This window comes from Xanthomonas vasicola (assembly GCF_000772705.2).
In the GTDB taxonomy this organism is placed as follows: domain Bacteria; phylum Pseudomonadota; class Gammaproteobacteria; order Xanthomonadales; family Xanthomonadaceae; genus Xanthomonas; species Xanthomonas vasicola.
Window position 1 is genome coordinate 1 of record NZ_JSBW02000036.1, and the last position, 57,671, is coordinate 57,671.

General features: G+C 63.2%; 45 protein-coding genes, 1 tRNA gene and 1 pseudogene (1 of these 47 running past the window's edge). 12 read left to right on the forward strand and 35 right to left on the reverse strand.

Annotated elements, in window-relative coordinates:
- From NX05_RS08205 to NX05_RS08220, 6 genes and pseudogenes are all read left to right on the forward strand, one after another.
- Window positions 1-331: transposase (locus tag NX05_RS08205; protein ID WP_155550126.1), on the forward strand; the 331-nt coding region annotated here is incomplete at its 5' end.
- Between the two features lie 70 nt (window positions 332-401).
- A complete protein-coding gene (locus NX05_RS22145) occupies window positions 402-1,016 on the forward strand; it encodes a restriction endonuclease subunit S (protein ID WP_249027768.1) in 615 nt (204 codons plus the stop codon).
- Window positions 1,017-1,047: 31 nt separating this feature from the next.
- The gene (locus NX05_RS22150; protein WP_227479810.1) at window positions 1,048-1,251 is read left to right on the forward strand and encodes a hypothetical protein; all 204 of its coding nucleotides are present in this window, start codon (window positions 1,048-1,050) and stop codon (window positions 1,249-1,251) included.
- Window positions 1,245-1,384 (forward strand): annotated as a pseudogene (locus NX05_RS22155) (SDR family oxidoreductase); the annotation flags it as partial. The gene NX05_RS22150 and the pseudogene NX05_RS22155, both read left to right, overlap by 7 nt.
- Window positions 1,385-1,641: 257 nt before the next feature.
- Window positions 1,642-2,505, forward strand: coding sequence for a Smlt3025 familytype IV secretion system inhibitor (locus NX05_RS08215; protein WP_039432305.1), 864 nt, complete (start codon window positions 1,642-1,644; stop codon window positions 2,503-2,505).
- A 25-nt stretch (window positions 2,506-2,530) separates the two neighbouring features.
- The gene (locus NX05_RS08220) at window positions 2,531-3,856 is read left to right on the forward strand and encodes a Smlt3024 family type IV secretion system effector (RefSeq protein ID WP_039432309.1); all 1,326 of its coding nucleotides are present in this window, start codon (window positions 2,531-2,533) and stop codon (window positions 3,854-3,856) included.
- A 272-nt stretch (window positions 3,857-4,128) separates the two neighbouring features.
- On the opposite strand, the gene NX05_RS08225 is transcribed toward NX05_RS08220, so the two are convergent.
- From NX05_RS08225 to NX05_RS08255, 7 genes are all read right to left on the reverse strand, one after another.
- Window positions 4,129-6,798 carry a M1 family metallopeptidase gene (locus NX05_RS08225; protein WP_039432311.1) on the reverse strand — a complete coding sequence of 890 codons (2,670 nt, stop codon included), beginning with the start codon at window positions 6,796-6,798 and terminating at the stop codon, window positions 4,129-4,131.
- 456 nt (window positions 6,799-7,254) lie between these two features.
- On the reverse strand, window positions 7,255-8,547 hold the full coding sequence (locus tag NX05_RS08230; RefSeq protein ID WP_039432312.1) for an adenylosuccinate synthase: 1,293 nt from the start codon (window positions 8,545-8,547) through the stop codon (window positions 7,255-7,257).
- A gap of 520 nt (window positions 8,548-9,067) precedes the next feature.
- A complete protein-coding gene (hflC, locus tag NX05_RS08235; RefSeq protein ID WP_039432314.1) occupies window positions 9,068-9,931 on the reverse strand; it encodes a protease modulator HflC in 864 nt (287 codons plus the stop codon).
- The gene (gene hflK, locus NX05_RS08240; RefSeq protein WP_039432316.1) at window positions 9,931-11,058 is read right to left on the reverse strand and encodes an FtsH protease activity modulator HflK; all 1,128 of its coding nucleotides are present in this window, start codon (window positions 11,056-11,058) and stop codon (window positions 9,931-9,933) included. The genes hflC and hflK overlap by 1 nt, the downstream gene beginning before the upstream one ends.
- 873 nt (window positions 11,059-11,931) lie before the next feature.
- Entirely contained in the window at window positions 11,932-12,318 is a 387-nt protein-coding gene (gene pilH / locus NX05_RS08245) for a twitching motility response regulator PilH (protein ID WP_010368445.1), read from the reverse strand.
- A 673-nt stretch (window positions 12,319-12,991) separates the two neighbouring features.
- On the reverse strand, window positions 12,992-13,888 hold the full coding sequence (locus NX05_RS08250; RefSeq protein ID WP_017113063.1) for a DnaJ C-terminal domain-containing protein: 897 nt from the start codon (window positions 13,886-13,888) through the stop codon (window positions 12,992-12,994).
- A 414-nt stretch (window positions 13,889-14,302) separates the two neighbouring features.
- Entirely contained in the window at window positions 14,303-14,779 is a 477-nt protein-coding gene (locus NX05_RS08255; RefSeq protein ID WP_010368441.1) for an Hsp20/alpha crystallin family protein, read from the reverse strand.
- Between the two features lie 161 nt (window positions 14,780-14,940).
- Here NX05_RS08255 and NX05_RS08260 point away from each other — a divergent pair, with 161 nt between their 5' ends.
- Both NX05_RS08260 and NX05_RS08265 read left to right on the forward strand, forming a co-directional pair.
- Complete coding sequence (locus NX05_RS08260) at window positions 14,941-15,423, forward strand: peroxiredoxin (protein WP_010368440.1); 483 nt, start codon at window positions 14,941-14,943, stop codon at window positions 15,421-15,423.
- Window positions 15,424-15,465: 42 nt separating this feature from the next.
- Window positions 15,466-16,026, forward strand: coding sequence for a ferritin-like domain-containing protein (locus NX05_RS08265; protein WP_039432318.1), 561 nt, complete (start codon window positions 15,466-15,468; stop codon window positions 16,024-16,026).
- 381 nt (window positions 16,027-16,407) lie between these two features.
- On the opposite strand, the gene pbpC is transcribed toward NX05_RS08265, so the two are convergent.
- The 12 genes from pbpC to prpB form a co-directional block, all read right to left on the reverse strand.
- Entirely contained in the window at window positions 16,408-18,798 is a 2,391-nt protein-coding gene (pbpC, locus tag NX05_RS08270) for a penicillin-binding protein 1C (RefSeq protein WP_397558750.1), read from the reverse strand.
- Window positions 18,799-19,218: 420 nt separating this feature from the next.
- Window positions 19,219-20,169 carry a glycerophosphodiester phosphodiesterase family protein gene (locus NX05_RS08280; protein ID WP_039432324.1) on the reverse strand — a complete coding sequence of 317 codons (951 nt, stop codon included), beginning with the start codon at window positions 20,167-20,169 and terminating at the stop codon, window positions 19,219-19,221.
- Window positions 20,170-20,313: 144 nt separating this feature from the next.
- A complete protein-coding gene (locus tag NX05_RS08285; protein WP_039432325.1) occupies window positions 20,314-23,301 on the reverse strand; it encodes a TonB-dependent receptor in 2,988 nt (995 codons plus the stop codon).
- Window positions 23,302-23,649: 348 nt separating this feature from the next.
- Complete coding sequence (locus tag NX05_RS08290) at window positions 23,650-28,539, reverse strand: alpha-2-macroglobulin family protein (RefSeq protein WP_104607728.1); 4,890 nt, start codon at window positions 28,537-28,539, stop codon at window positions 23,650-23,652.
- Between the two features lie 666 nt (window positions 28,540-29,205).
- A complete protein-coding gene (locus tag NX05_RS08295; RefSeq protein WP_039432331.1) occupies window positions 29,206-30,204 on the reverse strand; it encodes a nucleoside hydrolase in 999 nt (332 codons plus the stop codon).
- A 78-nt stretch (window positions 30,205-30,282) separates the two neighbouring features.
- The gene (locus NX05_RS08300; protein ID WP_039432333.1) at window positions 30,283-32,499 is read right to left on the reverse strand and encodes a TonB-dependent receptor; all 2,217 of its coding nucleotides are present in this window, start codon (window positions 32,497-32,499) and stop codon (window positions 30,283-30,285) included.
- A gap of 507 nt (window positions 32,500-33,006) precedes the next feature.
- On the reverse strand, window positions 33,007-34,206 hold the full coding sequence (gene prpF, locus NX05_RS08305) for a 2-methylaconitate cis-trans isomerase PrpF (RefSeq protein WP_014089554.1): 1,200 nt from the start codon (window positions 34,204-34,206) through the stop codon (window positions 33,007-33,009).
- 113 nt (window positions 34,207-34,319) lie between these two features.
- Window positions 34,320-34,877 (reverse strand): hypothetical protein, encoded by a 558-nt coding sequence (locus tag NX05_RS08310; RefSeq protein WP_039432335.1) that lies wholly within the window; start codon window positions 34,875-34,877, stop codon window positions 34,320-34,322.
- Window positions 34,878-34,886: 9 nt separating this feature from the next.
- Complete coding sequence (acnD, locus tag NX05_RS08315; RefSeq protein ID WP_039432336.1) at window positions 34,887-37,481, reverse strand: Fe/S-dependent 2-methylisocitrate dehydratase AcnD; 2,595 nt, start codon at window positions 37,479-37,481, stop codon at window positions 34,887-34,889.
- Between the two features lie 178 nt (window positions 37,482-37,659).
- Window positions 37,660-38,826 (reverse strand): bifunctional 2-methylcitrate synthase/citrate synthase, encoded by a 1,167-nt coding sequence (prpC, locus tag NX05_RS08320; RefSeq protein WP_039432338.1) that lies wholly within the window; start codon window positions 38,824-38,826, stop codon window positions 37,660-37,662.
- 40 nt (window positions 38,827-38,866) lie between these two features.
- Window positions 38,867-39,463, reverse strand: coding sequence for a DUF1003 domain-containing protein (locus tag NX05_RS08325; protein WP_010368420.1), 597 nt, complete (start codon window positions 39,461-39,463; stop codon window positions 38,867-38,869).
- Window positions 39,464-39,493: 30 nt separating this feature from the next.
- Window positions 39,494-40,390 carry a methylisocitrate lyase gene (gene prpB, locus NX05_RS08330; RefSeq protein WP_010368419.1) on the reverse strand — a complete coding sequence of 299 codons (897 nt, stop codon included), beginning with the start codon at window positions 40,388-40,390 and terminating at the stop codon, window positions 39,494-39,496.
- A 145-nt stretch (window positions 40,391-40,535) separates the two neighbouring features.
- Between prpB and prpR the strand changes: the two genes are divergently transcribed.
- Window positions 40,536-42,137, forward strand: coding sequence for a propionate catabolism operon regulatory protein PrpR (gene prpR / locus NX05_RS08335; RefSeq protein ID WP_039432404.1), 1,602 nt, complete (start codon window positions 40,536-40,538; stop codon window positions 42,135-42,137).
- A gap of 239 nt (window positions 42,138-42,376) precedes the next feature.
- Here prpR and NX05_RS08340 read toward each other — a convergent pair whose 3' ends face one another.
- Complete coding sequence (locus NX05_RS08340) at window positions 42,377-42,703, reverse strand: hypothetical protein (RefSeq protein ID WP_039432339.1); 327 nt, start codon at window positions 42,701-42,703, stop codon at window positions 42,377-42,379.
- A gap of 181 nt (window positions 42,704-42,884) precedes the next feature.
- Here NX05_RS08340 and NX05_RS08345 point away from each other — a divergent pair, with 181 nt between their 5' ends.
- Window positions 42,885-43,133, forward strand: coding sequence for a type II toxin-antitoxin system Phd/YefM family antitoxin (locus NX05_RS08345; RefSeq protein WP_425477380.1), 249 nt, complete (start codon window positions 42,885-42,887; stop codon window positions 43,131-43,133).
- A complete protein-coding gene (locus NX05_RS08350; protein WP_039432341.1) occupies window positions 43,130-43,387 on the forward strand; it encodes a Txe/YoeB family addiction module toxin in 258 nt (85 codons plus the stop codon). Before NX05_RS08345 ends, NX05_RS08350 begins: the two co-directional genes overlap by 4 nt.
- Window positions 43,388-43,581: 194 nt before the next feature.
- Here the strand turns inward: NX05_RS08350 and NX05_RS08355 are convergent.
- The 13 genes from NX05_RS08355 to NX05_RS08415 all read right to left on the reverse strand — a co-directional run bounded on the left by NX05_RS08355 (window position 43,582) and on the right by NX05_RS08415 (window position 54,319).
- Window positions 43,582-43,656, reverse strand: a tRNA-Val gene (locus NX05_RS08355).
- Between the two features lie 281 nt (window positions 43,657-43,937).
- Window positions 43,938-44,291, reverse strand: coding sequence for a PilZ domain-containing protein (locus tag NX05_RS08360; RefSeq protein ID WP_039432343.1), 354 nt, complete (start codon window positions 44,289-44,291; stop codon window positions 43,938-43,940).
- Window positions 44,288-45,247, reverse strand: coding sequence for a DNA polymerase III subunit delta' (locus tag NX05_RS08365; RefSeq protein WP_039432344.1), 960 nt, complete (start codon window positions 45,245-45,247; stop codon window positions 44,288-44,290). The genes NX05_RS08360 and NX05_RS08365 overlap by 4 nt, the downstream gene beginning before the upstream one ends.
- Window positions 45,244-46,317: an endolytic transglycosylase MltG gene (mltG, locus tag NX05_RS08370; protein ID WP_039432346.1), complete on the reverse strand. Its 1,074-nt coding sequence runs from the start codon at window positions 46,315-46,317 to the stop codon at window positions 45,244-45,246. The genes NX05_RS08365 and mltG overlap by 4 nt, the downstream gene beginning before the upstream one ends.
- A gap of 60 nt (window positions 46,318-46,377) precedes the next feature.
- Window positions 46,378-47,733, reverse strand: coding sequence for an aminodeoxychorismate synthase component I (locus NX05_RS08375; protein WP_039432348.1), 1,356 nt, complete (start codon window positions 47,731-47,733; stop codon window positions 46,378-46,380).
- A 159-nt stretch (window positions 47,734-47,892) separates the two neighbouring features.
- Entirely contained in the window at window positions 47,893-49,137 is a 1,245-nt protein-coding gene (gene fabF / locus NX05_RS08380) for a beta-ketoacyl-ACP synthase II (protein ID WP_039432350.1), read from the reverse strand.
- A 140-nt stretch (window positions 49,138-49,277) separates the two neighbouring features.
- Window positions 49,278-49,517 (reverse strand): acyl carrier protein, encoded by a 240-nt coding sequence (acpP, locus tag NX05_RS08385; protein ID WP_010368407.1) that lies wholly within the window; start codon window positions 49,515-49,517, stop codon window positions 49,278-49,280.
- A gap of 204 nt (window positions 49,518-49,721) precedes the next feature.
- Window positions 49,722-50,465, reverse strand: coding sequence for a 3-oxoacyl-ACP reductase FabG (gene fabG / locus NX05_RS08390; protein WP_039432352.1), 744 nt, complete (start codon window positions 50,463-50,465; stop codon window positions 49,722-49,724).
- Between the two features lie 82 nt (window positions 50,466-50,547).
- The gene (gene fabD, locus NX05_RS08395) at window positions 50,548-51,492 is read right to left on the reverse strand and encodes an ACP S-malonyltransferase (RefSeq protein ID WP_039432354.1); all 945 of its coding nucleotides are present in this window, start codon (window positions 51,490-51,492) and stop codon (window positions 50,548-50,550) included.
- Between the two features lie 276 nt (window positions 51,493-51,768).
- Window positions 51,769-52,209, reverse strand: coding sequence for an MEKHLA domain-containing protein (locus NX05_RS08400; RefSeq protein ID WP_039432355.1), 441 nt, complete (start codon window positions 52,207-52,209; stop codon window positions 51,769-51,771).
- A 240-nt stretch (window positions 52,210-52,449) separates the two neighbouring features.
- Window positions 52,450-53,427 (reverse strand): beta-ketoacyl-ACP synthase III, encoded by a 978-nt coding sequence (locus tag NX05_RS08405; RefSeq protein ID WP_039432357.1) that lies wholly within the window; start codon window positions 53,425-53,427, stop codon window positions 52,450-52,452.
- A 90-nt stretch (window positions 53,428-53,517) separates the two neighbouring features.
- Complete coding sequence (gene rpmF, locus NX05_RS08410) at window positions 53,518-53,712, reverse strand: 50S ribosomal protein L32 (protein ID WP_010368401.1); 195 nt, start codon at window positions 53,710-53,712, stop codon at window positions 53,518-53,520.
- Window positions 53,713-53,809: 97 nt separating this feature from the next.
- On the reverse strand, window positions 53,810-54,319 hold the full coding sequence (locus NX05_RS08415) for a YceD family protein (RefSeq protein ID WP_039432360.1): 510 nt from the start codon (window positions 54,317-54,319) through the stop codon (window positions 53,810-53,812).
- Window positions 54,320-54,431: 112 nt separating this feature from the next.
- On the opposite strand from NX05_RS08415, the gene NX05_RS08420 reads away from it, so the two are divergent.
- Entirely contained in the window at window positions 54,432-55,025 is a 594-nt protein-coding gene (locus NX05_RS08420; protein WP_039432362.1) for a Maf family protein, read from the forward strand.
- A 124-nt stretch (window positions 55,026-55,149) separates the two neighbouring features.
- Here NX05_RS08420 and NX05_RS08425 read toward each other — a convergent pair whose 3' ends face one another.
- Window positions 55,150-56,913 (reverse strand): hypothetical protein, encoded by a 1,764-nt coding sequence (locus tag NX05_RS08425; protein WP_039432363.1) that lies wholly within the window; start codon window positions 56,911-56,913, stop codon window positions 55,150-55,152.
- Between the two features lie 203 nt (window positions 56,914-57,116).
- A protein-coding gene (locus NX05_RS08430) for a glycosyltransferase family 39 protein (protein ID WP_039432365.1) crosses the window boundary here: on the reverse strand, window positions 57,117-57,671 show its final stretch. 1,284 nt of this gene lie beyond the right edge of the window; the window shows 555 of its 1,839 coding nt (coding positions 1,285-1,839); the start codon falls outside the window, past its right edge; the stop codon is at window positions 57,117-57,119.

The window sequence follows — 57,671 nt, forward strand, 5'->3', positions numbered from 1 at the left end:
GGACAGCGGCTATACGGGGCTTGAGAAGCGCGATGAGATGAAGGGCAAGCGCAAGTTGCGCTACCTGATCGCGGAGAAGCGCTCGAAGCTGAAGCAGATCAAGAACAAGCGCGAACTGAAGTTGGCCAAGCGCTGGGAGCACACCAAGGCCAGCCTGCGTGCGAAGGTGGAACACCCGTTTCGGGTGATCAAGCGTCAGTTTGGTTACGTCAAGGTGCGCTATCGCGGTTTGGCGAAGAACACCGCACAGGTGCTGACGCTGTTTGCACTGTCGAATCTGTGGCTGACGCGCAAAGCGTTAATGCCTGCTGCGGGGAAGCTGTGCCTGTAACCCAGGCAACACCCCGCAAACGGCCGAAACCGGCAAAAAATCGGCGATTTGAGCGCCCTCAGCGCGGCGGATGCGGTTGCTTCGTTTTCCGGTCGCGTTGATCAGACCATCCTTAAAGGTCGTCGCAAGAGACATCGAAAAAAATTATGCTCGGACGCGCCTGAAGGGCGGAGAAGTCCTTCTTGCAATTCGCGGCTCAATAGGCAACACAGCCGTAGCGCCGAAATCACTCGCGAATTGCAACATCAGCCGAGAAGTCGCGATGATTCCTTGTATCGAAGATGTTGATTCCATGTTCGTTGCATTGGTTCTTCAAAGTAAACGAGGACAGCAACTGTTGGCAGGGAAAACTCGTGGCGTTGCACAAAAGGGCATCAATCTAGCTGACGTCCGAAGACTTCCAATTGCATTGCCTTCGCGGACTGCCCAGAGGGAAATCGTCGACCGCGTCGAACAACTCTTCACCTACGCCGACCAGCTGGAAGCCAAGGTCGTCGCCGCCCAGCAGCGCATCGACGCCCTGACCCAGAGCCTGCTCGCCAAGGCCTTCCGCGGCGAACTGGTGCCACAGGACCCCACCGACGAACCGGCCAGCGTGCTGCTGGAACGCATCCGCGCCCAGCGCGCCGCCGCACCCAAACCCAAACCCAAAGCGCGGCCGCAAGGCGGCGACAAGCTGATCTGATCCATCCCATCCATCACAAGGAAGCGAACCCATGACCACGTTCGACAGCACCAAACTGCCATTGAAGGACCTGCTCAAGGACGTCGTCCAAGGCAAGATCCAGCTGCCGGATTTCCAGCGCGGCTGGCGAACATGTGCGCAGCCTGCTGGTCAGCCTGGGGCGCTCGTTCCCGGTGGGTGCAGTGATGCTGCTGGAAACCGGCGGCGAGGTGCGCTTCCAGGTCCGCAGACCTGATGCACAGCTTCATGGCGATCAAGCGCCACGGTCGCGCCGACGAAGTGGCCGGCATGGTGGCCTGGCTGGCGGGCCCGGAGCGGGCTTTGTGACCGGGGCGATGCATACGATCGATGGTGCGTTTGGAGCATGAGATGGCGACGTCTGCGTTGAGGGCGCTGCGGCTCGACACGTATCGCGACGGGCGGCGGCAAACGCCCTCGGTCGACACATGGCGAGCCGCCATTGCACCGGCAGCATCGTGGTCCACGCGCATTATTTTGCTGGCAGCGGGTGATCGTCTTTTCACGTTATGCGGCGCATTGCATCCGCAATCGCCCGCTGGGCTTGGGCTGTCGCATTGATTCTGATTTGCCTATAGTTGCGGCGAACCCTGCAATGGATTGACCAATGCACATGATGTCATCCGGTCGGTGCCTGGCCCTTGCACTTGCCGTCGCCGTCACCGGCAGTAACTGTGCACGGACGCCATCACCCGAACAAAAAAGGACTTCCACCATGTCAGGCACCGTCACCACCGGCCGCACCATCAACGGGCATACCTATACGGATGCGCCGGTTGACGTGAAACTCGGGCCGCACATCTTCCGCATCCCCGCCAACTATCTGGACAGCCAGATCGCACCATGGCCGGGCGAAGGCGTGACGCTGGTCATCGAATGGCCGGACATGACCCCTACTCCGCCCGGTGCGCGGGCCAATCCGCGTACGAATGATTTCAGGAAGGAGATCCACGCAGCGATCGACTACGTTGACCGGGTCCCGATTGAGGCATTGCTTGGAAGCTATTCGTCGAACGAAGCACTTACCAAGGCTGATTGGGTCGAACGAGGTAATCCTGCGGAGAGGCTCGATCTACGGATTGCACAGCCTGAAACACTCGGATTGACGCCCTATGCCATCGATGAAGAAAAGATGGCGGTGTACGTTAAAGCGTACGAAGCCCGCTACAGCAAACCTCCGACACGCAATCCTGCGTTTGAGGACGATTGGTATGTTGCGCGCGATTCTGGCGGCAATCTAACCACTTTTATCAAGTGCGATAGCGTCAATTTTCGTAAAGATGGCATCCGGCTTGAGGGCGACCAAGTCATTGACGAAGAAGAACCAGTTATCGCCGGATGTACGCACTACCTTGTGGATGTCGAGAAAAAACTATCCATCACGCTCAACTACCATCGCGCGTTCCTAAGAGACTGGAAACGTATGGAAAAAGCGATTCGGGACGTTTTGGTAAACACCAAAGTTGGATGATCGACACTTTTTCAAGGAGTAAATCATGGGTGGATTAACTCAGCAGAACTTGACGATCCTGCGCAGCTACGCAAAAGCAGGCAATCGTGAGCTGTACTGGAACTACCTCTCGCAACTGCCCGGCGCAGACGGCTACGGAACGCTCGCGCTTGGTGTCGTGCGTAATGACAGTTTGCCGGGGCGCGTTGCGAATCGTTACGCGCAAGATTATGCGAACACGCAGCACGAGAGCGGCTCGCGCTTTGCTAATGCTCAACTGAGCGAACGTCAGTGGGAGAGCTTCGGACAGACGTTGCTGGAGAGGGATTTGGAACTTCGGCAAGCATGGCTCCGTCGAGAACGTCCGGATCTGGCACTGAACCTACCAGGCGCCTCCGTCATGCTCGCGCACGACCGCGCGTTTGAGCAGCGCCGGCTCGACCCTAACTGCTGGACACCTCGCGTGCTACTGCAAGCGGCCCTAGAGAAAAGCGGTCCCCAGAAGCTGGAGCAGATCTGGACCAACATGCTCGACAACGGGTACGCCGGCGCCAGCCGCATCGGCAACACGGGTTACGAGACCTTCTCACAGATGGGCATGGCGGCCGGGAGCGAGTACCTGGCCAAGCTCGGCACCACCGAAGCGATCCAGATGCTGGAGGGCCGCTCCGCCGTCGACCCCAATGTCATCGGCAGCAACAGCTTCTACGCGATGTACTTCGAGCAGGAACGCAAATGGGTGAACGTCAGCGCCAGTGGCGGGCATCTTTCCATGCGCGAAGAAACCAATCCTGCACGTATCGCCGAACTCGACGACGCCCGCGCCGTCCGTCTGGAGCGGCAGCAGAAAGCCACGCAGTTCCACGAAGAAGATCCGTACCGCTCCATTACCCGCAGCCCGTTCACTGCATCGGTCGATGGTGTACCCAATCAAACACAGGCGCCGACCAAGCTGGCCGATATCGGCCCGGACCATCGGGACTACAACTTGCTGCAGCAGGTGCGTACGGGCGTGGGTGCGATCGATGCGCAAGCCGGGCGCACACCGGACGAAAACAGCGAGCGCCTCATCGCCAGCGTGATGACCCTCGCCCGCCAGAACAATCTGGATCGCGCCGATCATGTTGTGCTGAGCAACCAGACCGCCGAACACCCGGCGGGGCGTACCGTCTTTGTGGTGCAGGGCGAATTGAACAACCCTGCCCATCTGCGTGCCGCCATGCCCACCGATGTGGCGGTGCGCACACCGGTGGAGCAATCGCTGCAGCAACTGGAAACGGCCAGCGTGGAGCGGCAACGGGCCCTGATGCAGGGCCAGCAGCAAGACATGGACAATCGGGTGCGCGAGAATATGTCGATGCGCATGGCGTGATGCATGTAGCCAACCGCAGCCGGTCGGCCGGCGCGCTGGAGCCAGGTGCGGCGCGCAGCGTTGCAGCACGCAGCACGCAGCACGCAGCACGGCTCAGAATCGCTCGACAACGGAATCGGCAGTTACAACGCGCGCGTTGCACATTTCAGGCATCCACACACCAGATCCATTCTCTGCTGTTCCTGGCCAATCCGCTTCACCTGCAATGGTGGCCACTGCACCAAACAAAAAGCCCGGAAAATACCGGGCTTTTTGTTTCTCTACGCTATTCGTCACGCTTTGCGCTTTTTCAACCAGGCCGCAATCTGCGGCACCCGCCGTTCGCGCAACGTCACCCGCGTCTGGATGGTGCTGATGGCGGTTTCTGCATCGCGGCGTGAGGTGGGGGCCAGGTAGGTGCCCGCGTACGCCTTGATCTTGTCGATGGTCTCCAGCTTGCTCGAGCCTGCGGCCAGGTGCGGGTAGTAGCGGGCGCGCGAGGTGGAGTCGATCAGCTTATCCACCTGGGTGCGATGCGCCAAGGCGAAGTCGAATGCCAGCTCCGGATGCTCGCTGCCGACATCGCCGATCATGCTAGCGCCGGTGGTGGCGCCGGGCTCGTCGGTGAGTGCAAGTTCAAGGGCGCGCTGCGCCAACGCCGGGTCCCTGCCTTCAGCCAGCAGGGCGTAAAATTGGTCGCGCAGCATCGACGAAGTTTCTTTCTTCGCCATGGCATGCAATGCGTCCCAGGTAGCGGAGTCGGCGTGGCGAGCGACGATGCCCAGCACCGTGCTACGTAACTCTGGCGACAACGTGCCCGGGTCGGCCTGGAACGAAGCGAAACGACGCTGCGCTTCGGCGATCACCTGTGCATCGTCCAGCGCGCTCAGGCTGTTGAGCAGGCTGGCACGCAACTGCTTGGTCTGTGCACTGTCGTCCTTGCGCTCGTCCCAGCCGAGCGTGGCGAACTCGGGAGCAAGCCGCGCACGCGCGAAGCGCCGCCAGCTGGCCTGAGCTTTCGGATCGCCGTCGAACAAGCTATCGATACCGGAGAACGTGCCGGACACCACTTCCCACAGATCCGGCGAGCTGCCGACCGGCACCTTGGCGGTGAGCTCAAGCAGGTCCGCTTCGGGCTGCAGGCCCACCGGTGCCAGCGCAGCGGTATCCATCAGTACACCCAGCTGATCGACCACCGGCAACGCATCGAACCCCTTGGTGAGCGCGGTGAATTGCGCCGGTGCATACAGCGTGCGGAAGTAACCCTTCTGCCCGGCATTGACCACGATGGGGGCATCGCAGCCAGGTCGCTGCACCTGCGCGCTGCCATCCACCAATACGCGCACCGGCGTGCCATTGGCGCCGCGCACCGTGACGGGCACATGCCAGCGCAATGGCTGTTTGTCGGGGCGGTCGACGGTGTATTCGCCTTGTTTCAGCTGCACGGTCGTGGTGCCGGCAATGCAGCTGGCGCTGACCTGGATCAACGGCACACCCGGCTGCAAGGTGAAGTCGTGCGCCACCTGGGTGAACTGCTTGCCCGGTGCCACTGCATCGATCTGCTGCCACAACGCATCGGTGACGGCGTTGCCGTATTGATGCTGTTTGAGATAGCTGCGCACGCCGTTACGCCAGTTGTCGGCACCCACATAGTCTTCGAGCATGGCGATCACCGCCTCGCCCTTGTCGTAGGTGATCTGGTCGAATGCCTGGCTGGCCTGCTCCACGGTGGCGACGTGCTGCACCACCGGGTGGGTGGTGACATACGCATCGCGACGCATCGCCGCACGGCTCTTGAACGCCGCGCCGGTGTTATCAATATCCCATTCCGGATGCAGCTTGTGCGTGGTGCGCGCCTCCATCCAGTTGGCGAACCCTTCGTTGAGCCACAGGTCGTCCCACCACGCCATGGTCACCAGGTTGCCGAACCACTGATGCGCGATCTCGTGCGCGGCAACGGTGAAAACGCCCTGCTTGTCGTTGATGTTGGACGTGGCCGGGTCGAGCAGTAGCGAGTATTCGAAGGTGAAGATCGCCCCCCAGTTTTCCATTGCGCTGAAGAACTGGCTTTGCCCGGGTGCGGCGATGTTGTCCAGTTTCGGCAACGGATACGGGATGCCGAAATAGGCGTTGTATTCGTGCAGCACGTCGCGCCCGGAATCCAGTGCGAACTGCGCCTGGTCCACCTTGCCCTTCTGCGCGATCACGCCAATCTCGGTGCCATTGTCGGCCTTGCGCGTCGCCCGCTCGAAGTCGCCGACACTCATGAACAACAGGTACGTGGACATCTTGGGCGTGGTCTGGAAGGCCACGCGCTTCATGCCACCGGCACCATTGCTGGACGAGGCAACCGGCATGTTGCTCACCGCCATCTGCGCGGCCGGCGCAATGACTGCCAGGTCGAACGTGGCCTTGAAATTGGGCTCGTCCCACGACGGAATGAAGCGGCGCGCATCGGAATTTTCGAACTGGGTAAACAACGCGCGGCGCTGGCCTTGTGGAGTGGCGTAATTCAGCGCGAATAAGCCGTTGGCCTGCGTATTGATTACACCGCTGTAGTCGATGGACAACACGTAGTTGCCCGGCGCCAGCGGCTTGTTGAAGGCGAACGTGGCGGTCTGCGCCTGATCATCGGTGCTGACCTTGGCAGTCTGCGGCGTGCCGCTCTTGCGCTGCGCCAATGTGCTGCGCGCGAAGGTGAGATTGGCCGCCTGCAACACGATGCGGTCGGTGGCCTGCAGCACGACGATGTCGATGGCGACCTTGCCGTCGAAGGTCATCTTGTCGGCGTGCGGAGTGATCTCCACCGCGTAATGCGTGGGCTTGGCCGTCCGCGGCAACTGGCTGGTGACCTGCGTGGCAGATGCGCTGATTGCATCGGGTGCAGCAGCGCCGTGAGCCGACGCAACGGCGGAGGTAGTGGCCAGGGCCAGCGCAATAGCAGTCACCAGGATCTGGCGCATGACGTTCCTAAAAAGAGTAATGAGGTAGACGAAGTCGTACAGCGGGCCAGCATCATGGCGCCAACACGCAAGGGCTCACACGGCCAAAAGTCATGCGCCCGCCTGCCAGACGCGAAGACACACACGTCAAAGAGAAGCCACTGTAACGACGGGGTGTGAGGACATCAGACCAGAGCAAGCAATCCCCACTGGCGGAAGCATGCTACAGGGCTGTGCTGAACACGCCCCGCATTGATAAGGCTTGGGCGGCCCATAGCAGTTGTCAGCTAGGTGCGGGGGGAGCTGAGGGGCGGGAGTCTTCGAGTGGTAGTGCGATCACCAACAGTGCAGACATAAGAATCAGGCCACCGCAGTTGCCGTCGCCCTACCTCGCCCCAAAGCAGCGCTCGACAGCATAACGCAAACAAAAGCCCCGCTTTCGAAGGGCTCTTGTCGTTTCACTCACGCATCAGCCGATCAGGCGAACGGGTCCTGCAGCACCATGGTGTGGTCGCGGTCCGGGCCGGTGGAGACGATCGAGATGGGGCAGCCGGCCAGTTCCTCCAGCGCGCGCAGATAGGCGCGGGCGGCAGGCGGCAGGTCATCCCACACGGTGATGCCGTGGGTGTTCTCGCTCCAGCCCGGGAACTCCAGGTACACGGGGGTGCACTCTTCCCAACCCTGCGCGTCCAGCGGCGCGTATTCGGTGCGCTTGCCGCGATATTCGTAAGCGATGCAGACCTTGAGCTTTTCCATGCCATCGAGCACGTCGAGCTTGGTGATGCACAAGCCGGAGATACCGTTGATGGCCACCGCACGCTTGAGGGCAACGATGTCCATCCAGCCGCAACGACGCGGGCGGCCGGTGGAAGCGCCGTACTCGGCACCGCGGTCGCGAATCCCCTGGCCCACTTCGTCGTCCAGCTCGGTCGGGAACGGACCGCCGCCAACGCGGGTGGCGTAGGCCTTGGCGATACCGAGCACGTAGTCGATCGCATCGGCGCCAACGCCGGTGCCGGCCAGTGCGCCGCCCACCGTGGTGTTGGAGCTGGTGACATACGGGTAGGTGCCGTGGTCGATGTCCAGCAATGCGCCCTGCGCGCCTTCAAACAGCACGCGCTTACCCTGCTTGCGCAGGTCGTGCAGAATGCCGGCCACGTCCGACTTCATCGGCTGCACGTAGTTGCCGAACGCCAGCGCCTCGTCGTAGGTCTTCTGGAAATCGACCGCTTCTACGCCTAGGTACTTGGTCAGCACGAAGTTGTGGTAATCCAGCGCGGTGCGCAGCAGCTCTTCCAGCTGCGGCGGGTAATGCAGGTCGGCGATGCGGATACCGCGACGCGCCACCTTGTCTTCATACGCCGGGCCGATACCGCGACCGGTGGTGCCGATGGCCTTGCCGCCGGCTGCCTTTTCGCGCGCCTGATCGAGGGCGATGTGGTACGGCATGATCAACGGCGCGGCCGGGGAAATCTTCAGGCGCGAACGCACTTCCACGCCGGCGTCTTCCAGCTCGCTGATCTCTTTGATCAACGCGGCCGGGGAGATCACCACACCATTGCCGATCAGGCACAGCGCGTCGTCGCGCAGGATGCCGGACGGAATCAGATGCAAGACGGTCTTCTTGCCATTGATGACGAGCGTGTGGCCGGCGTTATGGCCGCCCTGGAATCGGACGACTGCACCGATTTCTTCGGTAAGCAGATCGACGATCTTGCCCTTGCCTTCATCGCCCCACTGGGCACCGAGCACGACAACTGACTGACCCATGACGGGTGAACTCCTAAGTTTTTCTGCGGCCATCGGGGCCGCGGGATGGGACCGACGCAGGGTTGGCGGCGACACCCTGCGCGCAGCTCCATCGGGGAGCATTGCAGTGGCGCGACAGCCCTGACACGGAAAAAGCCGACCGGAGTGCTCTGATTGGAGCGTGCCCGGCCGGCTTTTGTGCATTATCCGGGTTTCCGATGGCCCGCACTACCCCTGGCGGACGGCGGATCGGGGGCTGGTGCGGCTGGCCGTCGGTTGCGCGGTGCTCCGAGCGCTGCCGGCCCCAGCCGGCCCCAGCCCGGGAGTATCACCGTAGCGACAATCACAATGGGTCGCAGGCGCGCACCCGGGCGCGACAGGCGTTGCCGGTGAAGCCGTCGCGCCAGGTGCGCTCCTGCGAGGCAGCATTCATTGCAGGGATCTTGAGTGCAGCGTTGCAGTGGCCCATGCGTGTTGTGCCATGACGGCACATACGAAAACGCCCGCATTACGCGGGCGTTTTCGTTTCAAGGCAGAGCGATCAACGATCGCTCTTGAGGTACTGCAGGAACGGATCGTTCTTGTCCAACACGATCACGCCATTGCCGTCGGTCATGGAGCCGCGGTAGGCCTCCAGGCTGCGGTAGAAGGCGTAGAACGAGGGGTCTTTGGAACCCGCCTGGCCGTAGATGCGAGCGGCTTCGGCATCGCCTTCGCCGCGCAGCTTCTGCGCATCGCGCTCGGCGTCGGCCACGATCACGGTGGACTCGCGGTCGGCTTGCGCGCGGATGGTCAGGGCCTGCTCTTCGCCTTCGGCGCGCAGCTTGCTGGCTTCCTGCTTGCGTTGGGCGCGCATGCGCTCGTAGACGTCGGTGATCACCTGGCTGTCGGTCGGCAGGTCAATCTGCTTGATGCGCAGGTCGGTGATCTGCATGCCTAAGCCCTTGATCGCGCCGTTGATGGCCTTGAGCTGGCTGGCGATCAGTTCGCTGCGGTAGCCGGAGACCAGCTGCTGCAAGGTGCGCGAGTTGATCTGGTTGCGCAGCGAATCGGTGATGATTGGCGCCAGGCGCGAGTTGGCCACCGACTCTTCACCACCGGTGGCGCGATAGAAGGCCCGCACATCGGAGATGTAACCGATGGCGAAGAAGTCCACGCTCACGTCTTTCTGTTCGGCGGTGAAGTAGCGCGCCGGGGCGGTGTCCAGCACCTGGAAGCGGCGGTCGAACACGCGCACCGATTCCACCACCGGAACCTTGAAGTGCAGGCCGGGCTTGATGTCGGCACGCACCACACGGCCCAGGTTGAGCACCATGGCGGTCTGGTCTTCGCGCACCACGAATACCGAGCCCATCAGGGTCAGCAGCACGGCGACGATCAGGCCGATAACTAGCGAATTCTTCATTATTCGGTCCCCTCACGGCCAGTCGGGCGCGGGCCGCGTTCCGGGTTACGGATGGCCTCGCTACTGGTGCTTTGCGGCGGATTCAACAGCACGTCCTGCGGCACCATCGACGGCATGCCAGCTTTGCTGCTGGGAGTAGCCGGCTTGCTGGCATCGGCCGCCAGCGGCACGTAGATGACCTGTCGGCCATCGCTGCCGATCACCTTGCGGTTCTCCGACAACACCTTCTGCACGGTTTCCAGCCACAGACGCTTGCGGGTGACGTCCGGCGCGCCGGCGTACTGCGCCTGCAATAGCGTGAAGCGATCGGCGTCGCCTTCGGCCTTGGAGATGGTGGCCTGCTTGTAACCTTCGGCACCGGTGCGGGTGCGTGCACCCTGGCCGCGTGCTTCGGGCACCACCTTGGCGGCGTACGCCTGGGCTTCGTTGATCAGGCGCTCGCGCACCTGCTGGGCACCATTGACCTCGTCGAAGGCCGGCTTCACTTCTTCCGGCGGGCGCGCATCCGGCAAGGTCACGCCGGTGACGGCCAGGCCGGTGTTGTAGGCATCCAACGCAGTCTGCAGACGGTCCTTGGAGGCGATCGCCAACGGGCCGCGATTGTTGAGCACGGTATTGAGATCCGAACGACCGACCTGCTCACGCACGGCACTCTGCGCGGCCTGCTCCAACACCAGATCGGCATTACGCGAGCCGAACAGGTATTTGCGCGGGTCGCTGATCTGGTACTGCACGTTGAGCGAGACATTGACGATGTTCTCGTCGCGCGTTAGCACAGGCACCTGGTTGCTGAAGGTCTTGATCTCGGTGGCATTGACCTTGCGCACCGACTCGATCGGCCAGGGCAGCTTGAAGTTCGGGCCGGGCTGCAGAATGCGCGAGAACTGGCCGAAGCGCAGCACCACGCCACGCTGCTGCTCGCCGATGAGCTGGAAGCTGGAGAACAGCACAATCAGCACCACCGCGACCAGGATCCAGCGCCCCACGCCGCCATCGAACAGCTCTTTCAACGGGGCGGGCAGCTTGCCCCAACCGCCACCGTTGCCACCACCGCGCGGGCCCCAGGACCTGCGACGGTTAGGATCCGGGCCGTCTCCGCCCTTGTTGCCGGGTGTGTTCCAGGCCATGCACGCTCCATGATCGAGGGGCTGTGCGGGCCAGTCCCGCAGTGCCGCCATGTTGTTTGATTCGCCGATTCTACTAGATGGGGCAGACGCACCGTTTTGAAAGGCCCCGTCCGGTGCATCGTTGGTTTAGCCGGCGGGGTGGATTTGGCGGCCTGGAAAACACCGCAGCGGTTTTGAGCAGCGGGGGGGAACCACACGCGGGAGTCCCAGCAGCGGTTCTTGGGTCGTTGAACGGCGTTACCGGGAACCAGAGGGTGCGCGTGGCACGCGCCAACTGTTGGCACAGGCGGGGGGTCCCCCGGGCGCTGTGTAGCCGCGTTGTTGGTCGCAGCCGGGCCGCTGATCGGGTCTTGGCCGGGTGGAATCGGCTTGCCGCGTGCGTACCTGATTGGCTGGGCTTGAGTGGCGGTGCGCTGATGCGTGCGGCAAGCGGGCACAGCGCCAGGCGATTGCTTAACTTGGAGCCTGTGACTTCCACCCAACTATTGGTGCCGACGGCAGAGTGGCTGCACCCGTGCCCCCGCTCTGCGCCGCGGTCCGCGCTTGCGACGCTGTCGCTCAAGCGCACGCGCGCGAATGGCGCGTAAGCCATGCCTTCTCGCGCTACGGCAAAGATGGCTGCTGCTTCTCTCTATCGGGACCTTGTTCCCCTTCATGGGGGAAAGGCTCGTGGGCAGCGACGGATGAGGGTACGGCTGCGATGCAATAGCGCGAGTCGCCTTCGACGTCAAGTTCGCATCGCTGAGCTACCGACGAACCTCACCCCAACCTCTCTTCTAGCGCAGGAGAGGGATTTTGTCCTTCTCCCAGATCCACCGTCGCCTACATCCGCCTTTCCTGACATCCGGCTTCGATCACACTATGCCGGCGCATTTACGTTTTCGTTGGTTCGTCTTTCTGATTGAACACGCGCTCCATCACTTCCAGCAGCTCATCTTCCGAAAACGGCTTGGTAATGTAGGCGCGGGCACCTTGGCGCATGCCCCACATGCGGTCGGTATCCTGATCCTTGGTGGTGACCAGAATCACCGGAATGTGCTGGGTGGTGGGCTCGCGCTTGAGCGTGCGCGTGGCCTGGAACCCGTTGAGGTTGGGCATCACCACATCCATCAACACCAGATCCGGCAGCGATTGCTTGGCAGCTTCCACGCCGGCGGCGCCATCGGTGGCGGTGATGGTCTCGTGCCCCAGCTTCTCGACAATGCGCTGAATCCCCAGCAGCTGCGACGGCGAGTCGTCGACGATCAAAATACGTGCCATGTGTTTCCCCTAGTGTGCGCGGCGAGTGTAGTGCCAAGGCTGCGCTTGCGGTAGCTGGGCCAGGCTAACTGCTCATGCTTGGTGCTTGGTGCGGCACGCGATGGACTTACACGCTGTCTTTCTTTGCAGACGAGCAATGGAGTACTACGTCGGACAGGGCACCGTTGGATTCAACGCAGACTCAAGAGCAGCGATTCCCTTCTCCCATCGGGACAATGTCCTCCTTTATGGAGGAGAAGGGGGCGCATAGCGCCGGATGAGGGTGCGGGAGCGATTCGCTGGCACAGATCAACGTCAACTGCCGCATTGCTGGCCCGCCGTACCCTCACCCCAACCCCTCTCCGGCAGGAGAGGGGCTTGCCCCTTCTCCCATCCGGACATTGTCCTCCTCCATGGGGGAGAAGGTGGCACGTAGCGCCGGATGAGGGTGCGGGAGCGGTTCGCTGGCACAGATCAACGTCGACTGCCGCGTTGCTGGTCCACCGTACCCTCACCCCAACCCCTCTCCCGCAGGAGAGGGGCTTGCCCCCTTCTCCCATCGGGACATTGTCCTCCTTCATGGGGAGAGGTGGCACGTCGCGCCGGATGAAGGCGCGGGCGCGATGCGTGGGCGCAGATCGAAGAGGGATTGGTCTGGAGAGGGGCTCAATTAGCTCGCGCTGACCAAGCCAATTCATACCGTCTCGCCAAACGCCTTGGCCAGGTTTCGGTATGCCTTTTTCTGGGCATCGTCGGTCGGGGCCGGCGCCAAAATTTCCAGTTCCACGATCTGATCGCCCGGGGTGGTACCGGGCAGGCCGCGGCCGCGCAGGCGTAGCTTGCGGCCGGCATCCGAATCTGCCGGCACCTTCAGCTCGACCGAGCCGCCGAGGGTCGGCACGCTGATCGTGGTGCCCAGCGCGGCCTGCCAGGGCATGACCTGCAAGGTGTACAGGATGTTGCGCCCGTCCACCTCGAAGTGCGGGTGCGCCGCGTATTCGATCTCCAGCAACAGGTTGCCGCCGCCATTGCCCTGTCCGCTCAGCCGGATCACCTGGCCGGGCTGCACGCCCTTGGGCACGCGCACGTCCAGCTGCTTGCCATTGATCGTGATGCGCACGCTGTCGCCCGAATGCACCGCCTCCAGCGGTACCGCCAGCTTGGCGCGGGTGTCGCCGCGCGCCTGCGGGCCGGCACCTGCACCAGGCCCGGCGCCCGGGCCGCGAGGACGACCGCCGCGCTGGCCGGCGAACAGGCTCTCGAAGAAATCGCTGAAACCGCCACCGGCACCGCCGTTGCCGAACACCTCTTCGAAATCGAAGCCCTGCCCGCCGCCGTAATTGGGCGGGGCCTGGAACTCGTCGCCCGGCCGGAAACCCTGCGCCTTCAGCTGGTCGTAGGCCTTGCGCTTGGCCGGGTCGCGCAGCGCTTCGTAAGCTTCGTTGATCGCCTTGAACTTCTCTTCGGCGCCGGCTTCCTTGCTGACGTCGGGGTGATATTTGCGCGCGAGCCGGCGGTAGGCGGTCTTGATCTCCGCATCGCCTGCACTGGGCTCCACGCCGAGCGTTGCGTAGTAATCCTTGAATTCCATCTAGTCACCTCTGGAAAAAAAAACGGCCCGCAGCCGAGGCCACGAGCCAGTTCGAGCAGCCAGCACTCCGGTAGACGGCGTGTGCGGCGCAGGTGGTGTGCAGACTGCACTGTACGGGCGTACGTGCCGAGTTCGCATACCAGCCGCGCTCGCAACGCGGTCATGCAACGGAGGTGTTGGCCAATCTATTCGCAGCCGGGCGGGCAACCGCGCCTATTCTACGGCGCGGCTGTCGCCGGGGAGCGAAGCCGCTGGCTCCGCCCCAGGTCTAGCGTCTTGCGGCGGGCAGCGCTGGCTGGCAGAGGGTGCCAGCCAGCGCTGCCGCCAATTGATGAGCCAACCTGCACGCCCAGCACAGGCCTACCCAGCAAAACCGCGCGTCAATGGAGCGCGCCGCCGCTACGTCCGCTGCGCTTACTGCACCGTGCTTCCGCTAGTGTCCTGACCGTTGCCGACCTGGATCCGGCGCGGCGTGGCTGCCGGGCGCTTGGGAATCCGGATTTCCAGCACGCCATTGTGGCCCGAGGCGGTGATGCCATCGGCATCGGCACTGTCGGGCAGCGCGAAGCGGCGATGGAAGCTGCCGTAGCGGCGCTCGATGCGCGAGAAGCGCTCGGTTTCGGTGCTGGATTCGCTCTTGCGCTCACCCTTGATCGACAGGATGCCCTTATCCATCTGCACTTCGATCTGGCTCGGATCGATACCCGGCAAATCGGCGTACAGCACGAAGTGATTGGGCTCTTCCTTGATGTCCACGCGCGGCACCCACTGCGCCGTCACCACGGCCGACTCGTCGGTGTCGCTGTTCTGCTCGAAGAAGCGATCGAACACATGCTTGATTTCGTTCTGCAGCGCATGGGTGGGAAATTGGGGATAACGAACGATGTTCATTGCAAGCCTCCAAAAGGGTTGATGAAGGGCCGGCGACCGCGTCGTGCGCAGTTGCGCCGGCCATGTGCGTCAGATAGGCGTCGCCGGGCGGATTTCAAGCGTGTTGACGCGCTTTTCCCCTGCCCTTTTCTAGAATTCGTTCAGCCACAGGAGCCTGCCGCATGACCATCCACGTTGGTGACCGCATTCCCGAAGTCGTGCTCAAGCGCATGCGCGATGGCATTGAGGCAGTCGACACCCACACCTTGTTTGCAGGCCGCAAAGTGCTGCTGTTTGCGGTGCCAGGTGCCTTTACCCCCACCTGCTCGGCCAAGCACCTGCCGGGCTATGTGGAGCACTTCGATGAATTCCGCAAACGCGGGATCGAAGTGCTATGTACCGCGGTCAATGACCCGTTCGTGATGCAGGCCTGGGGGCGCAGCCAGTTGATCCCCGACGGCCTGCACCTGCTGCCCGACGGCAACGCCGAACTGGCACGCGCCCTGGGCCTTGAAATCGACGCCAGCGGCTCGGGCATGGGCCTGCGCTCGCGCCGTTATGCACTGTATGCGGACGACGCCGTGGTCAAAGCATTGTTTGTCGAAGAACCCGGCGAATTCAAGGTGTCTGCCGCCGATTACGTGCTGCAGCACCTGCCGGATTGATCCATCGATTCACCCGTTCACTCAGAAGGAAAACGGCCAGCCATGTCTGATCAGCCAGCCACCGCAACTCCCGCCGGTATCACCGATACCGCCACCCTGCGCGCCCGCGCACGCCAGAGCATCGAAGACGGCGCCATCACCGAGAGCTACCACGCCGATCGCGAGGCAGTGATCGCGCTGCTCAACACCGCACTTGCCACCGAATATGTGTGCACGCTGCGCTATTACCGCCACTACTTCATGGCCAAGGGCATGCTTGCCGACGCAGTGAAAGGCGAGTTTCTGGAGCACGCACAGCAGGAACAGGCGCACGCGCACAAGCTCGCCGAGCGCATCGTGCAGCTGGGTGGCGAACCCGACCTCAACCCGGACACGCTAACCAGGCGCTCGCATGCCGAATACAAGGAAGGCACGGACCTGCGCGACATGGTCAAGGAAAACCTCATCGCCGAACGTATCGCCATCGACAGCTACCGCGAGATGATCGACTTCATTGGCGACAAGGACACCACCACCAAGCGCATTCTCGAAGGCATCCTGGCACAGGAAGAAGAGCATGCAGACGAGTTCGCCGACATGTTGGAAGGCTGGATCGGCGAGTGAGTTCAGGTTTAGCAATAGTAGTGATGTGGTGCGATCGATGATTGGCATCGGATCGGCATTGACGTTGCGATCGAAGATCGCATCGCGTTGAAATTCACGTCGACTCGATGACGACAGACAGGGCGGGGGCCTCGCTCACCCTGTCTGTTTTTTGCCACTGTGTGGCGTCTATACGGTTACGTCCGTGCAAGCAACGACCCACGAGTCGGCTAGCTCCCGACGCGCAGCCACCTTCGCCGCGCATACGTAGGGGCGCACCTGGGCGCGATGAGGCGTTACCGGGAATACTCCATCGCGCCCAGGTGTGCTCCTACAGGTTTGTCGCGAGTAGCAGGTATCCGTCGCTGAGCACGGGGCGGTAGCCCTTCGTTGGCCACACATTCAACGCAACACCCGAAAGCGCACCTGCGTCCATGCACCATCGTTGGCCATGGCGGTGAGCGTGTGTAACCCGACTTCTTCGAAGTCGCGCTGAAATCCCTGTCGCCCATTGGTCTGCGCGATCCAGCGGCCGTCCAGCAGCCAATCGATGCGCGCCTCACTACCCAACGCACGCAGCTGCAACCGTACCGGGCGTGCGGTGTCGTTGGCGCGCACCAGCGTGGCGCGGTCGCTCAAGCCGTCGATGCGCAGCACCCCGCCACCGGTCATGCGCCCGTCTGGCACGCAATCTGCGGCCAAGGGCGGCAGTTGCGCGGCCGCGCGTTCGGATGTACTGAGCCAAGGCGAAACCAACGCCGGCCAGCGCGCGACAGCGCGTGGCACACGCTCGTGCGCCTGACTGCATTCCTGCGACAAGCGCTGACCGCTGCGTGCATCGATATCGAAGCGTACTTGCCCGCTTTGCCAAAGACGCGCATCGCGCTCGGCGAAGGTGGGCGGCACCGCGCCGTCGAGTACGTAAGCATCGGCACGGCGCGCGCAGAGCGGTGGCGGGGTCTGATTCGCAGCGCCGCCCAGCGGCCAGCAGATGTCGATTGCCTGCACCGTGGCTGGCATCGGCAACGGCGCGCTGTCGCCGGCGCTGCGTGGCAACGCATCGATGACTTCGAACATCAACGGCAACGCGGTGACTGCACCGTATTGGCCCGGCAACGGTGTACCGTCCGGCCGCCCCACCCATACACCGACGGTGTAACGCCGCGTCCCACCAATGGCCCACGCATCGCGGTAGCCGTAACTGGTGCCGGTCTTCCACGCCACGCCCGGGCGCGCGGTGGTGTCGAACGTACCGCTGCCATATCCGGGGCGAGGATTGCTCTGCAAGATTTCGCGCACGATCCAGGCCGCACCCGGCGACATCAGGCGGCGATCGATGGGCGCGTCGTCCGGCGTGTAGCGCACACGCCCGGCAATACCACCGCGATTGAACGCGGCGAACGCGCCCACCAGCTCCTGCAACTGTGCGCCGGTGCCGCCCAATATCAACGCCAGCGACGGCGTGCTGCCGGACGGAAAATGCAGCGCAATGCCGGCATTGGACAGCCGCGCGGCGAACCGCGCCGGGCCGATGCGATCGAGCAGATCCACCGCCGGCACGTTCAACGACAGCCGCAATGCAGTGGCCGCGCTCACCGGGCCGTTGAATGCCGCATCGAAGTTGCCGGGACGGTAATCGCCGAAGCTTTGCGGCGCATCCACCAATAGGCTTTCGGAATGGATCAGGCCATCATCCAGCGCCATGCCATACAGGAACGGTTTGAGCGTGGAGCCTGGCGAGCGCCACGCCTGCACCATGTCGACATGACCCAGGCGCTTGCGGTCGCCGAAACCGGCCGAGCCTACATAGGCGCGCGCTTCCAGCGTGGCGTTGTCCACGACCAATAATGCCGCGGAGGTGCGCTCTGGCAGCTGCGAAAAATACGTGGACACGCGCTCTTCCAGCGTGCGCTGCAATTCCACATCCAGCGTGGTGACGATACGCGCCGCACGCGGTTGCGCGCTGTGCAGGCGCTGCGCCAGCAGGGCCGCAAGTAACGGCGGCTTGAGCGAGCGCGTGACCACTGGTTCGATACGCGCATCGTGCACCTGCGCACGCGACCACACACCTAGCTCCACCATGCGATCAAGCACCTTGTCGCGTGCACGCTGCGCAGCTTCCGGATGACGATCCGGACGCAGTCGGCTTGGCGATTGCGGCAACACCGCCAGCAACGCGGCCTCTGCCTGCGATAAATCGGTGGCCGGCTTGCCCAGATACGCCCAACTGGCCGCCTCCACCCCTTCGATGGTGCCGCCGTAGGGCGCGCGTTCCAGATACAGCATGAGAATCTCGCGCTTGCTCAGGTGCGCTTCCAGCTGCAACGCACGCAACAGCTGCTTGGCCTTGCCCCACGGCGTGCGCGTATGCGGGTCCAGGATGCGCGCTACCTGCATGGTCAGCGTGGAGCCGCCGGACACGATGCGGCCCTGCCTGATCCACTGCCCGCCCGCACGCAGCAGGCCCCACGGATTAACGCCGGGGTGGCGCCAGAACCAGCGGTCTTCGTAGTTCAATAGCGCCTGCAGATACAACGGCGACACGCTCTGCGGTGTGGCCGGATACCGCCACACGCCATTGTGGTCGGCGAACGCGCGCAACGGCGTGCCGTCGCGCGCAACCACCAACGTGGAGGTGTCACGCGATTTGGGCAGCGGCAAGGGGAAAGCCAGATCAAGCAGCAGCAAGACACTCAGCAGTGCGGCTATGCCCCAGCGCAGCCATCGCAGCCAGCGGCGTCCGTTTCGGGCCCTGTGTCTCGACGGCGGTGGGCGCGATCGCGTCCAGTCCATCCCTGCGTGCGCCTGCGGTTGTTCGTCCATCGTGCAAAGCATGCAGGGCGAAACGCGTTTCGGCCACTGTTACGCGACGCGAGCCCGGCGTCACGGCAGCGCGATCAGCTGCACGACCAGCCGGACAGGCTACTGGCCCATGGGCCAGGCGCAGACCTTGAGCGACATGCGGACCCTTGCGCGCAACCGCCTGATCTACCTGTGGCCACCGCGTGCAGGTGCCTGCGATGATCAGGCCACTCACACCGAAGGCGCGGTCGGCGCCCTTCGCCAGCAGCACGCATTGGCGGCAGGCGGTGGCGATGCCCACGAATACAGTTCTGTTAGACGTTATGTCTCGTTCGTTGAGTTGTTTGGTGCACGGCACGCTGTGCCAGACACCGTTGCCGCCGTGTGGCACGGCGGCCTAGTCGCCTCCGCTCAGTGCTTTTCCAACGTCGCGCGATAGCGCAACAAGGCCTCCGGCGCATCGGTCTGGATGATCGATACGCCGTCGCGGTACATCCGGCCCCACACCTTGTCCGGGTCGCGCTCGGCGTCGGCGTCGCCGCCGTAGCCTGCGATGAAGCCTTCCCACAACGAATTGACCATCAGTCGCACGTTGTGCGCTTTGCTCACTGCCGCCAGCGCCGGCAACTGCGCAGCCGCCATCTTGGGCAATTCGAATGCCATCGGGCGTGCATTGCGGGTCTGCGCAGTGGCGATAGCCGCAAGGTCGGCGTTGCCATGTGCGTTGATCAGGATCGGAAAGAAGTACACCGTATCGAACGGCTTCATCGCTGCCAGCGGTGCGGTGGCGATACCGGCTTCGGCCTTGACGATCACCTGGTGCTGCATGCCGGCGCGTGTGACCGCGTCGATCACTTGCACGTAGATCGCATCCTTGACGTCCAGGTTGAGCAGGATGTGCCCTTTGGCCTTGGCAAGCATCTGCTCAAGCGTTACCACGCGCTGGTCGGTCAACGGTGCCTGGGCCCCACCTTCGTCGCTGCGCAGGCGCAATTTCTGCAAATCGGCCAGCGTGAGCTCGGACAGCTTGCCGGTGCCATCGGTGGTGCGGTCCACGGTGGCGTCGTGCAGCATCACCAAGGTGCCATCGGCTGCACGCCGCACATCGGTTTCCATCACGTCGGCGCCGATGGCGATGCAACGCTCCAGCGCCGCCAGCGAATTTTCCGGCGCGGTGTCGGTGAAGCCGTGCTGTGGCGCGGCGGCATGGCACCCGCGATGCGCGACCACCACGAGGCCGCCCCGCGGGTTGGTCAGCCGCGCCTGGATCGCGGCCACACCGGCAGGCGCTGCACTCGCCGTGGTCGAAGAGATGGCAGCGAATAGCACGGTGACAAGGATGGCGGCGGGACGTAATTTCATCGAACAACTCCAATCAGGTGGCTCGCAAACGAGAGCGAGGTAAGGGTACCTTGCCGCGCCTGGTGCTCGTTACTGAAGTGAAATGGTAAGCGGCAGAGCGAGGTTTCAAGATGCAAGGCTTCGACACCCCTCGCCCAGCCGCGCTTACAACGTCGGCGTAAACCGCAGGCCCACCCAATACGTTGTAGGCACCGAATAACTGTCCTTGAGCAGATCTTGCCCCGGGCCAGTCACGCTGGTGATGCGGCTATGGGTAATGTTGCTGACCTGGCCGATCAGGCTCAGCTGCTTACTGACTGCATAGGTTGCAGTGAAATCCAGTTGCGAGCGCGGCGACCAGTACAAGTCCTGCCAATCGATATTGCTGACAATGGACCGCAGCGCCTTGCCTTGCCGGTTGTAAGCCGCACGGAGCTCCAACCCGCCGGTGTTGTAGAACAACGTGGCGTTAGCGGTGTAATCCGGTTGGCCAACCAAGTTGTCGAGCTTGCGCTCGCGTTGGCTCAGGTTACTACCGCTGCCGGCGCTGTAAGGCACATTCAGGCTGCCATCGAGCAACGCGACATTGGCGCTGAAACCGACGCCGCTCAACCATGGCGCGAGAGGCGCCAGCGTGTTGACGATGCCATTGAATTCCACACCGCGAATACGCGCCTTGGCGGCATTGGCCGGTGTGCTGATTAACGCATTCGCATACGTGGTGCCGTCGAAGGTGAAGCTGTCGGTGCGCGAGAGCGTGAAAATCTCGTCCTGGATATGTTTGTCGAAGATGGCAGCGGACGCGAATGCATCGAAATCGCCGGGAAGGCGCCATTCAAGTGACAGATCCAGGTTGTTGGACACGCGTGGTTTGATATCCGGGTTACCGAGGGTGACGGTGACCCCCTGCGCTTTCGGGTTGCCGGCGTCTGTCGTATTGACGAAGCCGATGGAGGTACGCGCCGCATAGGCATCGTACGGCGGGCGGCCCAACGTGCGGCTTGCACCGGCACGCAGATCCAGCGCATCGGTCAGGTGATAGGTCATCACTGCCGACGGCAACAGATAGTCGTAATTTGCACTGGTCGGGTTATCGACATAGACATAGTGATTGCTTGCCGTATCCAGCTGCCGCTGGCGGCCTACCGTGTCGAGCTTGGTGCTGTCGAAATGCACACCGGCCTGCACATTCAAACGATCGCTGCGATAGCTGACCAGGCCGTAGCTACCAAACGTTTTTTCGGTATGGGTGAAGTTGTCCTGATTGCTGAAGGCCTGCTGGTCGGTGCTGTTGAACGCGCTCAATGGCGTAGCCGCCAGCACGCGATTGGCCTTGTCCGGATCGATGCTCAGCAGGTTCAAACCGGCATAGCGCATCGGCGCCCTACCGGTACCCACCACATCAGCCAGGCCAAACGCTGGCGCCGTTGTATTGGGCTGGTATTCGACGCGATAGATGTCATACGACGGCTTGTCGGTGGTGTACGAGACGCCTGCCGCAAAACCGATGCCTTGATCGCTTTCGCCCTGGTTGAAGCCGTAATCGAGCCGGCCGGTGAGAATGCGATCGGCCGCGGTGCGTTTGTAGTCCGGGCGCCAGTACGACGGGCTGTAATTGTCCAGGTTGTTATAGGCCTGTGGCGACACGCCGAAGCGCTGGTCGAAACCGGAAGTGTCGTAATTGAATGCGTAATTGGGCGTGGCATTGATGGTCACGCCACTGCCGGTCTGCCCCACCGGCACCGGCGCGGCGCGGGTAATGCCGGTGGCGTACTTGATCATGCGAATCGGCTCGTCATAGGTCGCATCCGACCACGCGCCACGTGCGGAAAACTGCTGCCGATCGGTCGGCCGCCAGATCGTGCCCAGCTGCGCAACCTTGGTACGCGTGGTGACGATCTGGTTCGAGTAACCTACCTCGATGTCGCCGCCGGGATAGCTGCCAGAGGTGGCCGTTTGATTGAAGACCTGACCACGGTTGCGCGGGTCGATCAGGACCTCGTTGCGCTCCATGTTGTCTTTGAAATAGTAGTAGCCAGCCATGGCATACGCTTCGAGCGCCGCACTGGGCCGCATCTCGAATTTACCGGTAACGCCATAGCGGTCGCGCTGATCTTGCACGTACCAATATTTATCCTGCTGCGGCACCGCCCAGCCATTGCCGAGATTGGCGCCGGTCTGCAACACACCACTGTTGTCGTAGAACCCGTAATGCACCGTGTCGGTGGTCATATGGGTTTCGGTGTAGCTGCTCAGCGTTTGATAGTTGGCCGAGACGGTGACGCCATATTGCTGCTCGCTACCGAAGGTGCGGCTACCGGTGGCATTGACGCGATACCCGGGATCATCCTGATCGCGCGGCTTGCCCACATCGTTGGCGTGGCCAAGTGCCGCATCGGCGCTGAAGAACGGCTTGCCGCCGTTTTCGAACGCGCTGCGGGTTTTCAGGTTGATCGCACCGCCGGTGGCGTTTGGATCCAGGTCCGGCGTAAAGGTCTTGACCACCTGCAGTTCGCTGACCATCGATGCCGGCAGCAAGTCCAGACGCACGCCGCGGGTGATCGAACCGAGCGTCCCGTTCGGTGTGCCGGGCGAGGCAATGGTAAGCCCGTCGATGGTGACGTTGTTGTACGACGGCCCCAGGCCACGCAACACCGGCGTGGCGGCTTCATCGCGCGGATGCTCGTTGTCGGTGGCCGGCAATACCGACAAGCCCGGTACACGGCGCAATGCCTCGACGATGGTGCTGTCGGGCAAGGCGCGCACATCGGTGGCGCTGATCACATCGGTGATATTGGTTGCAGCGCGCTTGCTTTCCACTGCTGCCGCATTGGCGCGACGCACGCCGGTGACCTGCATGGCATCGAGCGTTTTTACGCCGCCTTTCGCCGCGTCTGTGGCAGGCGCATCGCTGCTTGCTGCGTCGTTGAGCGAAGGTGTGCGTTCGTTGCTTGAGAGTTGCTCTACCGCCGACGCTGTTTCGGCTGGAGGCTGACTCTCGTTGGATGACGCACTGTCTGGACGCGTTGCCGACGCAACGCGCGCAGAGTCGGATGACGGTCCGACGCTTTGAGCCTGCACTGCAGGCGAGCATGCGGCAATGGCCACGGCGAGAACGGACAAGTGCATACGGTACGAATTGGAGCGCTGCATGGAATCCCGTAAGTCGCGCAGCAATCACTCTGCGCCGATGAGAAAGCACGCCACCGTAGAGCGTAAAAATGACCTTTGCGTGTCGCTAACATCGCACCGAAAAGACAAGGCGTAGCGATGTCGCTGAATGCGAAGCAAGCACTCAGCGGCTACCGGGAAACATCGCAAGCGGCCTGCAAATGCCCCTCTCCCCGCGGGAGAGGGGTTGGGGTGAGGGTACGGGGCGAGGCCACTCCTGCCATGCCAACTACACGAGGCTTCGCACGTACCCTCACCCGCCCCTTACGGGGCACCTTCTTCCGAGGGGAGAAGGGATGGTTTCGGCGGCCTGTCAGGGATAGCGCGGCCTTACGGCTGCACCACCGTCATCGTGGCTGGCGTGCTGCGCCCCACGCCGCGCAGCTCGGGGCGGTACATGTCTTCCACCAGCGATGGCGGAACCGTATAGGTGCCCGGAGTGACTGCACGCACCAGGTAATACACCTGCGCCTTGCTGCCCGAAGACAGCGCCAGCGCGGCCACATAGCGGTCGTCGCGGAACTCTTCGTGCTTGACGCCGGCGGCGCTGGAACGCTCGCTGATGCCGATGCCGTCCACCACCACGTCCGCCCACTGCTTGGCATCGCCGAGATTGAAATTCTCGATCTCCAGGCCGGCCGGCAACAAGTCGGTGAGCAAGGCATCCGGCATGCTGCTGTTGGCCGTGATGGTGACGCGTACGATCAGCGCTTCGCCTTCCTTGAGCGGACGCGGCGTCCACGGCTTGCCGTCGGTGGTGTACCAGCTGCGCTCCACAGTGAGATTGCGCGTGTCCGGTTCCGGTGCGCTGCGCGGAATACCGGCCACTTCCAGGCTGGCGTACATCGGCGCCTCGCCTTGCGGTGCGAACTGCACACCACGCGCCAAGGCGGCACTGTCGAAACTACGCCCGAACACGCGTGCCGGTGCGATCTGCTGCACCTGGTCGCCCACCGTCAAGCTGCCCGATACCTGCTTGCCCTGCCCGACCATCAGGGCCTTGCCCAACCGCGCAAGCGCCACTTGCTCCTGCGTGCTCAGCCACAGCCAACCGGTCGCGCGACGTGCGTCGAGCGCGCGGCCCAGGGCCACTGCGCGGGTGTCGTACTCGGGCTTGGACAAACCGCGTTCGTGCAGCAACGCCATCATCAACGCGTCGTCGCGGATCGCGCTGCCGTAATCGCCGAAGTAAGGCGGACGTTCGCTGCTGTCCTTGGCAAACCCGGCCTTGATTGCCGCCTCGCCACGCTTGGTGTCGCCCTGCAGCGACAAGGCGATACCCAGATGCACCAGCGACAAACCGGTCAGCGCCTTGTCGCGCTGGTTGTCGTACAGCGCGCGCAGCGTGCCCAGCGGGGCGCGGTTGACGCGCGCCAGCACATAGCCCGACCAGGCCTGATTGGCGAACTTCAAGTTGTCGCGGCGATCCTGCCCGTGGAACGCGTTGCCGCCGGAGAGCAGATCTTCGCTCAGGCGATTGAGCGCCTTCTGCAGCACGTTGTCGGGCACCGCAAAACCGGCGTCCTTGGCGTCGAGCAGGAACTCGGCGATGTACGGCGTCAGGCCCGGATTAACGTAGCCATCGTCGCCCCACATCGAAAAATGCCCGCTGGCGATCTGCATCGATGCAAGCCGGCCGAACGCACCTTCCATACGTTCGCGCCGCTTCGACGCCTCCAAGCTCTGGGTGCCAAGCGCCTTGGCAGTGGCATCGTCGAGCAGCAGTGCTGCATAGCCCTTGCTGGTGGTTTGCTCGGCGCAACCGTACGGATACTCCAACGCGCCCTGCAGCGCGCTGGCAAACGGAATCGGCGGCAGTGCGCTGACCACCATGCGCGCGGTCACCGAGCCGGTCATCAGCCCATCGGCAAAACCGCTGTCCAGAGTGATCGGCGCCAGCGGGTCGAGCACGCGCGTCTGCGCACGCAGCACCTGCGGCCAGCCGGCGCGCACCGGCAGCTCGTAGCTGCGGTCGGCCTTGAAGCCATTGCCATCCACGCGCACGCGCACCTTGGCCACGCTATAGCCTTCGGTGGCGCTCAGCGTCTGCTTGGCGTCCACGCCGAGCTTGACGCTGCGCGACGCCTCGCCGATGGCGAGCGGGCCAATGCCCTCCACACGCACGTTGAATTCGCCCGGCTTGCCGGTGAAATTCTGCACGTCCAGCGTCACCGTGCTGCGGTCGCCCGGTGCCATCACGCGCGGCATGCTGGCTTCGGCCAGGATCGGCGCACGCACGATGGTTTCCATATCGCGGTTGCCGTAACGGGTATCCGAGTACACCAACGCCGACACGCGCAAGCTGCCATTGAAATCCGGCACCGGCAGTTGCACGCGCGCATTGCCCTTTGCGTCGAGTTTTACCGAGCCGGAAAACAGGTCAACCGTCTGCACGCGCGCGGTCGGGCGCTTGGCCTGCGGCAAGGCTTCCAGCGCCATGTCGCCGCCGAACTTCAGCTTGCCGCTGGCGCCTTCGAAACTTTCGATCACCCGCCCATAGATGTCGTACGCATCGGTCCCCAGACGACGCTGCGCGAAGAACTGCGCGTTGGCATCGGGCACCGGGAAACGGGTGATGTTGAGGATGCCCACGTCCACTGCCGAAATGGTCACGTGCGCGGCCTTGCCTGCCAGTTCGGGCACGCTCACCGTCACCGGCAACGGCTGCTCGGGGCGCATCTGCTTGGGCGCGGACAAGCCCACCGCCACCCGCCGCGCCTTGCGGTCCATCGGCACATAGGCCACGCCCACCGCGCGTGCCGGGGTGATCTTGCTGGGCGCACTGCCGCCGCGGAAGACCAGTGCGGTGACATACACATCGTGGCGCTCCCACGCCTCGGTCACCGGAATCTCGAAGCTGCTGCCGGGCTTGACGTCGATGTCCTGCACGTACAACAGCTTGTCGCTTTCCACCAGCAGCACGCCCTTGCCAGCATGCGGCGGAGTCAGCGTGACCTTGAGCGTGTCGCCGGCGCGGTAGCCGGTCTTGTCCAGCGCCAGCTTGACCTTGTCCGGGCGCGCATCCAGGCCGCGGTTTTCGTCGTTCCAGCTCCAGCCTGCACGGAACGGGTAACGCGTGGTCAGCCCGCTTGCCGGGTCGAACACGTCCAGGCGGTACTCGCCCCACTCCACCGGGAACTCGATCTTGGCGTTGACGCTGCCCACATCGAGCGTGCGTGTGTCCTTGTTTTCGAAGCGGCGGGTGAAGTCGTAATCCCAATGGTTGTCGGTGTAGTTCCAGTGGTAATCGCGCAGCTCGCGCACCAGCGTGACCTTCAGGCCCTTGGCCGGCTGCGGCTTGCCATCTGCATCCACGCGGGTGACTTCGAAGCGCGCCGTCCCATTGGCATCGGCGCCGTCGGCGTCGTCGAACAACGGACGCACGCCGACCAGCGCCTTGGCCGGCCAAAGCACACGCTTGAGGGTGCGGGTGACGGTGCGCCCGCCGGTTTCGTACACGCTGCCGGAGACCACCGCAGCAATCGTGCTGACCGGCTTGGCCTCGGCCGGCAACGCGATGTCTTCGCGCAGGATGCCGTCGCCGCCGAATTCGGTGTCGATCACGTCCCTGGCTTCGCGCGGCAGTTCCAGCGTGGGGTCGCCGAAGAACCAGCCGGGCAACGATTCGAGTGGATGCTGTTCGACGCCGACCGCCAGCTTGGCGGTAAAACGGTTGCCATCGGCCGGCGCGCCGTACAGATACGCAGCGTTAGCAACCAGCTTGAACGGTTGGCCGGCACTCAAGGTTTTTTGCGTGCTATCCAGGTCCAGCTTCATGCGCTCGGGCAGGAACTCTTCCACGCGCACGGTCATGCCCTGCACGGCGTCCTTGCTGGCGGGGTCGGTGCGGAATTCCACCTGCCAACGGCCGGTCGGCGCATCGGCCGGAATCTGCTGGGTGAATTCGAAATAGCCCTGTTCGCCTGGCAGCCGTTTGGTCTCGCGGAAGGTCTTGCCGTCCGGTTGTTTCAGACGCAGGAACACCGGCTGTGGCTTGGTCGGCTTGCCGTCGTTGTCGCGCAAGATCGCCGACACCCGCATGGTTTCGCCGGGGCGGTACAGATCGCGACCGGCCCAGGCGAACACGTCGAACCACGCGCCCTGGCGCCCGGCCACGGCGAACTCGCTCAGATCCAATGCGGGCTGGTTTAACGGCAGCAGCGAGATATCGGTCTTGCTACGCGCGGTCAGCACATGGCCGGCATCGAGCGTGTAGTTGAGCAGCGCATTGCCGTTACCGTCGGTCGCCCCTTTCAGGAACAACTCGCCCTTGGCATCGAGGATGCGCAGTTCCACGTTCTTGAGCGCCTCGCCACTCTGCAACGAGGCGGTGTGCACGAACAGCTTGTCCTTGTAGGCACGCGTGTGCAGGCCGATGTCGCTGACGGTGAAGAACGCGGTGTCGAATTCGTTTTCGAAACTGCCCGCGCGCTTCATCACCGCGAAGTACAGGCCCGGTTCCTGCAATTCCTTGATGTCCTGCGTGGGCAGGTAGGTCAGTACGCGCTCGTTCTGCTTGCCGCCAAGAATGAAACGATTGACGTACACCGGGTCGGCGAGTTTCGACAACGGCTGCTTGCCGCTGTATTCGCTCTCCATATCCCAGCTGCCGCGACGACCGCCGCGCTGAAACTGCTGGAAGAACGCCGGCAGCGACTTCTCGCGCACGCGCAGGAACTCAACGTCCACTTCCGGCACGTTCACCGACACAACCGGCAGACCACGGCTCTCACGCGCCGGCAGCACACTGCCCTGCGAAGCGAACCCGGCCACAGGCTTGAGTTCGCCGGTGTAGACCTTCTGCTTGAGCGGCTTACCCAGGCGGCTGCCGTCGGCAGCCAGCAGGTTGGCGTCGACCAGCACGGTGTAGTCCTTTGCTGCTTCCACATACGGGTAACGCAGCGTCTTGCCGTCTTCGGACAGCGTCCAGCTGCTGTCGCCAGTGCCAACCTTCTCTTCGAAGCGCACCAACGCGTCGAAATCCTGCGTACCGACCAGCGGCCGCGAGAATTCCAGTGCGAGCGACAGCCCGTCGCTGGTCTGGTCGGGATAGGCGCGTGCCAGCGCGAAGCCGGTGATGGCCTGCTTGTCGGCCTTGATCGCCTCGCCGCTGGCGGCAGGCAGTTGGCCGCTTTCGTTGCGCTTGCACGCCACCGCACCGATCGCCACGACCAGCAATACCACCCACAGCAACATCCGCCGCGTGCCCGGCCGCATCATCCGTGATCCCTGGCTGTCCATTCGTGCTACTCGCAATGTGAGAACGCAAGTATAGCGACGCCGCGCATGTCGCTGATGGCAGCAGTGCGGCGACTTGAGCACTTGCCGATAGGCGGTGAGCGTGCGCTGCCGGGCGAGCGTTGCGTTTGTAGCGGTGCGCCCGACTGTAGTGAGCGCAGTGATGTGTTAGCCGCACTTGGAGCGACTGCAGAACCACGTCATGCCGCCTAGTGCAGACAGCTGGACTGCAACTGGCTGCAGGCCCTCGCCTGCCCACCATCGCAGGACACGCTGCAAGCACGTCCTTGTAAGCTCCTTGGCGGCATCCATGCCGCCAAGGGGCGCGCGACGGTAAGCGGGCAAGGACCAGTCCATTTCATCGGTGTGCGGAGTTTTCAATAAAGCAGCTACCGGCGGTCCAGCGCCGAGTTTTCGCTCTTCAATCAAAGTCACCCACCAACTGTCTGGCGCGGTGTCCTCACTGATTGCGGGACCGTTGGCGGCATGGATGCGCCATCGAGCTTCCAAGGATGGATTCACGGCGTGTCCCGCAAGCGGTGAGGGCATCGCGCACGCTACCAACCAGGCTTTTGACTACAGCTGAAAAGATACCGCGAAAAAACTGCACCGCAATCCGCTGCACTCACCAAGTTTTATTCGCCGCTCTCAGTGCAACTCCAACAACGCACGCATGTACATCTCGATCAGTGCCGGCTTGTCTGCGCGCAAACAGGCCTGCACATTCGGCGTGCCAGCACCTTCGCGGGTATAGCCCTGCGCATCCACGTCCAGATGCAGCGGCGTGGTCGGGCACAGCGCCGGGCGTAGCAACCAGGCCACCGGCACAACATCGAACAACGTGGGCGTGGCACTGGCCCAGGGCTGGTCGGTGTTGCGCCACTGGTAGTACAACTGCGTCAGCGCATCGGTCAGCCCGTCGCCGTGGGCAAACAAGGCCACGCGCTCGGGCTCTTCCAGCGTAATCTGCGTGGCGTCCAGTGGCAACAACACGATTGGCACACCAGATGAGAACACGCGCTGCGCTGCCGGCACATCGGCCAGGATGTTGTACTCCGGCGCCGGCGCACTGGCCGGACGATACGCAGACTTGCCATAACCCACCCGCACCGATCCGCCCATCGCCACCACACGCTTGAGCTTGGCAAAGCCGGCCGGGTCACGTTGTTGCGCCAGCGCCGCATCGGTCATCGGCCCCAATACCATCAAGGTGACCTCGCCCGGATGCTGGCGCGCCTGCTGCAGGATCATCGCGGCCGCATCCGGCAGTGCCGCCGGCAACTGCCCCTTGGCCGCCCAGCGCGCCTGGCTGAAGGCGATGGTGCTGGTGGTACGCGCGCCCGCTGCCAGCGGAATCTCGCTGCGCCCGGCCTGCTGCAACAACCGCTGCAGCAAATGCGCACGCAACGCGGTGTCGCCCCATGCCGATGCGATGCCGAGTACCTGCAACTGCGGGCTACGCAGCAATAGCCCCAACGCGAAGGCATCGTCGATATCGTCGCCAACGTCGGTAGACACCACCACTTTCTCGGCCTGCACCGATGCCAGCGTGGATTGCACGGCCGCGGCGGACTGCTGCGCCCCCGCGGTTGTCGCCACGCACCACATCGCCATCGCTACCCACGCGCGTTGCCAGGTCCGCTGCATCTGCCCACTCCTGCTGCCATGAAAAAAACCGCCGGCATGATCGCCGGCGGTTCGATAGTGCTCCACCAAAAATGCCGATCAGAAGTTGGCGCGGAACTGCGCACCCACGATGCGCGGGTCGTTGATGAAGCCGGTGAGGTTGTTGAAGTCGATCGCACCGGTCACGCGGATTTGATTGGTGCAGTTGCGGCAGAACACCGACAACTCGTACGCACCCGCGCCCCAGTTGTAGCCGATCTTGGCGCCACCTTCGACCAGCGGCTGGCCGGTGAATTCCTTGGAGTCGTACAGGAAGAAGTTCACTTCACTGCGGTACGACCAGTCCGTGTAGAAGAACAGCTCGCCGTCGTTGCCCATCGGAATGCCGTAACGCAGGGTGGCGTTGGCCATCCACTTCGCTGCCTGCGGCAGGTCGTTGCCGTCGATCACCGCACGGCCGGCCGCGTTGATCGGGTCGGTGACCGTGCAGGTACGGCAGATGCCCACCGACAGGTTCGGGTCGTCGATGCGAGTCCAGTTGTAGGCGCCGCCGGCGGTGACGCGCAGGTTCTGGGTGAGCAAGGCTTCGAAATCGAACTCCGCGCCGCGGGCCTTGGTCTTGTCGGCATTGAGCAGGCGGATGTCGTTGGACGCGCCACCCACCGCCGTGAGCTGCTGGTTCTTCACGCGGAAATCGTAGATGTCAAAGCTCAGGCGCGCGCGGTTGTCGAACAGGTCCGACTTGATGCCGACCTCGAACGAATCCACCGTCTCCGGCTCGGCCACGGTCAGCGGCGCGGTGCCCGACGGCACGCCGAAGCTGGCACCGCGGAAACCGCGTGCGGCACGTGCGTACACATTGACGGCGTCGTTGATGGAGAAGGTGGCCGCCAGATCGCCGGTGACCTTGGAGTTGTCGGTCTCGCCGCTGGACGGTTCGACCAGGGTGACGCGGTCCAGCGCCAGCACGTCGAAGGTCTTCTTGTCGTAGGTGTAGCGGATGCCGGCGCGCAGGTTCAAACGATCGGTGGCCGCGTAGTTCAACGAGCCGAACGCCGCCCAGGAGGTATTGCGCTGGCGGGTCAGCTGATAGCTGGCCAGATCACCGCCGCTGAGGGTGTTGTAGGTGTAGTTTTCGCCTTCCACATCGTCGTGGAAGTAGTACAGGCCGGCCTGCCAGTTGAGCGGGCCGTCGTACTGCGATTCGGCGCGCACTTCCTGGCTGTACTGGTCCAGGCTCTTGATGCCGCCGGCGGTTTCCACCGGGAACGGAATCACGCCCGGGCCCGACGGCGGCGCAAACACCGCGCCGAAGCCACCGTCGATATCGCCACGGCTGTAGTACTTGCCGATCCCTTCGTAGGCGGTGATCGAGTGCAGCGCGATGTCGCCCAGGTCCCAGGTCAGGTTGGCGCTGCCGCCGTAGGTCTGCAGTTCCTGGCGGTTGGCACCGTCGATGAAGGATTTTTCCGCATCGAAGCCATCCACCAGCTGATTGGTACCGGGCTGGATGATGTTGGCGCGGAACAGGCGCGCGGTACCGTCCAGATGGCGCGCATGCGCATTGAACAAGGCACTGAAATCGTCGCTGGCCTGGTACAGCAGCTGCAGGCGCACGGCCGAATCGGTATAGCCTTCCAGATCGCGGCCGTCGCGGTTTTCCACCCAATCGTCGCGGCGCTGGCCCAGCGTGGACAGACGCGCTGCCCAATGGTCGCCCATCGCGATGCTCAGGCCGCTTTCCAGGGTCATGGTGCCGTAGGTGCCGTACGACAGGCTGGCGTAGCCGTCATTGGCGCCGATGGTCGGCTTGACCGAATTGAACTTGACCACGCCTGCCGGCGTGTTGCGGCCGAACAGCGTGCCCTGCGGGCCGCGCAGCACTTCCAGGCCTTCCAGATCGAAGATCGGGAAGCCCTTCAGGAAGGCGTTTTCCTGCACCACGTCGTCATAGATCAACGACACCGGCTGCGAGGCGTAGGTGTTGAAGTCCGTATTGCCGTAGCCGCGGATGTACACGCGCGGGAACACACGGCCGTTGGACGATTCGATGTTCAGGCTGGGCGCCTTGCCGGCCAGCACGCGGATGTCCGAGCCGCTGGTGGAGATGGCATCCAGGAACTCCGGGCGCAATACCGAGGCGGAAACCGGCACATCCTTGGAGTCTTCCGAACGCCGCTCGACCGTGACCTTGACCGCATCCAGACGCACGACGCCGTCGTCGCCTGGCGTCTGCTGGGCAGCGGCATGGAGCGGAAGAAGGGAAACGACGGCAACGGCAAGCGCGCTGATCTTGAGCGACCGGCTGGCGGACATGGGAAGAACTCCGGATTCTGGTGGCGGGGCGGCCCGGCCTGCGTGCCGCGGTGCAACAGAATTAACACGATTTACACAATTATGGCAGGGCGCGTGCGAAAGTTTCCAGAATTCGAAACAGCGTTCGAATTATTGCAACACAGTGCGTTTTACACGATGGCGAAAAAGGAGGCTCGTTAGCGACGCTGGCCACGCTGCCATTTACTGCTGTGGTGGCCAGCGCCAATCGCTTGGGGCGCAACAACATCGATCAATGGCATCGGGAATGACCATCCAGGGTGGACACACGCCGGACTGAAACGCAGATGTTCCGGGTTCTACGCGCATGCCTGGAAGAGCCGATGCGGAGCAGATCCGGCTAATGCGGGCAGCGCGACGCCGGCTCCGCATCGCCACCAGGCGTGCCCGACCGACGCGATGCACATCTCGCACACCAGCACCGATGAAGCGCCTCGCACGCCAGGCATGTGTCGCCTGCATCCACGCGCGCCAACACCCTGCGCAGGCCTATCCAACCTCGGCAACAGGCGCCGGCACCCTGACCCACCCCTCCATCAACACCCGCGCACTGCGGCTCATCAGCGCCTTGGTCACCTGCCACTGGCCCTCGACCAGCTGCGCCTGCGCGCCGACGCGCAAGGTGCCGGATGGATGCCCGAAGCGCACCGCCGAGCGCGCCGCACCGCCGGCAGCCAGATTGACCAGCGTGCCCGGCACGGCTGCAGCGGTGCCGATCGCCACTGCTGCAGTGCCCATCATCGCGTGATGCAATTTGCCCATCGACATCGCACGCACCAGCAGATCGATTTCGGCCGCGTGCACCGGCTTGCCGCTGGACGCGGTGTAGTCGGCCGGCGGTGCCACGAAGGCGACCTTGGGCGTGTGTTGCCGTGTCGCGGCGTCTTCCACCTTCGCAATTAAACCCATCCGCACCGCACCGTGCGCGCGCAATGTCTCGAACATGGTCAAGGCGCGCGGGTCGCCATTGATGGCGTCCTGCAGCTCGGCCCCGGTGTAGCCCAGGTCGCGCGCGTTGACGAAGATGGTGGGAATGCCCGCATTGATCAGCGTGGCATCGAGCGTGCCCAGCCCGGGAATTTCCAGTGGATCGATGACGTTGCCGGTGGGAAACATCGCCCCGCCCTCGCCTTCGGCATCGTCGGCCGGGTCGAGAAATTCCAGCTGCACTTCGGCTGCTGGAAAGGTCACGCCGTCCAGTTCAAAGTCGCCGGTTTCCTGCACCAGCCCATCGGCCATCGGCACATGCGCCACAATCGTCTTGCCGATATTGGCCTGCCAGATGCGCACCGTGGCTACGCCATCGCGTGGCACGCGTGCGGGATCGATCAAACCGCCGGCGATGGCGAATGGTCCCACCGCCGCCGACAGATTGCCGCAGTTGCCGCTCCAATCCACGAACGCGCTGTCGATGGACACCTGCCCGAACAGGTAGTCCACATCATGCCCATCGCGCGTGCTGGCCGACACGATCACGCTCTTGCTGGTGCTGGAAGTAGCACCGCCCATGCCATCGATCTGCTTGGCATACGGATCCGGGCTGCCGATCACCCGCAACAACAGCGCATCGCGTGCAGCGCCCGGTTGCTGCGCGGCCGCGGGCAGATCCTGCAGACGGAAAAACACGCCTTTGCTGGTACCGCCGCGCATGTAGGTGGCGGGGATGCGGAGTTGGGGAGCGAATGCCATGCATGTTCCTTGGAAACGACGTGCGGACGTGATGTCAATGATTTTGCCTAATGCATCTGTACGGCCTGGTCAAGCGTCACCATGACAGTCGCAGGCACGCCTTGCTGCTCAGGTCATAGCGGCAGTTGCGTCTGCTCCGGCATGAGCCCCTCAGGTCGCAATGGCCAAGATCCGATGGGTCCATAGCGATACGGTCGCCCACCGCCTTCAACCAACAGCACCTCGGTGGCGTGCCAGATGATGGGCACGATTGGCTGGTTGAGCTTACCGGGCGCTGCATAGCTGATCGTTACGTGCGGCGTGTGTCCGCCCCCAACATGCAGGCCTTCCGCACGCAGCGCTGCTGCGATGGCAGCCTGCAATGCAACGAAGGCAAATGGCGTGCCCTCTGCCCGGAATGCCCAATGCACCGGGTCGGTTCCGCCACTGGTGATCCGGTTCAAGCAGAACGTCACTGCCTGAGCATCGAGACGATCGCCCGCGCGCAGCATTGCGGCACGCGCAGCCGACCCTTCAAACCGATCCGAAACCGATTGATGCCAGTTGCCTGGATCGAAGTACGCCTCACCAAGCAGTGCATCCAGGCGGTGTGCAGCCACGACACCGGCCATCGCTTCAAGCACCTGCGGTGGCGGCTTGAGCATGAAGATCAATCGCGAAGAATCGGCCATGGTGCTGCCCTATGCGGCCTTGTTTGCCTCAAGAAAATCCTGCGCAAACCGCTGCAAGACGCCACCGGCTTCGTAAATCGACACTTCCTCTGCAGTATCCAGGCGGCAAGTCACCGGCACCTGCAGTTGCTCGCCATTGCGCCGGTGGATCGACAACGTCAGCGTGGCGCCGGGCGTGCGCTCACCCACCACGTCGAAGGTTTCGCTGCCATCGATGCCCAAGGTCTTGCGATCTGTGCCTGACTTGAACTCCAGCGGCAACACGCCCATGCCGATCAAGTTGGTGCGGTGAATGCGTTCAAAGCCTTCGGCGACGATCACTTCCACACCGGCAAGCCGCACGCCCTTGGCCGCCCAGTCGCGCGAAGAGCCCTGCCCGTAATCGGCACCGGCAATGATGATCAGCGGCTGCTTGCGGGTCATGTAGGTTTCGATCGCCTCCCACATACGCAGCACCTGGCCGTCCGGCTCAAGACGCGCCAGCGAGCCAGCTTTGACCTGCCCATCGACCACCGCCATTTCGTTGATCAATTTGGGGTTGGCAAACGTCGCACGCTGCGCGGTAAGGTGGTCGCCGCGATGGGTGGCATAGGAATTGAAGTCCTCCTCCGGCACGCCCATCTGCGCCAGATATTCGCCCGCCGCACTGCCGGCCATGATCGCGTTCGATGGCGAGAGGTGATCGGTGGTGATGTTGTCGCCCAGCACCGCCAACGGGCGCATGCCACGCAGCGTACGCGCGCCGGCCAACGCGCCTTCCCAATATGGCGGGCGGCGGATATACGTGCTGGCCGGGCGCCAGTCGTACAGCGGGCTCACGCTTATCCCTTGCCCCACGCTGCGCTTGAACATCGGGTCGTACACACTGCGGAAGTGTTCCGGCTTGACGCTGCGCGCCACCACCGCGTCGATTTCGGCATCGCTCGGCCACAGATCCTTGAGCGTGACCGGCACGCTGTCGGCATCGATGCCTAGCACATCCTTTTCGATATCGAAGCGCACCGTGCCGGCGATTGCATACGCAATCACCAACGGCGGCGATGCGAGGAACGCCTGCTTGGCATACGGGTGGATGCGTCCATCGAAATTGCGGTTGCCCGACAACACCGCCGTGGCATACAGATCGCGATCGATGATCTCCTGCTGGATCGCTGGATCTAACGCACCACTCATGCCATTGCAGGTAGTGCACGCAAACGCCACGATACCGAAGCCCAACTGTTCCAGCTCGCTCAGCAAACCGGCCTCTTCCAGATACAGTGGCACTGCCTTGGACCCCGGCGCCAGCGAGCTTTTCACCCACGATTTGCGGGTCAATCCACGCGCATTGGCATTGCGCGCCAGCAAGCCGGCGGCGATCACGTTGCGCGGGTTTGAAGTATTGGTGCACGAGGTGATCGCCGCAATGATCACGGCGCCATCGGGCATTTGCCCCGGGATGGCTTCCCATGTACCGGCAATGCCGCGCTGCGCCAGCTCGGTAGTCGCCACGCGTTTGTGCGGATTGGACGGCCCGGCCATGTTGCGCACCACGCTCGACAGATCGAACTGCAGCACGCGCTCATACTGCGCGGTGGCCAGATCGTCGGCCCACAAGCCGGTATGGCGCGCATAGGTTTCCACCAACGCGACCTGCGCATCGTCACGACCGGTCAAGCGCAGGTAATCGATGGTTTGCTGGTCGATGTAGAACATCGCCGCCGTCGCACCAAACTCTGGTGTCATATTGGAAATGGTCGCGCGGTCGCCGATGGTCAGTGCACGCGCGCCATCGCCGTAGAACTCGAGATACGCACCGACCACGCGTTGCGCGCGCAGGAATTCGGTCAATGCCAGCACGATATCGGTGGCGGTGATGCCCTGCGCTGGCCGGCCGGTCAATTCCACGCCGATGATGTCCGGCAAACGCATCCACGAGGCGCGCCCCAGCATCACGTTCTCCGCTTCCAATCCGCCGACGCCTACCGCAATCACACCCAGCGCATCCACATGCGGCGTGTGGCTGTCGGTGCCCACACAGGTATCCGGAAATGCCACGCCGTCCAGCGTGTAGATCACCGGCGACATCTTCTCCAGATTGATCTGATGCATGATCCCGTTGCCCGGCGGAATCACTTCCATGTTCTCGAACGCACGCTTGGTCCATTCGATAAAGTGGAATCGATCGGCATTACGGCGGTCTTCCACGCTGCGATTCTTGGCGAAGGCCTGCTTGTCGAAACCGGCGTATTCCACCGCCAGCGAGTGATCGACGATCAGTTGTACCGGCACCACCGGATTGACTTGCGCCGGGTCGCCGCCCTGCTCGGCAATGGCATCGCGCAGCCCGGCCAGATCCACCAGTGCGGTCTGGCCCAGGATGTCGTGGCAGACCACGCGCGCCGGGAACCACGGGAAATCCAGCTCGCGCTTGCGCTCGATCAACTGGCGCAGGAACGCCTCCAGCATGTGCGGCTCTGCACGCCGCACCAGGTTTTCGGCATGCACGCGCGCGGTATACGGCAAACCTGCATACGCACCGGGCTGCAGCGCATCGACGGCAGCGCGTGTATCGAAGTACTCCAACGAGGTGCCTGGCAAGGGCTTGCGGTACTGGCTATTCATGGCTGGCGATATCGAAGCGGACGGATGTGAATCGGGAATCGGGAATCGGGAATCGGGAATCGACGTAGCGTTTCAGAGGTCTGCAGGTTTGCTGTCGCTGATCTGGCTTGCGAGGTCCAATCGCCTTCATTGAAGAAGGCGACCGAAGCGCAGACGTCAGCGGCTGCGCAACGCGTTATCAGCTGCGCTGATCCAACGGCACAAACACCTGATCTTCCGGGCCGGTGTAATTGGCCGAGGGGCGAATGATCTTGCCGTCCGCGCGCTGCTCGATGATGTGCGCGCTCCAACCGGCAGTGCGCGCGAGCACGAACAGCGGAGTGAACATCGCGGTCGGCACGCCCATCATGTGATAGCTCACTGCACTGAACCAATCCAGGTTCGGGAACATCTTCTTGATGTCCCACATCACGCTCTCCAGACGCTCGGCGATGTCGTACATCTTGCGGCTGCCCTGCTCATCGGAGAGCTCGCGCGCCACGTCCTTGATCACCTTGTTGCGCGGGTCGGACACCGTGTACACCGGATGCCCGAAGCCGATCACCACTTCCTTGCGTTCCACACGCGCCTTGATATCGGCTTCTGCTTCATCCGGGGTGTCGTAGCGCTTCTGCACTTCGAAGGCCACTTCGTTGGCGCCGCCATGCTTGGGTCCGCGCAATGCACCGATGCCACCGGCGATTGCGCTGTACATATCGCTGCCGGTACCGGCAATCACGCGGCTCGCAAACGTGGACGCATTGAATTCGTGCTCGGCATACAGGATCAGGCTGGTGTGCATCGCGCGCACCCACGAGTCTTTCGGCGCAAAGCCATGCAGCAGATGCAGGAAGTGACCGCCGATGGAGTCGTCGTCGGTTTCCACATCGATGCGCTTGCCGTTGTGGCTGTAGTGATACCAATACAGCAGCATCGAACCCAGCGACGCCATCAGCTTGTCGGCGATGTCGCGCGCGCCAGGGTGGTTGTGGTCGTCTTTTTCTGGCTGCAGGCAGCCCAGCACCGATACGCCGGTGCGCATCACATCCATCGGATGCGCCGACGGCGGCAACTGTTCCAGCGCAGTTTTCACCGCAGCCGGTACACCGCGCAACGAACGCAGCTTGGCCTTGTAACCGCGCAGTTCGCCGCTGTTGGGCAGCTTGCCATGCACCAGCAGGTACGCAATTTCTTCGAACTCGCTGGTGGTGGCCAGGTCGAGGATGTCGTAACCGCGGTAATGCAGATCGTTGCCGCTCCGCCCCACCGTGCACAGCGCGGTGTTACCGGCGGCGGTACCGGACAAGGCGACGGATTTCTTCGGCTTGAAGGCGGTGGCGTTTTGCGGGGTGGCACTGTCGTTCATTGAAAATCTCCAGGGAGACGCGGTCGTGTGGACCAGGCAGTCAGTGTGCGGACGGCGATGTGCCGGCACGATCGATCAATTGCTGCAGTAAGGCGATCTGGCGATTCTGCTGCTCGACCAGCGCCAACCAATCCTGCTCGCGCAGTTGGTTAAGCTTTTCGTGCACCTGCAGAATCTCCAGCTCGGATTTGATGTTCACTTCGTAATCGTTCTGCGCGCGCATCCGGTCCACGGCTGCCTGGCGGTTCTGGCTCATCATGATCACCGGCGCCTGGATCGCAGCAAGACACGACAGGCACAGATTGAGCAGGATGTAAGGGTATGGGTCGAAGGCGTGCGTCATCAGCACGCTGTTGAGCACGATCCAGAATAGAAGCACCAGACCAAAACCGATGATAAAGCTCCAGCTGCCGCCGATTTCGGCCACCCGGTCGGCAATACGCTCGCCCAGGGACCGCTCGCGGTCTGCCTGTTTGACGATGTCGCGCGCCACGTGGCGTTTGGCAATGAAGCGTTCCACCACCTCGCGCTCGGCGTCGGGCAGTTTTTCCATTTCGGTTTGCAACAACTGGCGCGCAGTCTGGCGACGATCGATACGGCCACGTGGAGACGGTGCACCGCCGGTTTGGCTGGTCATGCGTATGCTCAGGCAGGGAGTCGGCGTGGATCATGCGCCCTTGGCGGCGAACAATGCATCCAGGCGCTGCTCGAAGGCGTGATAGCCGATGCGTTCGTACAGCTCTTCGCGCGTCTGCATGCTGTCTAGCACCGCTTGTTGATGGCCATCGCGCCGGATCGCGGTGTAAACCGCCTCAGCGGCCTTGTTGGCAGCACGGAACGCCGACAATGGAAACAACTGGATCGCAACGCCGGCTTGCGCCAATTGGTCGCGCGTAAACAATGGGGTCTTGCCGAATTCGGTGATGTTGGCCAGCACCGGCACGTTCACTGCATCGACAAAGCGCTTGTAGGTTTCAAGATCATAGGCGGCCTCGGCGAAGATGCCATCCGCACCCGCCTCCACGCAGGCGATGGCGCGCTCGATCGCCGCATCCACCCCTTCCATCTGGATCGCGTCGGTGCGGGCGATCAGGAAGAACGCTGCATCTGTCTTGGCATCGGCTGCCGCCTTGACCCGGTCCACCATCTCACCCTGGCTCACGATCTCCTTGCCCGGCCGATGGCCGCAGCGCTTGGCGCCGACCTGGTCTTCAATATGGCAGCCGGCCGCGCCCGCCTTGATCAGCGATTTGATGGTGCGCTCGATGTTGAACGCGCTCGGCCCGAAGCCGGTGTCCACATCCACCAGCAGCGGCAACTCACACACATCGGTGATGCGGCGCACGTCGATCAACACGTCTTCCAGCGTGTTGATACCCAGGTCCGGCAAGCCCAGCGAGCCGGCCGCCACCCCGCCACCAGACAGGTAGATCGCCCGGTAGCCGGCGCGCTGGGCCAGCAGCGCATGGTTGGCGTTGATCGCACCGATCACCTGCAGCGGCGATTCGGCAACCAGCGCAGCACGGAAACGTGTGCCGGCCGAAGAGGTGGACGAAGGCGTCATGACGGTTCCTTGGATGGGATATCGCGGTGGGCGCAAACACCGTGCCAATCACAAGCCTTTGATTCTTTTGGGTCTTGCCGCTCCGTATGTTGCAAGTACGCAACATCTGATTCACTATGAAACGCTACTGAAACGCGGCACCTTGATGCGCAGCCCTTCCCTCCCGGAGACCGCAGAGGCCTCCCTACCTGTCATCTGGACCGTCAGCGTCTCGCGCCTGACCGGGCTGCTGGCCGATGTCATCCCTGAGTTCGATCAACGCGCCCGCATCGAGCAGATCAACCTTGGCTTTGCCGAAGCAGTCGAGGTCGTCGGCCAGCGCCTGCGCCGCGAACGCTGCGACGCGCTGGTGGCCGGCGGCTCCAATGCGGCCTACCTGCGCAGCCGGCTTGCGCTGCCCTTCGCGCCCATCCGGGCCACCGGGTTCGATCTGATGGAAGCGCTGGCGCGTGCGCGCCGCATCGGGCCGCGCATCGGTGTGGTCACCCACGCCAGCGATGTGCCGTCATTTCGCGCCTTCCAGCACAGCTTCGATCTGGATATCGAGCACCGCCGCTTCGTCACCGCCGAAGACGCGCGCGACTGCATTGCCGACCTGCGCGCCAGCGGCATCCAGGTCATCGTCGGCACCGGTATGGCCATCGATTTCGCCGAGCAGGCCGGGCTGCCCGGCGTGCTGCTGTATTCGGCCGATTCGGTACGCCAAGCACTGGAACAGGCCATCGCATTGGGCACTGCTCCAAGCACGGACCGCGCCGCTGGCTGCAGCGCCACGCGTCGTGCACGACGAGCTGATGCCCTGCTGGGCGAAGACAGCGCGATGCTGCAGGTGCGCGAATTGGTGCAGCTGTACGCGCCGCATACCGGTACCGTGTTGATCAGCGGCGAAACCGGCACCGGCAAGGAATTGGCTGCCCGGCAACTGCATGCTGGCAGCCGACGCCGCGGCCGCTTCGTGGCGATCAACTGCGGCGCCATCAGCGAGTCGCTGCTGGAAGCAGAACTGTTCGGCTACAGCGATGGCGCCTTCACCGGCGCGCGCCGCGGCGGCCACACTGGCCTGATCGAAGCCGCGCAGGACGGCACCCTATTTCTCGACGAAATCGGCGAGTTGCCGATGCCGCTGCAAACACGGTTGCTACGGGTATTGGAAGAACGCGAAGTGCTGCGCGTTGGCGCAACCGTGCCCATTGCGGTCGACGTGCGCGTCATCGCCGCCAGCCTGCAGGAACTGCAGCACCTGGTCGAACAGGGCCGCTTCCGCCGCGACCTGTTCTATCGCCTTGCCGCGCTGCGCATTGCACTACCGCCGTTGCGCAATCGTCACAACGACATTGCGTTGTTGCTTGCGCATTATTTCCAGCAACTTGGCAGCATTCCATCGCCGCTATCGGCAGCTGCATTGCAATGCCTGCAACAACACACCTGGCCCGGCAATGTGCGCGAACTGCGCAATCTGGTCGAACGTCTCTGCATTCACTGGAAAGCCCAACCGCACGACAGCCTCAGCCTGGAGCAACTCGAACGCTGGGCCCCGGAATTATTCGATGCACAGCTCGGTAACCGCGACATACCACATGAGCAGGCCGATCTGGCGACTTCTCGCCTGCAGCTCACTGCCAGCGCAGTCCGCGCGGCGCTCGATCGCGCAAACGGCAACCGCGCCCTCGCCGCACAAACGCTCGGCGTTTCGCGCACGACGCTGTGGCGCTGGATGCAGGCGCAGGCCACAGCGTCACGGGCATAAAACCCAGGAGCGAAGTTGCATCACCGATCTGGCTATTCGCGCACGCCTAGCCGTCCCGCTCAGCCCGTAGGAAAGCCACGGCACTGCGCGCTTAGCTCATGAATGCGTGATCCACGCTCACGACGGCATGCTCCGCAGCACGCAGCACGCAGCACGCAAGACATGATGCTACCAACTGATGAAGCGATCACCTCGCCACCTGCAACGTCGCTCACTGCATCGCATGCCCGGCCTCGCCCTCACTTGACCCGCGTGTACTCGGTATCGCCCGTGCTCAACTTACCGGTCGCCTCATCGATCGCGTAGTTGACCGTGCCAACGCCGTTGGACATCTGCAGCACGCCATTGGTCAGCAGCGCCGGATGATTGCGGGTCTTGACCCCGTTGCCGAACAGCTCCGGCTGGGTATCGCGAATAATGAAGCTCTCGCCGTTGTGCTCGATGCTCAACACGTTCTTTTCCGACTTCACATTGACCCACTTGCCCACGTATTGCTCGCCTACATCGCGGGCACAGCCGGCCAGTAATGTCATTGCAACCAGAGCACTTCCAAGCAGCGCCTTCATCGCTACACCTTCTTCAACGCGGGGACCTGCAGGATGGCAAGTCCTTGCTGAGCTCGCAACAAGCAGGCACAAGCGATCAACCAGGCTATCGGCGACTTGAACACTTCCAGCAGCCCGTCGGCTCGACAGTTGACTCCCCAGTCCAATACGTACAATTTTCTGTACATACCCAGATGACGTCATGAATATCATCACCTACAGCGCCGCGCGCCTCTCTCGCAGAGACCATGGACCGCGTTGTCAACGACCACGAGCCGGTGATCATCACGCGCAGCGGCGAACGAGCTGTCGTCATGATGCCCTGGATGACTACAAGGCCATGGAAGAAACCGCCTACCTGCTGCGCAGCCCGAAGAGTGCACAGCGCCTGCTGGAATCCATCGCCCAGCTTGAAGCCGGCCGCGGCAAGGAACGGGGACTGACCGAGTGATCCTCCAGTTCTCGGATAATGCCTGGGAGGACTCTCTGTACTGGCAGCAGGCCGACAAGAAGATGCTCAAACGCATCAGCGAATTGATCAACGCCATTCAGCGCGATCCGTTCCAAGGCAGCGGCAAACCCGAGCCACTGCGCCACGCGCTAGCGGGTTATTGGTCGCGCCGCATCAATGACGAACACCGAATCGTCTACAAAGCCGCAGAAGGAATACTACTGATCGCCCAGGTGCGTTATCACTATGCATAGCGTCAACGAGCTGTAGCCAGCAGCATCCGCTGCAGTGACATCCAGCAAGCGTGATCTACGGGGTCCGGTGATTCACCCGACTGCTTCAACGAGTCCCATGCACGGGCTCTGCTGATGGTGGCAAGGCAACAAAAAGCCGGCGCATGGCCCGCTCTTCTTCTCGCGTTGAAACCCTGAATGCTGCTGGATTTCAATGGTGGGCGGTACAAGGTTCGAACTTGTGACCCTTGCCGTGTGAAGGCAATGCTCTACCGCTGAGCTAACCGCCCGATGACGCGAGCCGCACATTATAGGGCAGCTGTGGCGATCGTCAACCGCTTCATGCGGTGGCGCCGAAACTGCTCGAAACCGCTGTACCCAGAGGCTGGGCAGACCGCTCAGGCTAGCCACTGCGACCCACTTCTTTGGAGCGATTCCAATCAACCTCGTATGCCGCAAGCATCGCGCGATGCGGCGCCCGAAGCCAGCTGCATAGCACCGATATTTCGGTGATCAGCGCAGCGCCGAGCGCAGTCTGTCTGGACCTGACCCATTCCGCACAAACGCAGCCTCACATCGTATGCGTCAGCTTGTCCGAGGTGGTCAATCCCGCCAGCAGCGTCTCGATCTTGTTGCGCACCGCCTCTCCTTCCGGGCCATCAGGGAACTGCACGCCGATGCCGGCGGCGCGGTTGCCCTGGGCGCCTGCAGGCGTGGTCCAGATGACCTTGCCGGCGACCGGCAGGCGCTCGCTGGAATCCGGCAGGGTCAGCAGCAGGAAGACTTCATCGCCCAGCATGTAGCGCTTGGGCGTGGGCACGAAGATGCCGCCGCCTTTCACAAACGGCATGTAGGCGCTGTAGAGCGCTGGCTTGTCTTTCAACGCCAGTGACAAAATGCCTTGGCGTGCATTCATTGCACTCATCGAGTTCCCCTAGAACGTGGCTGGCGCTCTCCCTCGCGCCAGGCCAGCAACAATTCCGTCACTGCCAGGTCGGCACGGACGGTGGTGCGCAGCAGATCGCGGGTGCGGTTGGCGGCGTCGAACCAGGTCGCCAGCTTGTGCAACCGCGAAGGATCGGTCAAGCCGGCCGATGCCTGCGCCAATGCCAGATCGGCGGCATGGCGCAAACGTTGATCGGCCTGGCCGTCGTTGGCCCAGCGCTGCGCGACATCCACCGCGCCGGCACGGCCGCTGGCAATCTGCTCCAGATCCTGCGCAACCGCACGCCGCATGGCCAGTCCGTCTTCGCGCAACCACTGCGCGGCCAGACCGGGATGGCCGCGCGCGGCATCCAGTGCCTCCTGTGCAGCGCGCTCAGTGACGCCTTGCGAGCGCAACCAGGCCAGTGCTTCGTGCGCGGGCGGCAGCTTGAATTCCAGGCGTTGGCAGCGGCTGCGGATAGTCGCCGGCAGGCGCACCGGCTGGGCGCTGATCAACCACAGGTAACGGCCGGGCGATGGTTCTTCCAGGGTCTTGAGCAAGGCGTTGCAGGCGGAGCGATTGATCGCGTCGGCCGGGTCGACGATCACCACCTGGGCGATGCCGTACTGCGGTGTGAGCGAGAGCTTCTGCGAAATCTCACGCACCTGCTCGATGACGATCTCCGTGCGCAGCTTGTCGCCGGTGCGATTGGGAATGAACGAGATCAGCTGCAGGTCCGGATGGGTACCGGCGGCAATTAGCTGGCGCGTGCGCTGCGCAAGCGCGGGGTCAGGCGAGCTGGCCAGCACATGCTCGGCAAGGGCCAAAGCCACCGCCCGTTTGCCCAGGCCCTCCGGGCCGCAGATCAGCAACCCGTGCCCTAGCCGTCCGGCATCCAGCGCTGCCACGGTCTGGTCGAAAGCGCGCTGCTGCCAGGGTGAAAATGCGGCGGTCATGGCGTAGGCTCCATTTGTGGCGCGCTTTGCAGCCGGCGGCGCTGCAGATAGCGCGCCACCGCTGCGTTATGTTCGGCCAGCGTGGCCGAGAACGCATGCGCGCCGGTGCCATCGCCCACCGCCACGAAATACAGCGCCTCACCGGGCGCCGGACGCACCGCCGCCAGCAGCGCCTCGCGGCCCGGCATGGCGATCGGCGTAGGCGTCAGGCCGGTGCGGGTGTAGGTGTTGTACGGGGTATCGGTGGTCAGGTCGCGGCGGCGGATATTGCCGTCGTAGCTACTACCGATGCCGTAGATCACGGTCGGGTCGGTCTGCAACTTCATGCCCATCTGCAGACGGCGCAGGAACACCCCGGCGATGAGCGGGCGCTCGGAGCCCAAGGCAGTTTCCTTTTCGATGATCGAGGCCAGGATCAATGCCTGTTCCGGCGACCCGAGCGGCAGGTTCGGGGTGCGCTGTTGCCAGGCCTGCGCCAGCGCCCTGTCCATGGCCGCATGCGCGCGCTTGAGCACGTCGATATCGCTGTCGCCACGCTGATAGACATAGGTTTCGGGCAGGAAGCGTCCTTCCGGATGCTGCTTGGCGAAGCCCAGCCGCGCCATCAGCGCCGCGTCGTCCAATGCATCGATGGAGTGCTGTAGCGGCGTGGCGGTAGCAAGTGCGGCGCGGAGTTGACGGAAATTCCAGCCTTCCACGATCGTGAAGCGGTACTGGATCACCCGCCCCTGGCGCATGCGCGTCAGCAGTTCGCGCGGCGACAGCGCCGGCGACAGCGCGTACTCGCCCACTTTGAGCTTGCCGGCCGCATCGACCTGGCGCGCCAGCAGCTGCCATTCCAGCTCGGCGCCCTGTTCCAGACCGGCCGCACGCAGTTTGCGCAGCGTGGCCTTGAGCGAATCGCCGGGCGCGATCACCACGCTGGGCGCGCTCGCAGGCACGGGGGTATCGGCGAAGTGCAGGTAATGCCGCCACGCCACCACGGCGGCAATCGCCAGCAGCGCTCCGAGCAGCAATACCGTGCCCAGCACGGCCAGACATCCGCGTTTGCCAGTCACCGCCACACCCACCTCGTCATTGCCCCAGCGCCGCGCAGGATACCGCGCGCCGGTGATGTCTCGTTGAAGCGCTCATGTCTGCTCGATCGCACGCAAAACGCCACGCGCCTTGGCGCGGGTTTCGTCCAGCTCGCGCTGCGGATCCGAATCCACCACGATCCCGGCCCCGGTGCGAAAACGCACCTGGTTTCCGGCCATCTCGGCGGTGCGGATCAGGATATTCAGATCCATGTCGCCATTGCGGTTGAGCCAGCCGAATGCACCGGTGTAGGCGCCACGCGCGGTCTGCTCGAGCTCAGCGATGATCTGCATGCAGCGCACCTTCGGACAACCGGTAATGGTGCCGCCGGGAAACACCGCCGCAATCACCTCGCCGGGCGTCACCCCGGCGCGCAGGCGCCCACGCACATTGCTGACGATGTGATGCACATGCGCATAACTCTCCACGCACATCAGTTCGTCCACTTCCACCGTGCCCGGCGCACAGATGCGGCCCAGGTCGTTGCGTTCCAGGTCGATCAGCATCACATGCTCGGCACGCTCCTTCGGATGCCCGACCAGCTCGCGGATGCGCGCGGCATCGTCGTCGCCGGCAAAACGCGCGCGGGTGCCGGCGATCGGGCGCGTCTGCACCACATCGCCCTGCACCGACACCAGCCGCTCGGGCGAGGAACTAGCCACCGCACGCCCGCACGCAACGAACAGTCCGGCGAATGGCGCCGGATTGGCTGCACGCAGGCGCGCGTGCAGTGCGGCCGGATCAACCGACGCTGCGAATGCGGCAGACCAGGCGCGCGAGATATTGGCCTGGAACAAGTCGCCAGCGCGCAAGTAATCGAGCACGCGCTCCACTGCAGCGGTGAAGCGCTCGGGCGCATCCTCTTCGACCGAAAGCGGACCGGTCCACTCCGGCAACGGCGGCAGCGCGGCGCAGGCGGCCACGTCATCAACGATTTGCTGCAACAGATCGGCGCGGCCGGCCTCGGCCAGCGCCACGCAGCGCCCTTGCACGCGATCGCGCAGCACTGCTGCCGGCGCGCGCAAGGCCAGCGCGGTGGGCACGCCATCGGTTCGCGTTGGCAACTGCAGAATCGGTTCGACCTGTTCGGCCAGTTCGTAATCCAGCAGCACCGCCCAACCGCCGCGAAACGGCCACGGGCTTGCAACGTCGTGCGGCACACGCTCGGCCTGCCAAGCCGCATCCAGCGCGCCCAGAAAGCTGCCCTCCAGCACTCGCCCTTCGCCATCGCGCGTGCAGCCATCCGGATCCAGCCGCAGGCATGCGCCCTCCGCCAGCAGCAGCACGTCCCAGCGGCCGTGGTCGGTGCCGGAAGCAGTGGATTCGAGCAGGGCCGGATAGCGTTGCGGTAACAGCCGATGCAGCGCCAGCAGGTCGATGTCCGCGTGCAGTGATCGGGTAAGCGTCATCGGTCCGGCGTGGCGTGAGGTGCAGACGTGCGCCGCTGCGAGAGACGCAGCGTGCGCGATGAGTGGAGCAAGGGTTTGTAGAAGAGCTGAACACCACCGCTCGCACGCAGTACATGCGACGGTCAGGTAGATCGCGCGCCGATTCCGGCAACGCGACCGCTACGCCACACAGACGCGTTTGAACACCAGCGTGCCGTTGGTGCCACCGAAGCCGAAGCCGTTGGACATCACCGCATCCACCTGCACCTCGCGTGCCACGTTCGGCACGTAATCCAGGTCGCAGCCCTCGCTGGGCTCTTCCAGGTTGATGGTCGGCGGGATGATGCCGGTATGCAGCGCCATCACCGAGAAGATCGCTTCCACCCCGCCGGCTGCGCCGAGCAGATGCCCGGTCATCGACTTGGTCGAGCTCACCATGGTCTTGTAGGCGTGATCGCCCAGCGCGCGCTTCATGGCCATGGTTTCGGCCAGATCGCCCAGCGGCGTGGAGGTGCCGTGCGCATTGAGGTAACCGATCTGTTCGGGATTGAGCTTGGCATCGCGCATCGCCGCAGCCATGCTGCGCGCCGCGCCTTCGCCATCTTCGCTCGGTGCGGTCATGTGGAACGCATCGGAACTGGCGCCGAAGCCGACCAGCTCTGCATAGATGCGCGCGCCACGCGCCTTGGCGTGTTCGTACTCTTCCAGCACCAGCACGCCGGCACCGTCGCCCAGCACGAAGCCATCGCGCTGTTTGTCCCACGGCCGCGAGGCGCCGGTCGGGTCGTTGTTGCGGGTGGACATCGCCTTCATCGCGCAGAAGCCGCCCACCGAACTCGGCGACGACCCACGCTCGGCGCCGCCGGCCAGCATCACATCGGCATCGCCGTGCTGGATCATGCGCATCGCCGTGCCGATCGAATGGTTGGAAGTGGCGCAGGCCGAGACAGCCGAGAACGTCGGGCCTTTCAGGCCTTTGATCAGGCTCACCTGGCCGGGCAGCATGTTGATGATGGTGCTGGGCACGTAGAACGGCGAAATCTTGCGCGCGCCGCCCTCATGCAATTTGATGGTCTGCTCTTCGATGCCGAGCACTCCACCGATGCCGGAGCCGAGAATGGCGCCCACGCGTTCGGCATTGCTGTCGTCGATTTCCAGTCCGGAATCGTCCAGCGCCATGAACGAGGCGCCGACACCGTAGTGGATGAACGGATCCATCTTCTTGACGTCCTTGGCGGACACAAAAAGCGTGGGGTCGAAATTCCTGATTTCACCCGCGATCTTGGTGGTGAACTGCGAGGCATCGATCTGCGTGATCGGGCCAATGCCTGAGCGGCCGTGGACGATTCCATCCCAGCTGGTGGCCAGATCATTGCCAAGCGGCGACACCATGCCCATGCCGGTAACGACAACACGACGACTCATTGCAGATCTCCTCACCACGGAACGGACGGTGCTTGGGGTTGCGGGTGACACTTGAAAAACACAGGGCCGCATCAGCGGCCCCATGGAATGTCTGACGCGGCAGCGGCTCGATGCGCGCCACCACGATCAGGAACAACGCATCAGCTCTTGACGTGAGACTTGACGTAGTCGATCGCCTGCTGCACCGAGGTGATCTTCTCGGCCTCTTCGTCCGGGATCTCGCACTCGAATTCTTCTTCCAGCGCCATCACCAGCTCGACGGTGTCCAGCGAGTCGGCACCCAGGTCATCGACGAACGATGCGCTGGTGGTGACTTCCTCTTCCTTGACGCCGAGTTGTTCGACGACGATTTTCTTGACGCGTTCTTCGATGGTGCTCATTGGGGATATCGCTCCAGATGGAGTAGTGGTGGTTCGAGTTTTAGGATCCCCGCACATGGATGTGCGGTGCTCCTGTGAGGGACTCACAAAACGCCATCGCCGCTGCGATGGCCGCGTTGGATAGTGTAGTGGAACCGACCGGGCCTTGCATTGCATCACAACTCACGGCCGATCAGCCACTTAGCGCCTCCCGGCGCCGCACGCTCACGGCATGTACATGCCACCGTTGACGTGCAGGGTCTCACCGGTGATGTAGCGGGCCGTCGGGCCGGCCAGGAATGCCACCGCATTGGCGATGTCTTCCGGCTGGCCCAGATGCCCCAACGCAATCTGCTGTAGCAAGGCTGTCTTGGCCTCGTCCGGCAGCGCCTTGGTCATGTCGGTATCGATGAAACCGGGCGCCACCACATTCACGGTGACCCCGCGCGAACCGATTTCCTTGGCCAGCGACTTGGAAAACGCAATGATGCCGGCCTTGGCCGCGGCGTAGTTGGTCTGACCCGGGTTACCGGTCACGCCAACCACCGAGGCGATATTGATGATGCGTCCCTTGCGCGCCTTCATCATGCCGCGCATCACCGCCTTGGAGGTACGGAACACGCTGGTCAGATTGGTGTCGATGATTGCCTGCCAGTCGTCGTCCTTCATCCGCATCAACAGGTTGTCGCGGGTGATGCCGGCATTGTTGACCAGAATCGAGATCGCGCCGAATTCCGTGCCGATCGCATCGATCAGGCCATCGACCGCGGCTGCGTCGGTGACGTTCAGCTCACGGCCGTGTCCGCCGTGGGCGGCCAGACGCTCGCCGATCGCCATAGCGCCGGAGGCCGAGGTGGCGGTGCCGATGACCGTCGCGCCCTGGGCGGCCAGGGTATCGGCAATGGCCGCACCGATGCCGCGACTGGCGCCAGTGACGAGGGCGATTTCACCCTGCAGGGGCTTGCTCATGAATGCTGTTCCTCGAAGGGGGACGTCGCAACCTCGGCCGCGAACGTCGAGGCATGCCGGCACAACCGGCAGCGGCGTTGGATCAGTGTGTCCACGCGTCGAGCGCGCCGGCGTAATCGGCAGGCGTTGCCAGCGGGCGCGCGTCCAGGCTCTTGTCGATGCGCTTGATCAGCCCGCTCAGTACCTTGCCCGGGCCGCATTCGGCGATCCGGGTGATGCCCTGGCCGGCGAGCGCCTGCACGCAACCGGTCCACTGCACCGGCAGGTACAGCTGTTCCACCAGCGCCTGGCGGATGGCCGCGCTGCCGTCGTGCACGCGTGCATCCACGTTCTGCACCACCGGAATCTGCGGGGCGTGCCAGCTCAAGCCGGCCATCGCCTCGCCGAGCTGGTTGGCCGCATCGCGCATCAGCGGGGTGTGCGAGGGCACGCTCACCGCCAGCTTGACCGCCTTGCGCACGCCGCGCTCGGCCAGCAGCGCCAGCGCGCGATCTACCGCTGCAGCATCGCCACCAATCACGATCTGGCCCGGCGAATTGAAATTGGCAGGTACCACCACCTGGCTGCCTGCCGCCTCGGCGCAGACCTCCAGCACCACGGCGTCTTCGGCGCCCAGCACCGCAGCCATCGCGCCGACGCCCGCCGGCGCTGCGGCCTGCATGAACTGGCCGCGCAGCCGCACCAGGTGCGCGCCATCGCGCAGCGACAAGGCGCCAGCGGCGACCAGCGCGGTGTATTCGCCCAGGCTATGCCCGGCCAGCAGCGCAGGGCGCTGCCCGCGCTGGTCGGCCCATAGCCGCCACACCGCCACGCCTGCGGCCAGCAAGGCCGGCTGGGTGTATTCGGTGCGGTTGAGCATTTCTTCCGGGCCGCCCTGGGACAGCGCCCACAGGTCGACGCCAGCGCCTTCGGAGGCTTCGGCGAACGTTTCGCGAATCTGCGGGTGCAACTCGGACAGTTCGGCCAGCATGCCCAGGGCCTGCGAGCCCTGGCCGGGAAACACGAAGGCGAGAGTGGATTCGGTCACGCGTTGCTGCCTACAAAAATCGAGCCGGGATCATACGTGCGAAATCGCTCTGGCGTCTGTACTGCCGCGTATGCAGGAGCAGCCAGAACGTGTTCCGACTTCGCAAAATCGCATACGAGGTTTGCTCACGCACGCAACAGCAACAGCCACCCAGATGGGCGGCAGTCGGAATCGATGTTGAAGGCGCTGCCGACGAATGCGGTGCTGCCACCGCCTGCGAGGCCAGCGATGAGGCTGAAGGATTAGGCGCACCAGGTGTTGGCGCATGCGCCCGTTCTATCCAGGCAACGAGAATGCCGCCGCTTGTCCGCGCAGCACGCCGGCCTCATCGACGAGCTGCCAGACCACGCCATCAGTGATCCGGAAGCGGGAGCCATCCTTCGCGATCCGCACGCCTGCGTAGTCCTTCACCACGCCATCGCGGGTGACCGCGTCGAGCAAACGCTGACGTTCCGCTCGCTCCGGCAACTCTGCCGACAGGCGCGATGGCATCCCAACGAACTCATTCCAGTCGTAACCGAACACGCGCTGCGCCGCCCGGTTCGCATAGACGAAGCGCGGGTCCGCAGCAGTATCGTGCGCAAGCAGCGCGAACGGCGCTTCGTGATACAGCCAATCGGGCTCGATCAGCCGATCCGCGACCAGCGGGTGGCCTGCGAACCGCTGGTAGCTGCCGGCGAGCAAGGCGACGAAGATGGAGTCGTGCGTGGGGTGCATGCCCCGAATTTACCCGCTGGGCGGCTTGTCCGACGGACTGACCCGCAGGCCGGTTGCGTTGAGCGAATCGAGCGATCTAAGAGCGGGCGCTACCCTTGGCGGAATTCAAGCGCTCCGGAAACGCACAGAGGCCGCAGAAGGACAAGATTGCCACCACCTCAAGGAACGAGGCATATCGTCCTCCACGCATGGACTTGCCAGGGCAGACGCGTTCGCCTGCCAACGCAGCAGGCAAAAACCTCAGTAGCGCAGCAGCGCCGAGCCCCAGGTAAACCCGCCGCCGAAGGCTTCCAGCAGCAGCAACTGACCGCGCTGCACGCGCCCGGAGCGCACCGCTTCGTCCAGCGCCAGCGGCACCGAGGCCGAGGAGGTATTGCCGTGACGATCCACGGTGACGACCACTTGCTCCATCGGCAGGTCCAGCCGCTTGGCTGTGGCCTCGATGATGCGCAGGTTGGCCTGATGCGGGATCAGCCAATCCAGGTCGTGCTTGTCGTAGCCGTTGGCCGCCAGAGTCTCATCGACCACCGAGTCCAACGCCTTAACCGCGTACTTGAAGACGTCGTTGCCCTTCATCAGCAACGCGCCGCCGCCGTTCTTGCCTTCGCCGAAGCCGACCGACACGCCCACCGGATCCCACAGCAGCTCTTTCTTGCTGCCATCGGCATGCAGGTGGGTGCTGAGAATGCCGGTCTCTTCGTCGGCCTTGAGGATTACCGCGCCAGCACCGTCGCCGAACAGCACGCAGGTGGTGCGGTCGGTCCAGTCGACGATGCGGGTCAGGGTTTCTGCGCCAACCACCAGCACGGTCTTGGCGTCGCCACTGCGCACGAACTTGTCGGCCACGCTGAGAGCGTAGACAAAGCCTGAGCAGGCGGCGTTGACGTCCATTGCACCACAACCAACGATGCCCAGCCGGGCCTGCAGCAAACAGGCGGTCGACGGAAAGATCAGGTCGGGGGTGGTGGTACCGATGACGATCAGATCGATCTCATCGGCGGTCACCCCGGCCGCTTCCATCGCTCTCAGCGAGGCGAAGTACGCCAGATCGCCGGTGGTCTGGTCGTCGGCAGCGATGTGACGTTCACGGATACCAGTGCGCGAGAAGATCCATTCATCGCTGGTATCGACAATCTTCGACATGTCGTCGTTGGTCAACACCTTTTCGGGCAAATAGCTACCCGTGCCCGCGATTCTGGAATAGATCCGCTTGCTCATACTGTTCCCTGTTGCCAGAGCCGCGGCGACCGGCGGCTCCTGAAGAAGCGAGAGTCACCCGGCCGCGTCGAACGCGGCGGGCGCCACGGATCAATCTTCTTGAACGGCCGACGACTTGGTGGTGATCACCTTCTTGCCGCGGTAGTAACCGTCAGCGGTGATGTGGTGACGCAGATGAATCTCGCCGCTGGTCGGGTCGGTCGACAGCTGCTTGGCGGTCAGGGCATCGTGCGAACGACGCTGGCCGCGGCGGGACGGGGTGACACGGGATTTCTGCACAGCCATGGGATTGCTCCAACTTTAGTTCGATAACTTGCCTGTTGAGTCGAACAGCACGCTCTACGCCCGCGTCGACCTGTCTTACCGCCCTTAACAGCGGCGGTTACTGTTTCTTCAACGCAGCCAGCGCCGCGAACGGACTGGCCTTGTCTTGCTCTTCCTGGGTCGGAACCCATTCGGCATCGATTGCTTCGCTACCCGGCGCCATCGGTACCACCGGCACTGCCAGCACCAGCTCGTCCTCGACCATGTCGACGGCCCGCAGCAATCCATCTTCCGGCACCAGCAATGCTTCGTACTCGGCCGGCAATGCAGCTTCGTCGGCTTCGTCACGGATCAAACCAAGACGCTGTCTGACTTGCACCGGATACAGGAAACGTTGCAGGCTGCGCTGGCAGGCCAGCGGAAGCTCGACATCGATACTGAGTTCGACATAGGCGACCTTGAGCAGAGTGTCCTCATCGAATTGAAGCGAATAGACACATTCGCCTTCTGTATCGACAAGACTTCCCTGCAGACGGGTCATCGCGGATAGCGGGATGCGGCCATCGAAGCGCCTGCGCGCTGCGACCATCCGCCAAGCATCCAGCATTTCGGGTACGTTCGCGGACATAAGCCGCAGAATGTTAAAGACCCGCAGCGACCCTGTCAAATGGCCCCATTCATGCGATTGCCGCGGCGCCCTCAGGACGGCAGACTCCGCTGCCCGCCCTGTGTAGCGCGCCATGATGCCACGCCTGATCCTAGCCTCCACGTCTGCCTACCGGCGCGAGCTCCTAAGCCGCCTGCAGCTGGAATTTGACACTGCCCGGCCGGAAGTCGATGAGCAGGCGAAACCGGGCGAAACTCCGAGTGCGCTGGCCAGCCGCCTGGCCGCCGAAAAGGCCGCTGCGGTGGCGGCTCGCCTCCCCGAGGCCTGGGTGATCGGCTCGGATCAGGTCGCTGATATAGAAGGCGAGGCACTGGGCAAGCCGGGTACGCGGGAGCGGGCGCGGGCGCGGGAGCGGGCGCGGGCGCAGCTAACGACCATGTCGGGCCGGACGTTGCGCTTTCATACCGCCGTCAGCCTGATCGGCCCGGAGCGTGAACTGCACGCATTAGACCTGACCGAGGTGCAGCTACGCACCCTGACGGCCGCCGAGATAGAGCGCTACCTGGACGCCGAACCAGCCCTGGACTGCGCCGGCAGCTTCAAATGCGAAGGTCTGGGCATCAGCCTGTTCGACGCCATCCGTTCGGCCGACCCCACTGCTCTGGTCGGCCTGCCGCTGATCGCGCTGGCGCGGTTGCTGCGGCAGGCGGGGTTTCAACTGCCTTGAGTACCCGGCAGCGATGGCTGAGCCGGCAACGATGGCTGAGGAAGCGACAAGCCCCCCACCCTTCCATGCAGTGATGGTGCCAAAGGCCGACCCAGCCATTTGCAACGCAGTCGCGAAGGCAAACCTAGAACAGAGCGCCGCCCTTCACTTTAAGAGCCCGAAGGCAGGATGGCGCGACAGTTCGTGCCGACCAACCAACCCACTGCGCACGCACTCCAACACGCGTCGCCATTCCGATCGGATTTTTATCGCACATCAGCACCAGACGTGCCGCCGACGTCTCTGCCTCGAAATCAAATCGAATCGCTGATTCATCATTTAAAAGATTACGAACAGGGGTCGTAGCAACATCGCTGATCACCACTGGATCGGTAGCGACCTGCGTGCCGTCCAGATAGCGTGTTTCCGGCCAAGCAAAGATGGACGTATTTTCTGCCTTCAGGACAGGCAGCGCATCGGCAACCTCCGCAAGAACGGTCTCTCCGTGGACGGCGTCAACATCAATCACTCCTGCAGCTGCTGCGGTTGCCGTCATGTTGGCGGCAGCCTGCATGCGCTGGGCAAGCAATGCCATCCAGACCGTACTTGGCAACAAGCAACATGCCAGCGCGAGGCCCGCCACTGCGACACGGCGCGGGTGAAAATTTCCATACCGAACGAACGACCACAACAACAGACCGCTCCAAAACAGAACCGACCAAGGCACATAGCGCGTAGCAAGCAATTGCTCGGGAAAAGACTGGAAATAGATAGCACGCGCCAGAGCGATTGCCGCTCCGATGGCAAGCGCAAAACAGGCAATTGAGAGAGCTGTCAGTTCTGCCACCGATTCCGCACGCCGACGCCAGCTAGAGTAGGTGATGCCCATCAAACAACCCACACCAACGAACCCTAGCAGCCTGTGCGGCCAAGCCGAGACCATGACCGGGCCGAACACCGATGCGTAGCCACTAGAAATCGCAACCACAACCGTTCGCAATGACTCGATTGGCAATTGTGCTGCGACACTCACGTCAACCAGTGGCAGGCAGGCGTAAATAAAAGGCGCAGACAGCCAACGTAAAACAAGATCCAGCTGCGTAATGGGCGAGATGATGCCTGCACCTCGTACGTGCGTATCGCCAAAACCAATGACCAGCAGCAGCGACAGAGCAAAGCCCGATAGCACAATGCACCACTGGACCCAAGATGCCCTGCGCAGCAGCAACATAGCGAGTAACGCGACGAACGTGGCGATGCCCGAGCCAAAACAGAAGGTCGCCGCGAACCCGCAGAGTGAAGCAAGTACAGCGCGCCACCAACCGTCACCATGACCAAGCAACCAACACCCGGCGACCAGAAACGTGGTGATCAGATAGACATGCACCGACTCATTTGCATGCACCAATGCCCGCTCGTTTCCCAGCCAGAAAATACTGATCGTACAAACCAAACCGGCGGCAGCGTACGCCATAGCACCCAGACGCTCATTACGCACCAGACGTAGCAACATCCATACGGTGAGCAAAGCCAGCGCAACACCCACACAGATCTGCAGCCATTGATTTCCACCAAACCATCTAAGCTCGGCCAAACGTAGCAGATTGGGCAGGACCTCACGATGACCGTTATCCACCGCAAGCACGTTGCGCGGCCAAGGCCGGCTCAGGAGGTTTTTTGCAAATCGCCACGGATCGGCATATAGCACCTTTGGCGACAGCATAATCATCGCCAACACACCGATTGCGAGATAGAACCATTGGACACCAAGCAACAGCACATCCGGCAACTTGCTCCAAGCCCTGCCTGCTCCACGGCACTCACTGGAATCGCTTGGTAAATGCTTATCTTTGCGCTGCAATTGCTTGTCCTTTTCCTTTTTGACTATAGCCAGCCGCTGCACAACCATGCAGCCAAACACACATGGCCTCATCGTTGTATTTTAGTGACCACCATCACCGCTAAAAATTTTTGTCCGCGCATTATCTCAGGCAAATTTTGCAGTCCATCTTCCAACACCCTTCACCTTCGCCTGGTAAGACAGCATCACCCGGAAGGCTGCTTGGTGACTCGTACGGCGGCTTTACTCGGCGCTGGAACTTACAAGCCACCTCATTTCTCGACAGTAAGCGGCTGTTCCCACCAATCTTCCACGCTGCCGTCGTGGCCGTGCAGGCGCAACCCTAGCCAGTGCATGCCGGGCGGCAATGCGTGGGTGTCGAGTGTGGCGGTGAAACCGACATTCGGGTGCTGTGGGTCGGTGGAGATTTTCCAGTACGGGCGCACATCGAGCGGGTTGCCGTAGGTCGCTTGCGCGACCGGGCGACCATCGAGCAGCAGCTCGACATTCGATAGCCCAATGCCGTCCTTGAAGGCCCAGCCACGCACCTCAAACTTGCCGGACACGGTGACGTTTGGCAGCGGTGTGTCGATCCACGCCATCGCCGGGGCCACGCTTGGCCCGGGCTGGCGTTGTGCAGGCAGTGCGAACAGCAGGAAGCGCTGATACCCGTGATCGGTGGAGACCACGGTCGGCGGCGGCAGCGGGCCGACCATGTCGCAGATGGCGTGGTAGCGCTTGAGCAGATCGCGATAACGCAGATCGCTGGGCGAGAGCACCAGTAGCCGCGGCCCGGTGCGCGTGCCGTCGCTGAGCAACCCCCACTG

Coding starts and splice junctions, on each gene's coding strand:
- NX05_RS08310 (WP_039432335.1), bottom strand. CDS start 34,877: ATGGCCGATTCTTCGCGATTGATCTTCATGCTCAAGCCGCCACCGCAG.
- pilH (WP_010368445.1), bottom strand. CDS start 12,318: ATGGCACGTATTTTGATCGTCGACGACTCGCCGTCGCAGCTGCTGGGG.
- NX05_RS08250 (WP_017113063.1), bottom strand. CDS start 13,888: ATGGAATTCAAGGATTACTACGCAACGCTCGGCGTGGAGCCCAGTGCA.
- NX05_RS08290 (WP_104607728.1), bottom strand. CDS start 28,539: ATGATGCGGCCGGGCACGCGGCGGATGTTGCTGTGGGTGGTATTGCTG.
- prpF (WP_014089554.1), bottom strand. CDS start 34,206: ATGGCATTCGCTCCCCAACTCCGCATCCCCGCCACCTACATGCGCGGC.
- NX05_RS22145 (WP_249027768.1), top strand. CDS start 402: ATGCGGTTGCTTCGTTTTCCGGTCGCGTTGATCAGACCATCCTTAAAG.
- NX05_RS08340 (WP_039432339.1), bottom strand. CDS start 42,703: ATGAAGGCGCTGCTTGGAAGTGCTCTGGTTGCAATGACATTACTGGCC.
- fabF (WP_039432350.1), bottom strand. CDS start 49,137: ATGAGTCGTCGTGTTGTCGTTACCGGCATGGGCATGGTGTCGCCGCTT.
- NX05_RS08425 (WP_039432363.1), bottom strand. CDS start 56,913: ATGGTTGTGCAGCGGCTGGCTATAGTCAAAAAGGAAAAGGACAAGCAA.
- acnD (WP_039432336.1), bottom strand. CDS start 37,481: ATGAATAGCCAGTACCGCAAGCCCTTGCCAGGCACCTCGTTGGAGTAC.
- NX05_RS08225 (WP_039432311.1), bottom strand. CDS start 6,798: ATGCGCCAGATCCTGGTGACTGCTATTGCGCTGGCCCTGGCCACTACC.
- NX05_RS08215 (WP_039432305.1), top strand. CDS start 1,642: ATGCACATGATGTCATCCGGTCGGTGCCTGGCCCTTGCACTTGCCGTC.
- NX05_RS08295 (WP_039432331.1), bottom strand. CDS start 30,204: ATGCAGCGGACCTGGCAACGCGCGTGGGTAGCGATGGCGATGTGGTGC.
- fabG (WP_039432352.1), bottom strand. CDS start 50,465: ATGAGCAAGCCCCTGCAGGGTGAAATCGCCCTCGTCACTGGCGCCAGT.
- NX05_RS08220 (WP_039432309.1), top strand. CDS start 2,531: ATGGGTGGATTAACTCAGCAGAACTTGACGATCCTGCGCAGCTACGCA.
- NX05_RS08265 (WP_039432318.1), top strand. CDS start 15,466: ATGTCTGATCAGCCAGCCACCGCAACTCCCGCCGGTATCACCGATACC.
- NX05_RS08360 (WP_039432343.1), bottom strand. CDS start 44,291: ATGAGTGCAATGAATGCACGCCAAGGCATTTTGTCACTGGCGTTGAAA.
- prpB (WP_010368419.1), bottom strand. CDS start 40,390: ATGACGCCTTCGTCCACCTCTTCGGCCGGCACACGTTTCCGTGCTGCG.
- hflC (WP_039432314.1), bottom strand. CDS start 9,931: ATGAAGAATTCGCTAGTTATCGGCCTGATCGTCGCCGTGCTGCTGACC.
- NX05_RS22150 (WP_227479810.1), top strand. CDS start 1,048: ATGACCACGTTCGACAGCACCAAACTGCCATTGAAGGACCTGCTCAAG.
- NX05_RS08415 (WP_039432360.1), bottom strand. CDS start 54,319: ATGTCCGCGAACGTACCCGAAATGCTGGATGCTTGGCGGATGGTCGCA.
- NX05_RS08280 (WP_039432324.1), bottom strand. CDS start 20,169: ATGAAATTACGTCCCGCCGCCATCCTTGTCACCGTGCTATTCGCTGCC.
- prpC (WP_039432338.1), bottom strand. CDS start 38,826: ATGAACGACAGTGCCACCCCGCAAAACGCCACCGCCTTCAAGCCGAAG.
- NX05_RS08405 (WP_039432357.1), bottom strand. CDS start 53,427: ATGAGCAAGCGGATCTATTCCAGAATCGCGGGCACGGGTAGCTATTTG.
- pbpC (WP_397558750.1), bottom strand. CDS start 18,798: ATGGACTGGACGCGATCGCGCCCACCGCCGTCGAGACACAGGGCCCGA.
- NX05_RS08365 (WP_039432344.1), bottom strand. CDS start 45,247: ATGACCGCCGCATTTTCACCCTGGCAGCAGCGCGCTTTCGACCAGACC.
- NX05_RS08325 (WP_010368420.1), bottom strand. CDS start 39,463: ATGACCAGCCAAACCGGCGGTGCACCGTCTCCACGTGGCCGTATCGAT.
- NX05_RS08400 (WP_039432355.1), bottom strand. CDS start 52,209: ATGCACCCCACGCACGACTCCATCTTCGTCGCCTTGCTCGCCGGCAGC.
- NX05_RS08260 (WP_010368440.1), top strand. CDS start 14,941: ATGACCATCCACGTTGGTGACCGCATTCCCGAAGTCGTGCTCAAGCGC.
- prpR (WP_039432404.1), top strand. CDS start 40,536: ATGCGCAGCCCTTCCCTCCCGGAGACCGCAGAGGCCTCCCTACCTGTC.
- rpmF (WP_010368401.1), bottom strand. CDS start 53,712: ATGGCTGTGCAGAAATCCCGTGTCACCCCGTCCCGCCGCGGCCAGCGT.
- NX05_RS08300 (WP_039432333.1), bottom strand. CDS start 32,499: ATGTCCGCCAGCCGGTCGCTCAAGATCAGCGCGCTTGCCGTTGCCGTC.
- NX05_RS08420 (WP_039432362.1), top strand. CDS start 54,432: ATGATGCCACGCCTGATCCTAGCCTCCACGTCTGCCTACCGGCGCGAG.
- NX05_RS08255 (WP_010368441.1), bottom strand. CDS start 14,779: ATGAACATCGTTCGTTATCCCCAATTTCCCACCCATGCGCTGCAGAAC.
- NX05_RS08230 (WP_039432312.1), bottom strand. CDS start 8,547: ATGGGTCAGTCAGTTGTCGTGCTCGGTGCCCAGTGGGGCGATGAAGGC.
- acpP (WP_010368407.1), bottom strand. CDS start 49,517: ATGAGCACCATCGAAGAACGCGTCAAGAAAATCGTCGTCGAACAACTC.
- hflK (WP_039432316.1), bottom strand. CDS start 11,058: ATGGCCTGGAACACACCCGGCAACAAGGGCGGAGACGGCCCGGATCCT.
- NX05_RS08345 (WP_425477380.1), top strand. CDS start 42,885: ATGAATATCATCACCTACAGCGCCGCGCGCCTCTCTCGCAGAGACCAT.
- NX05_RS08375 (WP_039432348.1), bottom strand. CDS start 47,733: ATGACGCTTACCCGATCACTGCACGCGGACATCGACCTGCTGGCGCTG.
- NX05_RS08285 (WP_039432325.1), bottom strand. CDS start 23,301: ATGCAGCGCTCCAATTCGTACCGTATGCACTTGTCCGTTCTCGCCGTG.